Source organism: Aeromonas popoffii (genome assembly GCF_000820025.1).
Classification (GTDB): domain Bacteria; phylum Pseudomonadota; class Gammaproteobacteria; order Enterobacterales; family Aeromonadaceae; genus Aeromonas; species Aeromonas popoffii.
The window spans coordinates 56,233-112,361 of the sequence record NZ_CDBI01000025.1 but is presented as its reverse complement, the minus strand read 5'-3'; the positions used below and the strand labels follow the sequence as shown (position 1 = coordinate 112,361).

53 protein-coding genes, 1 pseudogene and 1 riboswitch (2 of these 55 only partly in view) are annotated in these 56,129 nt (G+C 60.6%); of the genes and pseudogenes, 20 read left to right on the top strand and 34 right to left on the bottom strand.

Annotated elements, in window-relative coordinates; genetic code table 11:
* Positions 1 to 172, top strand: partial view of a DUF6622 family protein gene (locus BN1129_RS05855; protein ID WP_042035096.1) — the final stretch only. It extends 338 nt beyond the left edge of the window; only the last 172 of its 510 coding nucleotides appear in the window; its start codon lies beyond the left edge, outside the window; its stop codon occupies positions 170 to 172.
* A gap of 107 nt (positions 173 to 279) precedes the next feature.
* Positions 280 to 828 (top strand): hypothetical protein, encoded by a 549-nt coding sequence (locus BN1129_RS05850; protein ID WP_042035094.1) that lies wholly within the window; start codon positions 280 to 282, stop codon positions 826 to 828.
* Positions 829 to 1,677: 849 nt separating this feature from the next.
* On the opposite strand, the gene BN1129_RS05845 is transcribed toward BN1129_RS05850, so the two are convergent.
* The 6 genes from BN1129_RS05845 to lptD are packed head-to-tail and all read right to left on the bottom strand — an operon-like array spanning position 1,678 to position 8,472.
* A complete protein-coding gene (locus tag BN1129_RS05845) occupies positions 1,678 to 2,499 on the bottom strand; it encodes a symmetrical bis(5'-nucleosyl)-tetraphosphatase (protein WP_042035092.1) in 822 nt (273 codons plus the stop codon).
* A gap of 6 nt (positions 2,500 to 2,505) precedes the next feature.
* Entirely contained in the window at positions 2,506 to 2,868 is a 363-nt protein-coding gene (gene apaG / locus BN1129_RS05840; RefSeq protein ID WP_042035091.1) for a Co2+/Mg2+ efflux protein ApaG, read from the bottom strand.
* 4 nt (positions 2,869 to 2,872) lie between these two features.
* The gene (gene rsmA, locus BN1129_RS05835) at positions 2,873 to 3,700 is read right to left on the bottom strand and encodes a 16S rRNA (adenine(1518)-N(6)/adenine(1519)-N(6))-dimethyltransferase RsmA (protein ID WP_042018489.1); all 828 of its coding nucleotides are present in this window, start codon (positions 3,698 to 3,700) and stop codon (positions 2,873 to 2,875) included.
* Positions 3,690 to 4,685: a 4-hydroxythreonine-4-phosphate dehydrogenase PdxA gene (gene pdxA / locus BN1129_RS05830; protein ID WP_042035090.1), complete on the bottom strand. Its 996-nt coding sequence runs from the start codon at positions 4,683 to 4,685 to the stop codon at positions 3,690 to 3,692. Before pdxA ends, rsmA begins: the two co-directional genes overlap by 11 nt.
* Positions 4,685 to 5,983 (bottom strand): peptidylprolyl isomerase SurA, encoded by a 1,299-nt coding sequence (surA, locus tag BN1129_RS05825; protein ID WP_042035089.1) that lies wholly within the window; start codon positions 5,981 to 5,983, stop codon positions 4,685 to 4,687. The genes pdxA and surA overlap by 1 nt, the downstream gene beginning before the upstream one ends.
* Before the next feature lie 29 nt (positions 5,984 to 6,012).
* Positions 6,013 to 8,472: an LPS assembly protein LptD gene (gene lptD / locus BN1129_RS05820; RefSeq protein WP_042035088.1), complete on the bottom strand. Its 2,460-nt coding sequence runs from the start codon at positions 8,470 to 8,472 to the stop codon at positions 6,013 to 6,015.
* A 174-nt stretch (positions 8,473 to 8,646) separates the two neighbouring features.
* On the opposite strand from lptD, the gene BN1129_RS05815 reads away from it, so the two are divergent.
* The 3 genes from BN1129_RS05815 to djlA are packed head-to-tail and all read left to right on the top strand — an operon-like array spanning position 8,647 to position 11,178.
* On the top strand, positions 8,647 to 9,657 hold the full coding sequence (locus BN1129_RS05815) for an aminoglycoside phosphotransferase family protein (protein ID WP_042035086.1): 1,011 nt from the start codon (positions 8,647 to 8,649) through the stop codon (positions 9,655 to 9,657).
* Positions 9,654 to 10,322, top strand: a complete 669-nt coding sequence (gene murU, locus BN1129_RS05810; protein ID WP_042035085.1) for an N-acetylmuramate alpha-1-phosphate uridylyltransferase MurU — start codon at positions 9,654 to 9,656, stop codon at positions 10,320 to 10,322. The genes BN1129_RS05815 and murU overlap by 4 nt, the downstream gene beginning before the upstream one ends.
* Before the next feature lie 19 nt (positions 10,323 to 10,341).
* Positions 10,342 to 11,178, top strand: coding sequence for a co-chaperone DjlA (djlA, locus tag BN1129_RS05805; protein WP_042035084.1), 837 nt, complete (start codon positions 10,342 to 10,344; stop codon positions 11,176 to 11,178).
* Between the two features lie 68 nt (positions 11,179 to 11,246).
* Here the strand turns inward: djlA and BN1129_RS05800 are convergent, their stop codons facing one another.
* The 3 genes from BN1129_RS05800 to ettA form a co-directional block, all read right to left on the bottom strand.
* The gene (locus BN1129_RS05800) at positions 11,247 to 12,590 is read right to left on the bottom strand and encodes an NCS2 family permease (RefSeq protein WP_042035082.1); all 1,344 of its coding nucleotides are present in this window, start codon (positions 12,588 to 12,590) and stop codon (positions 11,247 to 11,249) included.
* Positions 12,591 to 12,863: 273 nt separating this feature from the next.
* On the bottom strand, positions 12,864 to 13,199 hold the full coding sequence (locus tag BN1129_RS05795) for a hypothetical protein (protein ID WP_042035080.1): 336 nt from the start codon (positions 13,197 to 13,199) through the stop codon (positions 12,864 to 12,866).
* A 92-nt stretch (positions 13,200 to 13,291) separates the two neighbouring features.
* Positions 13,292 to 14,959, bottom strand: a complete 1,668-nt coding sequence (gene ettA, locus BN1129_RS05790) for an energy-dependent translational throttle protein EttA (protein ID WP_042035078.1) — start codon at positions 14,957 to 14,959, stop codon at positions 13,292 to 13,294.
* A gap of 365 nt (positions 14,960 to 15,324) precedes the next feature.
* Between ettA and BN1129_RS22285 the strand changes: the two are divergent.
* A pseudogene (locus BN1129_RS22285) lies at positions 15,325 to 15,465 on the top strand (YgjV family protein); the annotation flags it as partial.
* A 53-nt stretch (positions 15,466 to 15,518) separates the two neighbouring features.
* Here the strand turns inward: BN1129_RS22285 and BN1129_RS05785 are convergent.
* Positions 15,519 to 16,373, bottom strand: coding sequence for a lytic transglycosylase domain-containing protein (locus BN1129_RS05785; protein ID WP_042035076.1), 855 nt, complete (start codon positions 16,371 to 16,373; stop codon positions 15,519 to 15,521).
* A 583-nt stretch (positions 16,374 to 16,956) separates the two neighbouring features.
* On the bottom strand, positions 16,957 to 17,970 hold the full coding sequence (locus tag BN1129_RS05780; RefSeq protein WP_042035074.1) for an NAD-dependent epimerase: 1,014 nt from the start codon (positions 17,968 to 17,970) through the stop codon (positions 16,957 to 16,959).
* Between the two features lie 330 nt (positions 17,971 to 18,300).
* On the opposite strand from BN1129_RS05780, the gene BN1129_RS05775 reads away from it, so the two are divergent.
* Positions 18,301 to 18,927 (top strand): YitT family protein, encoded by a 627-nt coding sequence (locus tag BN1129_RS05775; protein ID WP_005311722.1) that lies wholly within the window; start codon positions 18,301 to 18,303, stop codon positions 18,925 to 18,927.
* A gap of 157 nt (positions 18,928 to 19,084) precedes the next feature.
* Here the strand turns inward: BN1129_RS05775 and BN1129_RS05770 are convergent, their stop codons facing one another.
* Genes BN1129_RS05770 through BN1129_RS05760 form a run of 3 tightly spaced genes read right to left on the bottom strand, consistent with a single transcriptional unit; the run spans position 19,085 to position 21,754 of the window.
* Entirely contained in the window at positions 19,085 to 19,873 is a 789-nt protein-coding gene (locus BN1129_RS05770; protein ID WP_042035073.1) for a heme ABC transporter ATP-binding protein, read from the bottom strand.
* Between the two features lie 13 nt (positions 19,874 to 19,886).
* A complete protein-coding gene (locus tag BN1129_RS05765) occupies positions 19,887 to 20,918 on the bottom strand; it encodes a FecCD family ABC transporter permease (RefSeq protein WP_042035071.1) in 1,032 nt (343 codons plus the stop codon).
* The gene (locus BN1129_RS05760) at positions 20,915 to 21,754 is read right to left on the bottom strand and encodes a heme/hemin ABC transporter substrate-binding protein (RefSeq protein WP_042035069.1); all 840 of its coding nucleotides are present in this window, start codon (positions 21,752 to 21,754) and stop codon (positions 20,915 to 20,917) included. Before BN1129_RS05760 ends, BN1129_RS05765 begins: the two co-directional genes overlap by 4 nt.
* Before the next feature lie 168 nt (positions 21,755 to 21,922).
* Here BN1129_RS05760 and hutX point away from each other — a divergent pair, with 168 nt between their 5' ends.
* The gene (gene hutX / locus BN1129_RS05755; protein ID WP_042035068.1) at positions 21,923 to 22,435 is read left to right on the top strand and encodes a heme utilization cystosolic carrier protein HutX; all 513 of its coding nucleotides are present in this window, start codon (positions 21,923 to 21,925) and stop codon (positions 22,433 to 22,435) included.
* Positions 22,432 to 22,989, top strand: a complete 558-nt coding sequence (hutZ, locus tag BN1129_RS05750; RefSeq protein WP_042035065.1) for a heme utilization protein HutZ — start codon at positions 22,432 to 22,434, stop codon at positions 22,987 to 22,989. The genes hutX and hutZ overlap by 4 nt, the downstream gene beginning before the upstream one ends.
* A gap of 76 nt (positions 22,990 to 23,065) precedes the next feature.
* Here hutZ and BN1129_RS05745 read toward each other — a convergent pair whose 3' ends face one another.
* From BN1129_RS05745 to BN1129_RS05735, 3 genes are read right to left on the bottom strand one after another with little or no spacing between them, the layout of a single operon-like run.
* The gene (locus tag BN1129_RS05745) at positions 23,066 to 23,470 is read right to left on the bottom strand and encodes a hypothetical protein (RefSeq protein WP_042035064.1); all 405 of its coding nucleotides are present in this window, start codon (positions 23,468 to 23,470) and stop codon (positions 23,066 to 23,068) included.
* A gap of 39 nt (positions 23,471 to 23,509) precedes the next feature.
* Positions 23,510 to 24,061, bottom strand: a complete 552-nt coding sequence (locus BN1129_RS05740) for a cysteine hydrolase family protein (RefSeq protein WP_042035063.1) — start codon at positions 24,059 to 24,061, stop codon at positions 23,510 to 23,512.
* A gap of 20 nt (positions 24,062 to 24,081) precedes the next feature.
* A complete protein-coding gene (locus BN1129_RS05735) occupies positions 24,082 to 25,065 on the bottom strand; it encodes a ChaN family lipoprotein (protein ID WP_042035061.1) in 984 nt (327 codons plus the stop codon).
* A 188-nt stretch (positions 25,066 to 25,253) separates the two neighbouring features.
* Here BN1129_RS05735 and BN1129_RS05730 point away from each other — a divergent pair, with 188 nt between their 5' ends.
* Complete coding sequence (locus BN1129_RS05730) at positions 25,254 to 27,347, top strand: TonB-dependent hemoglobin/transferrin/lactoferrin family receptor (protein WP_042035059.1); 2,094 nt, start codon at positions 25,254 to 25,256, stop codon at positions 27,345 to 27,347.
* A 271-nt stretch (positions 27,348 to 27,618) separates the two neighbouring features.
* Positions 27,619 to 28,764, top strand: a complete 1,146-nt coding sequence (locus tag BN1129_RS05725) for a 3-phenylpropionate MFS transporter (RefSeq protein WP_042035057.1) — start codon at positions 27,619 to 27,621, stop codon at positions 28,762 to 28,764.
* 138 nt (positions 28,765 to 28,902) lie between these two features.
* On the opposite strand, the gene BN1129_RS05720 is transcribed toward BN1129_RS05725, so the two are convergent.
* A complete protein-coding gene (locus BN1129_RS05720) occupies positions 28,903 to 29,112 on the bottom strand; it encodes a helix-turn-helix domain-containing protein (protein ID WP_042035054.1) in 210 nt (69 codons plus the stop codon).
* A gap of 7 nt (positions 29,113 to 29,119) precedes the next feature.
* Entirely contained in the window at positions 29,120 to 29,668 is a 549-nt protein-coding gene (locus BN1129_RS05715; protein WP_042035052.1) for a DUF2975 domain-containing protein, read from the bottom strand.
* 226 nt (positions 29,669 to 29,894) lie between these two features.
* Between BN1129_RS05715 and BN1129_RS05710 the strand changes: the two genes are divergently transcribed.
* From BN1129_RS05710 to BN1129_RS05700, 3 genes are all read left to right on the top strand, one after another.
* Complete coding sequence (locus tag BN1129_RS05710; RefSeq protein ID WP_042035050.1) at positions 29,895 to 33,395, top strand: hybrid sensor histidine kinase/response regulator; 3,501 nt, start codon at positions 29,895 to 29,897, stop codon at positions 33,393 to 33,395.
* A gap of 173 nt (positions 33,396 to 33,568) precedes the next feature.
* Positions 33,569 to 33,656: riboswitch (cyclic di-GMP riboswitch) on the top strand.
* A 111-nt stretch (positions 33,657 to 33,767) separates the two neighbouring features.
* Positions 33,768 to 36,380: a glycosyl hydrolase family 18 protein gene (locus tag BN1129_RS05705; protein WP_042035049.1), complete on the top strand. Its 2,613-nt coding sequence runs from the start codon at positions 33,768 to 33,770 to the stop codon at positions 36,378 to 36,380.
* Between the two features lie 75 nt (positions 36,381 to 36,455).
* Positions 36,456 to 38,372: a glycoside hydrolase family 19 protein gene (locus BN1129_RS05700; RefSeq protein WP_042035047.1), complete on the top strand. Its 1,917-nt coding sequence runs from the start codon at positions 36,456 to 36,458 to the stop codon at positions 38,370 to 38,372.
* 61 nt (positions 38,373 to 38,433) lie between these two features.
* Here BN1129_RS05700 and BN1129_RS05695 read toward each other — a convergent pair whose 3' ends face one another.
* The gene (locus BN1129_RS05695) at positions 38,434 to 39,234 is read right to left on the bottom strand and encodes a putative RNA methyltransferase (RefSeq protein ID WP_042035045.1); all 801 of its coding nucleotides are present in this window, start codon (positions 39,232 to 39,234) and stop codon (positions 38,434 to 38,436) included.
* A gap of 122 nt (positions 39,235 to 39,356) precedes the next feature.
* On the bottom strand, positions 39,357 to 39,995 hold the full coding sequence (gene crp / locus BN1129_RS05690; protein WP_042035044.1) for a cAMP-activated global transcriptional regulator CRP: 639 nt from the start codon (positions 39,993 to 39,995) through the stop codon (positions 39,357 to 39,359).
* A gap of 310 nt (positions 39,996 to 40,305) precedes the next feature.
* Between crp and BN1129_RS05685 the strand changes: the two genes are divergently transcribed.
* Together BN1129_RS05685 and BN1129_RS05680 are read left to right on the top strand one after the other, a co-directional pair.
* Positions 40,306 to 40,710, top strand: a complete 405-nt coding sequence (locus BN1129_RS05685; RefSeq protein ID WP_005311765.1) for an OsmC family protein — start codon at positions 40,306 to 40,308, stop codon at positions 40,708 to 40,710.
* 49 nt (positions 40,711 to 40,759) lie between these two features.
* Positions 40,760 to 41,056, top strand: coding sequence for an MliC family protein (locus tag BN1129_RS05680; RefSeq protein ID WP_042035043.1), 297 nt, complete (start codon positions 40,760 to 40,762; stop codon positions 41,054 to 41,056).
* Between the two features lie 67 nt (positions 41,057 to 41,123).
* On the opposite strand, the gene BN1129_RS05675 is transcribed toward BN1129_RS05680, so the two are convergent.
* From BN1129_RS05675 to arnB, 9 genes are all read right to left on the bottom strand, one after another.
* Entirely contained in the window at positions 41,124 to 41,657 is a 534-nt protein-coding gene (locus BN1129_RS05675) for a DUF4136 domain-containing protein (RefSeq protein WP_042035042.1), read from the bottom strand.
* Between the two features lie 15 nt (positions 41,658 to 41,672).
* Complete coding sequence (locus BN1129_RS05670; protein WP_042035040.1) at positions 41,673 to 42,542, bottom strand: phosphoribulokinase; 870 nt, start codon at positions 42,540 to 42,542, stop codon at positions 41,673 to 41,675.
* 231 nt (positions 42,543 to 42,773) lie between these two features.
* Positions 42,774 to 43,202, bottom strand: a complete 429-nt coding sequence (gene arnF, locus BN1129_RS05665; protein ID WP_052449316.1) for a 4-amino-4-deoxy-L-arabinose-phosphoundecaprenol flippase subunit ArnF — start codon at positions 43,200 to 43,202, stop codon at positions 42,774 to 42,776.
* Positions 43,199 to 43,543 carry an EamA family transporter gene (locus tag BN1129_RS05660; protein ID WP_042035036.1) on the bottom strand — a complete coding sequence of 115 codons (345 nt, stop codon included), beginning with the start codon at positions 43,541 to 43,543 and terminating at the stop codon, positions 43,199 to 43,201. The genes arnF and BN1129_RS05660 overlap by 4 nt, the downstream gene beginning before the upstream one ends.
* Entirely contained in the window at positions 43,543 to 45,186 is a 1,644-nt protein-coding gene (gene arnT / locus BN1129_RS05655; protein WP_042035034.1) for a lipid IV(A) 4-amino-4-deoxy-L-arabinosyltransferase, read from the bottom strand. Before arnT ends, BN1129_RS05660 begins: the two co-directional genes overlap by 1 nt.
* Before the next feature lie 107 nt (positions 45,187 to 45,293).
* Positions 45,294 to 46,193 carry a 4-deoxy-4-formamido-L-arabinose-phosphoundecaprenol deformylase gene (arnD, locus tag BN1129_RS05650; protein ID WP_042035032.1) on the bottom strand — a complete coding sequence of 300 codons (900 nt, stop codon included), beginning with the start codon at positions 46,191 to 46,193 and terminating at the stop codon, positions 45,294 to 45,296.
* Positions 46,186 to 48,177 carry a bifunctional UDP-4-amino-4-deoxy-L-arabinose formyltransferase/UDP-glucuronic acid oxidase ArnA gene (gene arnA, locus BN1129_RS05645; protein WP_042035031.1) on the bottom strand — a complete coding sequence of 664 codons (1,992 nt, stop codon included), beginning with the start codon at positions 48,175 to 48,177 and terminating at the stop codon, positions 46,186 to 46,188. The genes arnD and arnA overlap by 8 nt, the downstream gene beginning before the upstream one ends.
* Positions 48,177 to 49,154, bottom strand: coding sequence for an undecaprenyl-phosphate 4-deoxy-4-formamido-L-arabinose transferase (arnC, locus tag BN1129_RS05640; RefSeq protein ID WP_042035030.1), 978 nt, complete (start codon positions 49,152 to 49,154; stop codon positions 48,177 to 48,179). The genes arnA and arnC overlap by 1 nt, the downstream gene beginning before the upstream one ends.
* Positions 49,155 to 49,160: 6 nt before the next feature.
* Positions 49,161 to 50,297, bottom strand: a complete 1,137-nt coding sequence (arnB, locus tag BN1129_RS05635; RefSeq protein ID WP_042035029.1) for a UDP-4-amino-4-deoxy-L-arabinose aminotransferase — start codon at positions 50,295 to 50,297, stop codon at positions 49,161 to 49,163.
* Positions 50,298 to 50,517: 220 nt separating this feature from the next.
* On the opposite strand from arnB, the gene BN1129_RS05630 reads away from it, so the two are divergent.
* Entirely contained in the window at positions 50,518 to 51,864 is a 1,347-nt protein-coding gene (locus BN1129_RS05630; protein ID WP_042035027.1) for a UDP-glucose dehydrogenase family protein, read from the top strand.
* A 491-nt stretch (positions 51,865 to 52,355) separates the two neighbouring features.
* Here the strand turns inward: BN1129_RS05630 and BN1129_RS05625 are convergent, their stop codons facing one another.
* Positions 52,356 to 52,598 carry a YheU family protein gene (locus BN1129_RS05625; protein WP_042035026.1) on the bottom strand — a complete coding sequence of 81 codons (243 nt, stop codon included), beginning with the start codon at positions 52,596 to 52,598 and terminating at the stop codon, positions 52,356 to 52,358.
* Positions 52,599 to 52,690: 92 nt separating this feature from the next.
* On the opposite strand from BN1129_RS05625, the gene BN1129_RS05620 reads away from it, so the two are divergent.
* Positions 52,691 to 52,882 (top strand): hypothetical protein, encoded by a 192-nt coding sequence (locus BN1129_RS05620; RefSeq protein ID WP_042035025.1) that lies wholly within the window; start codon positions 52,691 to 52,693, stop codon positions 52,880 to 52,882.
* Here the strand turns inward: BN1129_RS05620 and BN1129_RS05615 are convergent.
* From BN1129_RS05615 to BN1129_RS05605, 3 genes are all read right to left on the bottom strand, one after another.
* Entirely contained in the window at positions 52,864 to 53,847 is a 984-nt protein-coding gene (locus tag BN1129_RS05615) for a hydrolase (RefSeq protein ID WP_042035024.1), read from the bottom strand. The two genes, BN1129_RS05620 and BN1129_RS05615, sit on opposite strands and share 19 nt — an antisense overlap.
* A gap of 57 nt (positions 53,848 to 53,904) precedes the next feature.
* On the bottom strand, positions 53,905 to 54,804 hold the full coding sequence (locus tag BN1129_RS05610; protein ID WP_042035022.1) for a chemotaxis protein: 900 nt from the start codon (positions 54,802 to 54,804) through the stop codon (positions 53,905 to 53,907).
* A gap of 164 nt (positions 54,805 to 54,968) precedes the next feature.
* On the bottom strand, positions 54,969 to 55,655 hold the full coding sequence (locus tag BN1129_RS05605; RefSeq protein WP_042035020.1) for a hypothetical protein: 687 nt from the start codon (positions 55,653 to 55,655) through the stop codon (positions 54,969 to 54,971).
* 39 nt (positions 55,656 to 55,694) lie between these two features.
* Between BN1129_RS05605 and BN1129_RS05600 the strand changes: the two genes are divergently transcribed.
* The gene (locus BN1129_RS05600) at positions 55,695 to 55,901 is read left to right on the top strand and encodes a YheV family putative zinc ribbon protein (RefSeq protein WP_042035019.1); all 207 of its coding nucleotides are present in this window, start codon (positions 55,695 to 55,697) and stop codon (positions 55,899 to 55,901) included.
* 225 nt (positions 55,902 to 56,126) lie between these two features.
* A protein-coding gene (locus BN1129_RS05595; RefSeq protein WP_042035016.1) for an FKBP-type peptidyl-prolyl cis-trans isomerase crosses the window boundary here: on the top strand, positions 56,127 to 56,129 show its start. It continues 633 nt past the right edge of the window; only the first 3 of its 636 coding nucleotides appear in the window; its start codon is at positions 56,127 to 56,129; the stop codon falls past the right edge of the window.

Below are 56,129 nucleotides of genomic sequence, written 5' to 3'. Positions count from 1 at the left end.
TTTTATTACAAAGTACACATTGAATGTTTTTTTGAATATAGAACCTGAGTTAAGATTTTCATTGTGGTTCAATATTGTTTTTGGTGTTTTAAGTGGTTTTATTAGCGGTGTGCTTTGGGGGCGTACGTTGAATTTATATTTGACCTATCGACAAGCTAATGCATGCGGTTAACTACCCTCCCAAACTGCCTGATTATATGGAAGGCTAGACTATCGGATGAGTGCAGCCTTCCATCTAGTCACTGTTATGACTGTAAGTTCTGAACATGGAGAAAGAATATGGTGATTCTATATGTTTGTTTTTTTTGGTTTCTGATATCCGCTATCGCAGCATATCGAGAGAATGGAACAAGTATCAGAATTTATTGTGAAGCCCAATGCTTGCTCGATAAGGATACAGCTTATACTGCATATCTTGGAATTCAGGAGTTCTATACCAGCTTAAGTAAAGCACATAAAGAATTTTGTGTTATTGACAATAACTGGGAAGAAGGCGGACTTATAAGAATAAAGGAAAGTGCAGGTTTTCAGGATGTAGTTCACCACTACGCGATCAAAGAGTTGATACCTGGCGATAAGATTTATTTGGTTTCACTGAAAAGCAAGGTGAGAGTCCTTGGAGTTATTAATACGACGAATCGGACGGATGTTACATTTTCATTTTCAAGGGGTGAAAAAGACTCCAAACTAGGTTTGGAAATTATAATTATATTTTCCAATCGCATTAGTAAAACTCTAGCATTTGCGACGGGTACTAAGATTATTTGGAATCGTCATGCAATTGATGAAATGAAAGGCCTCATTCGTGAGTTGGAAAAAAGAGCATAGAGTTGAAATACCTCACAAGGCTATCAAACTTGCGTTTCCTGCCCTACTTCCCTAGCCGTTTATAGCAATATTATATATCAGGGAATTTCATCTAAAAGGTGAGTTAGGAGTTCATGCACGCCTACGTTAGAATAGATGGCTTATATTATCCACAACTAGATAAGCATATTCTTAAACTCGAGAACAATTCAGTTACTACATAAGCAATGATCGGAGATTTCCCCTGTGGGCCCAGATTGGCTACCCCAGCGTGGTTCACAGCAGGGCAATGTGGTCGCCGTTTATTTAGCAATATTGGTCTGTGCTATAGGCGTTTTTAGATGATTAAATCGGTATATGTATTTCTAATTAGGTGATGTTTGGTCACACACAGCTTTGTTGCTCAAACAAATCATGCGGATGCCCTATTTAAGTATCTTAGTATAATAATTTTGGTCATTTTTATCGATTAGCATTTGATAATTGAAAATATTTCATTGTACGAAAAATATATCTTTATTTAATTGATGATACTCATCCATCATCAATATAAAAAACAGCAATCCCGGCAGATTGCCGCAATACCGTTTAGATAGGCGATTTTTTTGACTGATTTTTCATAAATGCGACTTTAGTTGGGGGGGGGGGGCAAGGCTGTTTTCAGTCAATCTTCCTCCAGCCTTTAGACTGCGTGGCTTGCAATAGAAAGAGGGAGGCATCATGCCTCCCTCTCTTTTTAGCCTTGATACTACGTGGACTGGAACTCAAATTCGCTTAAGTGAACAGCATTGCGGCAGGTTGCCGGGCTTTGTTGCTGGTGCGGGTCTTGGCAATCAGTGCGGCATGCACCGCCTGATTGCAGCGCCGCCCCTAGCTGGCGTGAACCGGGCAGGGGGTGGCGATCAGGGCATCATCCTCGTAGCGCCACAGGGTGAGACTGTTGCCCCAGACGCAGCCGGTATCGAGCGCCTTGATATCCTGCTTGCCGGTGTTGCCCATCAGGGCCGCCCAGTGGCCGAACACCAGGATAGGGTCATCCACGTGGTGTTCACGTTGCTCGAACCAGGGGCGCAGGCCGGGTGTGGACTCTCTAGGACCCTTCTTGCACTTGAACTCGAGCCGGCCGTCGAAATAGCAGAAGCGCATGCGGGTGAAGGTGTTGATGATGTAGCGATAGCGCTCTATCCCCACCAGATCGTCTGTCCAGCCATCGGGCTGATCACCATACATGTTGTGCAACAGCCACTGGTACTGGTCGCCGCGCAGCAAGCTCTCCACTTCGCGGGCGCAGTTGCGGGCGGTGCGGGCGTCCCACGCCGGAGAGATGCCGGCATGCACCATCATGATGGGCAGGTCGGGAGACTCCGCCAGCAGGGGACGATGGCGCAACCACGTCAGCAGCTCGTCCCGATCGGGGGCCTCCATCAGGGTTTGCAGCTTGTCTTTCTTCTTGAGCGGTGCGACACCATCGGCCACCGCCAGCAGGTGAAGGTCGTGGTTGCCGAGCACGGTGACGGCGCGGCTTCCCAGCGACTTGACGAAGCGCAGTGTGTTGAGGGAATCCGGGCCGCGGGCGACCAGGTCGCCGCAGAGCCAGAGCACGTCGTTGCCGGGATCGAACTTTGCGAGATCCAGCAGACGGCGCAAGTCGTCGTGGCAGCCTTGGATATCGCCAACAAAACAGTTCGCCATGAAACCTCAGTTAATAATGTGGGGGACGGCCAGGGTAAAAGGCGCTATGGGCGCCTCGAACGGCTGCCCTGACGCATCTTGCAGGGTATAGCTCCCTTCCATCACCCCAACGGGGGTGTCGAGCGGCACGCCGCTCTGATAGCGAAAGGTCTCCCCTTCCGCAATCAGGGGCTGCTCCCCGACGACGCCGGGGCCTTCGACTTCCAGCATCTTGCCATTGGCATCCGTGATGAGCCAGCGCCGGTGCAGCAGCTGCGCCGGGCCGGGCCCCAGGTTCTCAATTTCAATCAGATAGTGGAACTGGTAAGGGTCTTGGGTATCCGCCACATAACTGGGGTATGGGCGGATCACTATGTGCGGGTGTGCCACGGGATCAGGCCTGTTGCTGATCCGCCAGCCAGTTGGCGATCATGACGAACTGCTCCAGGGAGAGATTCTCCGGGCGCAGGTTGCCATCGATCCCAAGCTCGGTCAGCTGGGCGTCGGTAATGAAGTTGGAGAAGCTGTTGCGGATGGTCTTGCGACGCTGGCCAAAGCCTTCGGTACAGACGCGGCTCAGGCAGCGGATGTCTTTGGCGACTATGGTCGGGTTTTTGTGCGGCATCAGGCGCACTACGGCAGAGTCGACCTTGGGGGCGGGTTTGAAGGCGCCCGGGCCCACTTCCAGCACTGGCACTACCTGACAGTAGTACTGAACCATGACGCTCAGGCGGCCATAGGCTTTGCTGCCAGGACCGGCACACATCCGCAATACCACTTCTTTTTGCAGCATGAAGTGCATGTCTTCTACCCGGTCGGCGAACTCGCACAGGTGGAAGATCAGCGGCGTGGAGATGTTATAGGGCAGGTTGCCGAAGATGCGCAGCGGCCCCTTGCCTTCACCCATCAGGGTGCCGAAGTCGAAGCGCATGGCGTCGGCCTCGATCACGGTCAGCTTGTCCTTGAGGGTCGGATGCTCACGCAGGCGCGCGGCCAGATCCCGGTCAAGCTCGACCACGGTCATCTTGTCCATCTGGGAGGCGACCGGTTCGGTCAGCGCGGCCAGACCCGGACCTATCTCCACCAGGTTCTGCCCCGGTTGCGGGTTGATGGCGGCCACTATCTGATCGATCACATAGCGGTCGTGCAAGAAGTTCTGACCGAAACGCTTACGGGCCGTGTGGCCCATGTGCACCTTGTTGCTCTGCACCTTACTGCTCATATCTTTTTTTCTCTACCATCTTGATGGCGTGGTTAATCGCGGTGATCAGACTGCCAGGATCCGCCAGGCCCTTGCCTGCGAGATCCAGCGCAGTGCCGTGATCCACCGAAGTGCGGATGAAAGGAAGTCCAAGGGTGATATTGACCGAACTGCCAAAGCCCTTGTATTTGAGCACGGGCAGTCCCTGGTCGTGGTACATGGCGAGTACCGCATCCGCATCCTTGAGGTATTTGTCCTGGAACAGGGTATCGGCTGGCAGAGGGCCGACCAGATCGATCCCCTCCTGGCGCAAGCCGGCCAGGGCGGGTTCGATCACGTCAATCTCTTCACGGCCGAGATGGCCCCCTTCCCCGGCGTGGGGATTGAGGCCGCAGACGTAAATTCGGGGGTTGGCGATGCCAAACTTGGTTTTGAGATCCGCATCCAGGATGCGGATCACCTTGCCGAGCCGATCTTCGGTGATCGCCATCGCCACGTAGGCCAGCGGGATGTGAGTGGTTGCCAGCGCCACCCGCAAGCCTTCCGTCGCCAGCAGCATCACCACATCGGCGGTGTCCGACTGCTGGGCGAAGAATTCGGTGTGACCACTGAACGAGACTCCCGCCTGGTTGATGATCCCCTTGTGTACCGGGCCGGTCACCACGGCGGAAAACTCGCCGCTGAGGTTGCCGTCACAGGCGCGCTGCAGGGTCGCCAGCACATAGGCGCCGTTGCCCTCATCGAGTTCACCCGCTGCCACGGGGGCACCCAGGGCCACAGGACAGAGAGTCAGGGTACCTGCTCGCTGCGGCTGGGCAGGGGTGTTGGCGTCATAGGGATTCAGTTCGATGGGCAGCCCCAGCAGGGCGGCCCGTTCGAGCATCAGGGCAGGATCGGCAATCACCACCAGCTGGTGGGGCCAATCCTGCTGGGCTATCTGCAGCACCAAGTCCGGGCCTATCCCGGCCGGTTCACCCGGCGTGACGGCGAGACGACGACAGCTCATCAGCTGCCGGCGCCTTCGATCTGGATGTAGGCCTCGTCACGCAGCTCGTCCAGCCAGGCTTGGGACTCTTCGGTGAAGCGACGGTTGTAGATCAGCTGATAGGCGCGCTGTTCCTGGGCTTTGTTGGTGGCATCCTGGCTGCGACGCTCTTCCAGCTGGACTATGTGCCAGCCGTGGGTGGTGCGGAAGGGGGCGCTCAGCTCACCCGGTTGGAGGCGGTTGACCATGTCGCGGAATTCCGGCACGTAGACATTGGGATCAGACCAGCCCAGCTCGCCGCCCTGCACCGCAGAGCCCGGATCTTCAGAGTGCTTCTCCGCCAGACTGGCGAAGCTGGCCTTGCCGCTCTTGATGTCGTGCAGTATGCCGTCCAGCATGCCCTTGGCCTTCTCTTCGCTCAAGATGATGGAGGGCTTGATCAGGATGTGGCGGGCGCGCACTTCGGTCTGTAAGACCTGCTGCTGACCCTTGGTATCGAATACCTTGATGATGTGCAGACCGGCGCCTGAGCGCAGCGGACCTACTATGTCATCCTTCTTGGCACCCTGTACCGCTTCGGCCATCAGGGTCGGCATCTCTTGCGGGCTCATCCAGCCCCAGTCACCCCCTTCCAGCGCCTTGGGACCATTGCTCTCGGCAATGGCCAGCTTGCGGAAGTCAGCCCCCTGCTTGAGGGCGGCCAGGATGCGTTCAATCTTGCTCTTGGCGGCGTTGAGCTGCTCGGCGCTCGGGTTGTCCGGCAGGGCAATCTGGATATGGCCGACATGGTACTGCTGTTGCTGCTGGCCCTGCTTGGCGAGGATGTCTACCACCTGCTTGACCTCCTGCTCCGAGATGTTGATGCGGCGGCGCACCTGGTTGCGGCGTACCTCGTTCATCAGTATCTCGCGGCGCACCTCTTCCCGGTACTGGGCATAGGTCAGCCCTTCGCGGGCCAGCTGGGCACGCAGCTGCTCCACCGTCATCTGGTTGTCGGCGGCTATGCTCTGGATGGCTTGTTCCAGCTGGGTGTCGCTGATCTTGAGGCCCTGACGATCCGCCAGTTGCAGCTGCAGGCTCTCCTGGATCAGGCGATCCAGTGCCTGCTTGCGCAGGGTGGCATCGTCAGGCAGGGATTGACCGCTCTCCTGGGCCGAGCTCTTCACTTTCTGTACCAGGGCTTCCTGCTGGCTGGCCAGAACCACGTCCTTGTTGACCACGGCAAGCACCTTGTCCAGCAGCTCGGGGGCGGCGAAGGCACCCTGGCTCATGGCTCCGAACAGGCCTGCAGTCAGCAGGGAAATCAACGTCTTCTTCATATCCATCTCTCAAGGCGTTTGCCAGACCGTTACTGGTCTCGCAGGTTAAACGGACGAATGTAAGGCAGTGCTTCGGTGTCCAGGGAGGTGCCCTTGCTACCGGTACCCACGCTACCCAATCCTTTCATTTCAAACTGAATGCCGAAGCTGCGTTCGGCTGTCGAAGTATTGCTCACGTTATCTGGCGTATTGACCCACTCCAGATTGAAGTTGATGCTCCAGCAGCAGGAGTCATATTTCAGACCCACCTTGCGATCAGATTTCACGTTCTGATTGAGCTCTTTGTAGTAGCCACCGTAAAGGCGCCACTGCTCATTGAGCGGAGTGGTCAACAACAAACCGATCTGGTTGAGGTCGGTGATCTCATTATTCGTGTTTGGGACAATGTTGGCATCGCGCACGAAGCGATGGTTCAGCTGGCTGATCAGCTTCTCATGGCGATACTCGATGGCGCTGTTGGCGGAGCTGATCTGGCTCTGGTCCATATCATATTGCGCACCGGCATGGGCAAACCACTGTTCGTTGATCTTGGCATCCCCCTCGAGCGAGAGCGGGGAGCGGGTATTGGTGGTCAGGGATTCGCTGGAGTAGAGCTTGACCCTGGGCGCAACAAAATCGAAAGCTTGGGCAACGGCCAGCCGAATTCGTTCATCGCCCGCATCATCGTATATCCGGTTGGTGACACCGACCGACACGCGATTTGAGTCGCTGATGCGATCCAGACCGGCGTAGCGGCGGTCGCTGAACAGGCTGTAGTAGTCCTGACGCATGGTGGTGGAGTCGTAGACACCTATGTTGTCCTGATTTTTGTAGGGCACATAGAGGTACTGGAACTCAGGCTCCAGGGTCTGGTTGGCATCGCCGCCAAACCAGCTCTGGTTGCGCTCGAAGGTCATGCCGCCCTTGAGGCGGAAGGAGGGCAGGGTCCGGCTGATGATGCCTTCGTCCAGCGTGACGTTTTCTTGTCTGCCTGTTCCTGTGTTAGCGCCTTTGGAACTGGGATCAAATCTGTCACGGAAGGCCTGGCTCATGTTGTCCGGCACTTCCTGATCGTAACGGGTGTACATCAACCTGTACTGGCTGTCGAGGTAGTAGCCCGCCTCGTTGATCAGAGGTATGGTCAGGGTCGGGGCCGTGTAGACCCGGGTGCCGGTATAGGCCTCCCCCAGGTTTTGCGCGGAGGACTGGGTGTTGTTGTAACCAAACCGGGTGACTTCGTTATTCCAGGCCAGATCATACCAGCTGCCCTGCTGGTAGTAGTTGTGGTTGATCCGTGGCATCAGCTCGTGGGGCTGCTGGGCACTGGCCAGCAGGATCTGGTAGGTCCGCACCTCGGTGTTGATGTTCCAGCTGGGCTGGAAGTAGCCAGCCATCAGGGATTGCTGCAACTGGTTCTCGACCCAGGTACCCACCTTGGGGGAGAAGTCGTTGAAGTAGTTGTAATCCCGATCCCGGACCTTGGTGTAGTCGAGCGTTGCTCGCATGGCATTATCGGCAAACATAGAGGTGTGACGTGCATTGAGCAGATAGCGATGCCCGTCAGACAGCTTTTGATTCAGGCTGGGTGTTTCATCATATTGTTTGTCGTCTGCCAGATTCTCGAAATAGAGGCTGCCCACATGGGCCGGATCCGGCATGTAGCGGAACTCGACCTGCGCCATCAGGCCCCGTCTGTCCATGAAACGGGAGGTGATGGTGGCATCGTAGTTGGGCGCTATGTTCCAGTAAAACGGTTGGGTGATGTCCATGCCGTTCTTGGAACTTTGGGTAAAACCCGGGTAGAGCAGACCGGTTTTACGCTCATCCTTGATGGGGAAGTTGATATACGGGAAGTAGAACACCGGATAGTCATAGAGCCAGAGGCTGGCGTTCCAGGCTTCCCCGAACACCTCTGTCTGGTCTATGTCGATGCTGCCCGCTTTCAGGGTCCATACTTCCTGGCCCGGTGGGCAGGTGGTGTACTGGGCACCTTCCAGAGTGATGTTCTGGTTGTTGTTGGTCATGGTGACCCGGTCGGCGGAGCCGCGTACCGGTGAGCCATGGACCTGATACTTGCCCTCTTCCAGCTCGGAATTCTTGGTATCCAGGTTGGATTTCAGGGTCTTGTCACTGGTGACTGTGATCTGGCCATCGTTGTAATAGATGTTGCCGATGGCGATGACATCCCGGCTCTTCTGATCGAGCTCGGCATAATCCGAGTCAAATTTGCGCACACCCTGGCGGAGCTTGACATCCCCCTGATAGATGGCGGTGCCGCCCTGTTTAGCCTCGAGCCGATTGGCATCCACTTCGACCAGTTGGGCGTTGGCATCCTGCCCGGGGGCCAGTTTTTCTACCTTGGGTACATAGTCATAGCAGAGCCCGTCCAGGATCCCGGTAGCGGGAGGCGGCGTCATCGGTGCTGCCTGCACTCTGGCCGGGGTCAGGGCTGGAACAAGGCTGATGGTCAGGGCGATGTGAAATGAGTACCCCAGTGTCCATTTTGTCATGTGAAAGACTCGCGCAATCCGTGGTAGCTACGGCTGATTCAAGACATGCATTTTACGACAGGATTCATCGAGTTGACATTGCATGTCATTGCTTTATGTTAGCCGGCAATGATAAAGCATTATTGCGGCCAGGGCTAACAGCCAAGTGCTGCTTTCCAATTTGGTCCCCGACTTATGTACGATCGCGATTCCCTGCTATTGCAATGGGCGCGCCGGATCTCCGGTGATGCCCACCTTCAGTTGACCCTGATTTCCGGTGACGCCAGTTTTCGCCGTTACCACCGTGGCGCTGGCCTGGTGTGGGTGGATGCCAATCCAAAAACTGAAAAAAATCATGAGTTTGTCCGTAATGCTGCCGCCCTGCAGGCAATGGGGTTGCTGGCGCCCGAGGTCAGGGCTGTGGATTATGAGCAGGGCCTGCTGGCTGTGACAGATCTGGGGGATGCCCAGCTTATCGGCTGTCTGGATGCGCACAATGTGTTGGCCTGGTATGACAAAGCCATAGCGCTGCTGCCCCGGCTGGGGTCAGTGGATCTGGCACTGGAGCCCTTCGACGCCGCCTTCATGGCCCGTGAAAACAGCATATTCCCCGAGTGGTTGCTGAGCCATCACCTGCAATTTCAGCTCAGCGAGGCCGAGCAACGGCTACTGGATGACACCTTTGCCTGCCTCACCGCCAACAACCTGGCCCAGCCGCAGGGGGTGATGCACCGTGATTTTCACAGCCGCAACCTGATGGTGTGTGGGGGTGACACGCCAGATGGCAGCCAGCTTGCCATCATTGACTTTCAGGACATGGTCATCGGCCCCCTGGGTTATGACCTGGTCTCGCTGCTGAAAGATTGTTACGTGCGCTGGCCTGATGCAGTGATTGAGCAGGGCATGCGACAGGGCTTCGATACCCTGCAGCAGGCAGGGCTGCTTGGCGGGCTCGACTATGCCAGCTTCCGTCGTCATGTTGACCTGACCGGCATGCAGCGCCACCTGAAGGCGGCGGGCATCTTCACCCGTCTCTACCATCGCGATGGCAAATCCGGCTACCTCAAGGACATTCCCCGCACCCTGGGCTATGTGGTGGACGTGTGCCACCAGCATGGCGCCACGTATCCTGTGCTGGCCCGTTTTGGCCAGTGGCTGGAGCAGGTGGTGCTGCCGGGGATAACCCGTGCGGGGATGAAACCATGAAGGCGATGATCCTGGCCGCCGGCCGTGGCGAGCGCATGCGCCCGCTCACCGACAGCCTGCCCAAGCCGCTGCTGGCGGTGGGGGGCAAGCCGCTTATAGTGCACCATATCGAAAAGCTCGCGGCGGCCGGGGTGACCGAACTGGTCATCAATCACGCCTGGCTCGGCCACAAGCTGGTCGAGGCGCTTGGTGATGGCAGTCAATTCGGGGTGAGTATCCACTGGTCGGCCGAGGAGAGTGCGTTGGAAACCGCCGGTGGCATAGTGCAGGCGCTGCCGCTGCTTGGCCCGGCGCCTTTTCTGGTGATCAACGGCGATACCTGGCTCAGTCTGGACTATCGCTCCCTGGTGACCCAGCCACTGGCGGAGGATCTGGCTCATCTATGGCTGGTGCCCAATCCACCCCAGCATCCCGTCGGGGATTTTTCTCTGCACGCGGGTCGGGTACAGGATGCGCCGGCCCTTACTTTCAGCGGTGTCGGGCTCTATGACCCCGCCGCCTTTGCCGATTTGCCGCCGGGTGCGCGCAAGCTGGCCCCCCTGCTACGCGACTGGATGGCGCAAGGCCGGGTCGGTGGTGCCATGCTGGCTGGCGAATGGCGCGACATTGGCACAGTTGAGCGGCTGCGCGAGCTGGACGAACAGCTGCTGGCCCGCACTCATTAACATCACGAGGTCTTGAACCATGCGTATTTGGGGTAAGGTGCTTGGCGCCTTCTTCGGTTTTCTGCTCGGCAACATCTTTGGTGCCCTGCTTGGCCTCTGGATCGGCCACCGTTTCGATCGGGGCATGGGTATTCGGGGGGCGTTCCAGCGTGGCCCCAGTCAGCAACAGCAGGCGGTCTTCTTTCACGCCACCTTCGCCGTCATGGGCCATATCGCCAAGGCGAGCGGTCAAGTCACGGAGCAGGAGATCCGGGTTGCCTCCAACCTGATGGATCGGATGCGGCTGGTGGGGGATCAGCGGGCCCGCGCCCAGGAGTCGTTCCGGCTGGGCAAGGAGGCCGAGTTCCCGCTGCGGGAAACCCTGGCTGAATTTCGCCGTGCCAGTCTGGGGCAGCGCGACATACTGCGCTTCTTCCTGGAGGTGCAACTGCAGGCCGCCTTTGCCGATGGCAAGGTCGAAGACAACGAGCGGGCCATCCTGCACACCATCGCCGATGAGCTGGGTTTCAGCCGCATCGAGCTGGCCCGTATCCTGGCCATGGCCGAGGCGCAGATGAACTTCTTCAACCGGGCGCACGGCGGGCACTATCAGGACGGTGGGCACGGCGGGCAGCAGTACCGGCAGGAAGCGCCGTCAGCGGATCGCCTCAAGGATGCCTACCAGTTGCTCGGGGTGAGCGAGAGCGACAGCGATCAGGACATCAAGCGCGCCTACCGCAAGGAGATGAGCAAGCATCACCCGGACAAGCTGGCCGCCAAGGGGCTGCCACCGGAGATGATGGAGATGGCGAAGGAGAAGACCCAGGAGATACAGCAGGCCTGGGAGTGGATCCGCGAGGCTCGCGGTATCCGTTGAGTGCCGTCCTCTGCCTGCCATAAAAAATGCCCGTCGATGACGGGCATTTTTGTGTGCGATAGCCTGGCTTAGTGGCTGTCGACCCAGACGAACTTGAGCACGAACAGCAGGGCGACCACCAGCACGCAGGGGTTGATCTCGCGCCAGCGGCCGGTGCCCGCCTTCATCACGCAGTAGGAGATAAAGCCCACGGCGATCCCCTCTGTGATGGAGAAGCTGAACGGCATCATCACCGCGGTCATGAAAGCCGGTACCGCTTCGGTCAGATCTTCCCACTTCACCCGGGTCAGCTCGGAGCACATCAGCACGCCCACGTAGATGAGGGCGCCAGCGGCAGCATAGGCTGGCACCATGGCGGCGACGGGAGAGAAGAAGATCGCCAGCAGGAACAGCAGGCCGACCACGATGGCGGTCAGGCCGGTGCGGCCGCCGACCGCAACGCCTGAGCTGCTCTCGATAAAGGCGGTGACCGAGGAGGTACCCATGAAGGCGCCGCCGACCGAGCTCACGCTATCGACCAGCAGTGCCTGCTTCATGCGCGGGAAGTGGCCCTTGTCGTCCGCCAGCTTGGCGCGGTTGGTGACGCCAATCAGGGTGCCGGAAGAGTCGAACAGGTTGACCAGCATGAAGGAGAAGATGATCCCCGCCAGGCTGATGTCGAGCGATCCCATCAGATCCAGCTGGCCGAACACTGGCGCTATGCTGGGGGGCATGGAGACGAACCCCTTGAAGGTGACATCGCCAAACAGCCAGCCCAGACCCGTGGTGACCACGATGGCGATCAGGACGGCGGAGTGGACGCCACGGGCGGAGAAGATACAGATGATAAAGAAGCCAAGCAGACCCAGCAGGCAGGGCAGGGAGGTGAGGTTGCCCACCGTCACCATGGTGGCCGGGCTGGCCACCACGATCCCGGCGTTGTGCAGACCGAGCAGGGCGATGAGCAGACCGATACCGGCGGTGATGCCGACTCGCAGGGTGAGCGGGATATTGGCGATCAGCCAGTAGCGCACCCGCAGCAGGGTCAGGATCAGCAGGCCCAGCGCGCCCCAGAAGATGGTGCCCATGCCGACTTGCCAGGAGTAACCCATGCCAGCCACCACCACGAAGGCGAAGAACGCATTCAGCCCCATGGCGGGGGCCAGGGCGATGGGCAGGTTGGCCAACAGGCCCATCAGTATGCTGCCGATACCGGCAATGAGGCAGGTAGTGACGAACACGGCCTGGGTGTCCATGCCCGCAGCGGAGAGGATCTGCGGGTTGACGAACACTATGTAGACCATGGTCAGGAAGGTGGTGATACCGGCGATCACTTCGGTGCGGGCGGTAGTGCCATGGCCTTGCAGGGCAAACAGGCGCTCAAGCAATCCTTGCCCGGCGGCCTGGTTGGCGGCTTGGTGTTGTTGGTTCATGTTGGATTCCAATAGGTGACGTGAAATAAGCAGCAGGAGAGTCGGCACCCCATCCATGCGTGGGCAAGGGGGCTATTTTTCTGGTGACTAAGTGACCAGACTCGTCCTGATACCGTGACAGCGGGCACATTTTCACACAGGCGGCGGCGTTTACAAACCCCGGATCTGCGAAGCGGATCAATGAATAGCGCAAAAATTCAAACGTTTGCTATTTGCGCAATAAAAAAGGTTCTCGCCAGAGAACCTTTATGGTGAACCCATTGAGAATACGGCTTAGAGGGTCTTGAAGTAACGCTCCACCAGCTGGGCCAGCACCGAGTCGAGTCTGTCCAGCACCTCGCCGAGCTCTCGCCCGAGACGGCGCAGAAACAGGCTGGCCTGCTCCTCGGTCAGCTTGCGTCCCTCGATGAAGAACTCCTGTTCCGGCAACTGCTTGTCGTAGCGCGGGATCAGCACCCAGCTCACCAGTTCAGGATCGATGACAGAGAAAATCTTGGCAGCGGCGACACAGAAGGTCTCGATGTGTTCCTTGCCATCTGGCCCGAGGCAGCCGGGCTCGACCCGGATCTGGATGGTGAGTTTCTTCTCTATGGGGGGCTGGGTCGTCATCTTGCTACATCCATGCAAAGGCATACGCCTTCGATTGTAAGTCAAAGGCAATCGAAAGGGGAGCCTGAGCTCCCCTTGTGACGCTGCCACCCTTATTTGGTGATGCGCTTGTATTTGGCCCGGTGTGGCTGGATCGCCTCGGCGCCGTAGGTCTTCTTTTTCCACTCTTCGTATTCGGTAAAGTTACCTTCGAAGAACGCAATATTGCCCTCGTCCTGGTAGTCCAGGATGTGGGTGGCAATACGGTCGAGGAACCAGCGATCGTGGGAGATGACCATGGCACAACCCGGGAACTCCAGCAGGGCGTTCTCGAGGGCGCGCAGGGTTTCGATATCCAGATCGTTGGTCGGTTCATCCAGCAGCAGTACGTTGCCGCCGGTCTGCAGCAGCTTGGCCAGATGTAGACGACCACGCTCACCACCGGAGAGTTCGCCAACCCGCTTCTGCTGATCGGAACCCTTGAAGTTGAAGCGGCCGATATAGGCGCGGCTCGGGAACTCGTAGTTGCCGATGCGCAGGATATCCTGACCGTCGGCGACCTCTTCGAACACCGTCTTCTTGTCGTCCATGCTGTCGCGGAACTGATCGACAGAGGCCAGCACCACGGTTTCACCCAGCGTGATGGTGCCGGAATCCGGCTGCTCCTGACCCGACATCATGCGGAACAGGGTGGACTTACCGGCACCGTTCGGGCCGATGATGCCGACGATGGCCCCCTTCGGAATGGCAAACGACAGATCGTCGATCAACACCCGATCACCGTAGGATTTACGCAGGTTGGCCACTTCCAGCACCTTGTCGCCGAGGCGGGGTCCGGGCGGAATGAACAGCTCGTTGGTCTCGTTGCGCTTCTGGTAGTCGTTGGTGTTGAGCTCTTCGAAGCGAGCCATACGGGCCTTGGACTTGGCCTGACGGCCTTTCGGGTTCTGACGAACCCACTCCAGCTCTTTCTCGATGGACTTGCGACGAGCCGCTTCGGAGCTGGCTTCCTGCGCCAGACGGGCGTCCTTTTGCTCCAGCCAGGAGGAGTAGTTGCCTTCCCACGGGATACCTTCGCCGCGGTCCAGCTCCAGGATCCAGCCTGCCACGTTGTCGAGGAAGTAACGGTCGTGGGTGATGGCCACCACTGTGCCTTCGTAGTCGTGCAGGAAGCGCTCCAGCCAGGCCACGGATTCCGCATCCAGGTGGTTGGTCGGTTCGTCCAGCAGCAGCATGTCCGGTTTTTCCAGCAGCAGGCGGCACAGCGCCACGCGGCGGCGCTCACCACCGGAGAGGTGCTGGATCTTGGCGTCCCAGGCTGGCAGGCGCAGGGCATCGGCCGCGCGCTCCAGCTGGTTTTCCATGTTGTGGCCACCCTGGGCCTGGATGATGGCTTCCAGCTCGCCCTGTTCGCGGGCCAGCTTGTCAAAATCTGCATCCGGATCGGCGTAAGCGGCATAGACCTCGTCGAGACGGGCCATGGCGCGCTTCACCTCGCCGATCGCCTCTTCGACCGCTTCGCGCACTGTCTGCTCGGGATCCAGCTTCGGCTCCTGGGGCAGGTAGCCAATCTTGATGCCGGGTTGCGGACGGGCTTCCCCTTCAATATCGGTGTCGATGCCCGCCATGATGCGCAGCAGGGTGGACTTACCGGCACCGTTGAGACCCAGTACGCCTATCTTGGCGCCCGGGAAGAAGCTCAAGGAGATGTTCTTGAGGATATGACGCTTGGGCGGCACTACCTTGCCGACCCTGTTCATGGTGTAAATAAATTGAGCCATTGGCTAATTCTCTTCCTTTTCAGCGGGTTAATGTCTTGGCACTAACAGACTGATGTCGTGGTGGGGCCAGGTCGACACGCCGTCAACCCGGTTCCAAAAAACCCGTCGATTGTAAACCAATGGACAGGGGTGGGCAAAGGCGGCGCCCGGTTGGCACTCCCCTTTGCCGCAGCGGTCACGCCTTGATGCATCAGCCGTGCAATTTGGGCATGATGTGGGCTGCCGTTTTGTTCCGGAGCCGCCATGATCCCATCCCCCTCAGGCACCCCCACTGGCTGCCTTTCTCTGCGCAATGGACTTGGCTGCCGCGATGGGCGAAGCCCTTTGCCTGTGCTTGCCACGGCTGACGTTGAGCTGCGGTCGGGATCTGCTGGCTGGTCAACAAGCTGCGGCTGGGCTCACTGGTCGCCGCGCTGATGGAGGGGCTGTTGCTGGTCAGCAATCTGGTGGGTTACTACCGCCACTATGGCTTTGAACAATGCTGGACATGGTCGCCATTTCCTTGACCGTTGCAAGGTGAGGTAGCCGCATTCCTGTCGGCGATACCCTGATTGCCCGCTCAGGGTTGCTTGTGGCCCGCAAAGTAGAGGACCCGCCGCACATATTGCTGGGTCTCCTGATAAGGGGGGATGCCCCCGTATTGTTCCACCGATTTCTCGCCGGCGTTGTAGGCCGCCGACATCAGGGTCCAGTTGCCGTCAAAGTGGGTGTGCAGCCACTTGAGGTAGGCCACTCCACCCTTGATGTTCTGCTCGGGATCGAAGGGGCGGGTAACGCCGAAGCGTTGCTGGGTCTCAGGTATGAGCTGCATCAGTCCCTGGGCGTTCTTGGGAGATACGGCGCGGCTGTCGAGATTGGATTCGGCGATGGCGATGGCCAGCACCAGCCGCTCGTCGATGTGGTGATGCTTGGCGGCGCTGCGCAGCATGATAACCAGCTTCTGCTTGGCTGGGGACTGGCGGGCCAGATAGGCCTCCAGGTTGAAAGGGGTATTGGGGATCTCGGCGAAGTAGCCGCCGCCCCCGCCGACCCCGGCGCCACAATGATCCCCCATGACGGCATTGCCAATACGGGCGTTGTAGTAGCGAGTGGCCTGCTGGTTGCCAAGGCGCATCGCCATGGCGAGGTAGGCGTTGGCCATCCTGGGGTTGCGCACCGAGCCCGGGCCAGTGGCGAGCAGGCGACCGATGCGGAAGTAACCTTCCGGGTTACCCGTCGTGGCGGCGGCGCAGTAGAAGTGGATGGCTTGGGTCAGGTTGCCCTGACTCTGTGCCACCTGGCCTTTTTTCAGTGCGCTGAGCGCCTTGGGCGCCTGTCTGAAATCCCTGCTTTGTGCCGTTGCCTGCACGGTACCGGCCAGCAACAGCGATAAAAAAAGCAGCAAAAACAGCCTGTTTTCGCTGAGGCTCGACATGGATTCTCTCCTGTTGGGGTACAGAAGATATAGTGGAACATGGTCCGCTCCGCCATTAATCCAGTGGATCCTGTTGTTATGGATCCACTCCTCCAGAGATCAAAACGGTATGGAACCTGTGTGAAATGCAGGCACGAATGTGCATACGGCGGGATCTGTGGCTGTGCCATCCAATCGTTATGGGGAGAAAAAGAGAGGTGCAGACACGGCTTACGTGGTTAGCAGCAGCCCGATAGGCTCCATTGACCCCGCCATTATCACTTGCGGGCGGCAGTGGCCGAGTAACGTTCAGGGTGGCATAGGTTGTCAGTGTCGTTGCGGCGAGATGTCGAGATGATAGGTCTGCTCATCTTCCCCGGCAGTTGGCGGTACATCAGACGGAGTTTACTCACCACTCAGGTCGAGAGCAGGGGATGGCTCTGTTGTTAGCAGTGGTCTGTCTACCCCAGCCGGGGGACGGTAAACCGCCAGCCTGCTCACACCTTCCCCTCCTCATGGGGCGTGCTTTTTTTGGGGGGGGGTGACCATGTTGGTGATGGTGTATGGATAGGTCAGGGCCCGCTCCGGCAGGTCCTGAGCGGGTTCACTCGGCAATCTGGTGGTAGGCCAGATACCAGCGCACAAACTCGGCGACACCCTGCCTGAGCGGGGTGGCGGGGCGGGTGCCCGTGAGGGTGTGAAGGGGGTCGCTGTCGGCCCAGGTGACGTGCATGTCACCGGCCTGCATCGGCAGCATCCGCTTGATGGCAGGCTTGTTCAGCGCGAGCTCCAGTGCCTCGATGAAGTCGAGCAGCCGCACCGGCTGGCCGTTGCCTATGTTGAGGATGCGGTAGGGGGCGGCACTTTCGGCCTGACTGTCCTGGCTGGCGTGCCAGTGCGGATTGGCGCGCGGTGGCCGTTCGGCGACGGCGAGTATGCCGTCCACTATGTCGTCTATGTAGGTAAAGTCGCGGCTGAGCAAGCCCTGGTTGTACACATCGATGGGCTCGCCGGTCAGGATGGCGCGGGTGAACTTGGCGATGGCCATGTCGGGGCGACCCCAGGGACCGTAGACGGTGAAAAAGCGCAGCCCTGTGGTGGGCAGGCCGTAGAGCGCCGAGTAGGCGTGGGCCATCAGCTCGCCGCTCTTCTTGGTGGCGGCATAGAGGGAGACGGGGTGATCCGCCGGCTGCTCGGTGGTGAAGGGCATCTGATCGCTCAGGCCATAGACGGAGCTGGAGGAGGCGTAGATCAGATGATTTATGCCGTGCTGGCGACACCCCTCCAGCACGGTCAGCATGCCGGTGAGGTTGCTGTCGGCGTAGGCAAACGGGTTCTCCAGCGAATGGCGCACCCCCGCCTGGGCCCCCAGGTGGATCACCCGCTCGAACCCGCTCTCGGCAAACAAGGCAGCCATGCCGTCCCGATCCGCCAGCTCTCGCTGTTCGAAGCGAAAATGGGAAAAGGGGACCAGCCGGGCCAGTCTGGCCCGTTTCAGGCTCACCTCGTAGTAGTCGTTGAGGTTGTCGAGCCCCACCACCTGATGGCCCGCCTCGCACAGCCGCCTAGCGACGTGAAAGCCGATAAAACCGGCGGCGCCTGTCACCAGATACTTCATACGTGTTGTCCTGTGCTGATCATGGGCCTGTGGTCCTGAGTGGGGGTTGAAAAAGGGCTGGGCACTTTGTACCAGTGCGTGGGCCCCGGCGCCACATGGAGGCGGCGCCATAGTGGATGAGGGCTGGCTCGTCAGGCGCGGCATGCTGCATCTTGGTGCACTGGCTGTCAATGGAGAATGACAGGCACCAACATGGGGCGTTCCCCGTGACTATTGTGATCCTGGTCGCAAAAAATAGACTTGACCCCATAACGAAGCCCTGCGGACAGGGCCCGAGTCCGCCATGGCGGGCACAAGACACTCTTTTCACTTCGCTATTGGATACAGGTTATGGACAACACCCCAGGCTCTGCGCGCTCAGCCCGTTCTGCGCATCCCCTCTATGAAGATGTACTCGCCCTGCTGACCGCTGCCGGTTTCGTTTCCCTCGGTATCTTCCTGTTTCATCAGGTTGGCCTGCTCACCGGCGGCACCGCCGGGCTGGCGCTGCTGCTGCAACAGGTAACGGGGCTGAGCTTCGGCCTGCTGTTCTTCGGCATGAACCTGCCGTTTTACGCCCTGGCCTGGCTCAGGATGGGGCCGCGCTTCACCCTCAACACCTTCGTTTCTGTGGCGGCCGTCTCCTTCATGACGGATCACCTCAACGCCGTGCTACAGATAGGCAAGATAGAACCCGTCTATGCGGCCCTGATCGGCGGCACCCTGATCGGCATGGGGCTGCTCATCATGTTCCGCCACAAATCCAGTCTGGGTGGCTTCAACATACTGGCGCTGTTTATTCAGGACCGCTTCGGCATCCGCGCCGGTAAGCTGCAAATGGGACTGGATTGCACCATAGTCATCGCCTCCTGCTTCGTGGTGCAGCCCTGGATCCTGGCGCTCTCGGTGGTGGCGGCCATCATCTGTAACCTGGTGTTGACACTTAATCACAAGCCGGGCCGCTATCAGATAGCTTGATGCATCACTTCTCTCACAATCAAAAAGAGCGCCTGATGGCGCTCTTTTGCTATCCGGGAGCCCGACCCCTCTCACACCACCATGGGTAGACCGGTTTCTGGATGGTGGAGTACCCGAACCGGGTAGCCGTGCTACCGGGAGGGAGATGAGCCTTGCGTCACACCACCATGGGCAGACCGGTTTCTGGATGATGGATCACCTGGGCCGGGTAGTCATACAGGCGATCGATCAGGGCCGGGGTCAGCACCTCAGCCGGGCTGCCGTCGGCCATCAGCCTGCCCTGCTCCAGCATCACCAGCCGGTCGGCGTAACGCGCCGCCAGGTTGAGATCGTGCAGTACCACCAGTACGGCGGTGTTGCGCGCGGCCAGGGCGCGGGCCATGGTGAGCAGTTGGTGCTGGTACTTGAGGTCGAGCGCCGAGGTGGGTTCGTCCAGCAGCAGCAGGCGCGGCTGCTGGGGCTCGTCCGGTGCCTGCCAGATCTGGGCCAGTACCCGGGCGAACTGCACCCGCTGCCGCTCCCCCCCGGAGAGGCCGGGATAGAGGCGGCCGGCCAGGTGCTCAACCCCGGCATGGGTCATGGCGGCTCGCACTATCTCGTCGCGCCGGCTGGCGGGTTCGCTGTGGGGCAGGCGCCCCATGGCTACCACCTCTTCGCACAGAAATGGAAAGTTGAGGGACGAGCTCTGCGGCAGCACGCCGACGCGGTGGGCTAGCGCTATGCCCAGCCAGGCTTGCCGCTCCCGGCCAAACAGGCTTATCTCCCCCTCGTGTTCCAGCTCGCCGGTCAGGCACTTGAGCAGCGAGCTCTTGCCTGCGCCGTTTGGGCCCAGCAGGGCGGTGAGCGTGCCGGCCTGCAGGCTGAGGTCGAGCCTGTCCAGGATGGGGCGGCCAGCGCGGGTGAGGCTGAGCTGGTGACAGCGCAGCAGGGGCGTTGATGCAGGCAAGATAGACCTCCGGTTAAAGCGTCCGGCGGCCCTTGAGCAGCAGCCAGATGAAGAAGGGGGCGCCCAGCAGGGCTGTAATGATGCCCACCGGCAGCTCGGCCGGTGCCAGCAGGGTGCGGGCCAGCATGTCGGCGCCCAGCAGCAGGGCGGCGCCGAGCAGGGCAGAGAGCGGCAGTAGCCTGACATGGTTGGGGCCGGCCAGCAGCCGCACCAGATGGGGCACCACCAGACCGACGAAGCCGATCATGCCCGCCACGGCGACGGCCACACCAACCCCGGCGGCGGTGAGCAGGATGAGGCGCCGCTTGAGGGATTGCACATTGACCCCCAGATGACGGGCCTCCCCTTCCCCCAGCAACAGAGCGTTGAGGGGATTTGCATCGCGCATGAACAACAGTAGCAAGGTGACCAGGGTGGCCAGTGCCAGCGCCACGTCCACCGGTTTGCCCGCCGCCAGGGTGCCCATCTGCCACAGGCTCAGGTTGCGCAGCATCTGGTCGTCGGCCAGGTAGGTGAGCAGGCCTATCACGGCGCCGGACAGTGCCGTGATGGCCACCCCCGCCAGCAGCATGACGGTGACGGAGGTGCCCCCTTCCCGGGTGCCCAGCAGATATACCAGCGTGGTGGTGATCGCGCCGCCAAGGAAGGCGAGCAGAGGCAGCAAGCCTATGCCGAGCAGGCTCTGCCACTGCTGGCCGAGAGGGGCCAGCAGCACTATGGCCAGTGCGGCGCCGAGGGCCGCCCCGCCGGAGACGCCTATGATGCCGGGGTCGGCCAGCGGATTACGAAACAGCCCCTGCATGACAGCGCCACAGAGGCCGAGTATGCCCCCCACGGCGATGCAGAGCAGGGTACGTGGCAGGCGGATCTCCTGCACTATCAGTAGCTTGTGGGCTTCAATGCCGCTCTCCTGCCCGGCGAACAGAGCACGCAGGCTCTCGCCGAGGGAGAGGGTCATGGGGCCGGTCGCCAGCGACCCGACCAGCAGCAGCGCCAACGCGCCGCCGGTGAGCGCGACCAGCCAGGGCAGTGGCAGGCGTCTCATGAAGCCAGCTTAATCCACTTGGCTATCTGGTTCGCCTGCTGCAGCGAGGTGAGGCTGAGGCCTCCTTGCAAGGCGTGGCCGTCGATGGCGTGGATGGCCCGGTTTTTACCCGCTGGGGTCGCTTCGAGCGCGGGTACCTGACTCAGCACGGTTTGTGGATCCTGATACTGCTGCCATTCGCGACCGCTTACCAGTACCAGATCTGGTTGCAGCTCGATCAGGGATTCGGCAGAGACAGGCTTGTAGTCGCTCAACTGGGCCACCGGATTGACGCCGCCCGCCAGGGTGAGCAGGGCGCTGGCGGTGGTATTGCCACCGGCTATGCTGGTGGGCTGCCCCTTGTGCAGCAGCAGGAAGGCGACCTTGAGCGGCTTGGTCTGCTTCGCCTGCGTCGCCAGCTGCGCGGTCTGGGCCTGGATCTCGGCTTTTAATCGCGTGCCAGCGGCCGGATCGTTGAGCAGGCTGGCCAGGGTGTCGATGCGCTGGTTGAGGTTGGCGAGGGTCGGTGCCGTCGGCAGCATGCTGACCTCGACCCCGGCGCGGCGCAGCTGCTCCAGCACCGGGGCAGGCCCCATCTCGTCACTGCCGATCAGCCGGGTCGGCGCCAGGCTGAGGATCCCCTCGGCGGCGAGGGCGCGGTGATAACCGACCCGGGGCAGATTTTTCGGTTCCGTGCTGCTGATGTCGGTGGCGATCAGGCTGGGTGCACCGCCCAGAGCCAGAATGAGCTCTGTGGTGGCCGGGCCTATGCTGACGATACGTTCCTGTGCGGCAGCTGACAGGGACAGGGCTGAGCAGCCGATCAGGCTGAGTACGAGGGCAAAACAACGGCCCATGCTAACCTCCGAAGGGTGAATGAAGTTGGGTTGCCGCCGAGAATATCAAGCCGGTGAAAAAAAAGCACTGAGAATGAAAGCAATTATCAATTGCATTGGATCGGGTGCTTTATTAGAGTATTCGCCATGACAGGAGAGGGATGCAGCGCGCATCCCAAGGGAGAACCTATGAGCATTGCACAACGCATTCATGAGCTGCTGGCGCAAGACCCCAGCGCCCATCCTTCCACCATTGCCAGCCAGCTGGCGGTCAGCGAGTGGGAGGTGGTACGCCACCTGCCGGCCGAGCTGGTGACCCTGGTGCCTGGCGAGCGGGCCGAAGCCCTGCTGGCAGATCTGGCAGATTGGGGTCAGGTGACCACCATCGTCGAATCCGATGGTTCCATCTTCGAGGTGAAGGCGCCGTTTCCCAAGGGCAAGAGTGCGCGTGGCTATTACAACCTGATGGGGCGTGACGGCGAGATGCATGGCCACCTCAAGCTCGACAACGTGGCTGGCATGGCGCTGGTCAGCAAGCTGTTCATGGGCAAGGAGGGGCACTCCTTCCAGTTTTTCGGCCACAGCGGCCGCTGTATTTTCAAGGTCTATCTGGGACGTGACGAGCAGCGCAAGCTGCTGCCCGCCCAGGTGGAACGCTTCATGGCCTTGCGCCACCAGTATCAAGAGGAAGTGAAAGCATGAGTGAACGTCAGGAGCGTCTGCAGAATCGCCTGCAACCGGAGATCCGCGAGTTTCGCGACGGTTGCCGCACCCTGCAGTTGGCAACGGTGGACAGTGAAGGCAACCCCAATGCCAGCTATGCCCCCTTCGTGCTGCAGGAGGATGGCTATTATGTGCTCATCTCCGAAATTGCCCGCCACGCCCGCAACCTGCAACAGGTGCCCAAGGTGTCGCTGATGCTGATCGAGGATGAGACCGGTGCCCGCGAGCTGTTTGCCCGCAAGCGGCTTACCTTCGATGCGCTGGCCGAAGTGGTGACTCGCGACGACGTGCGCTGGGGCCAGGCGATTACCGCATTGGAAGGGCGCTTCGGCGACATCGTCAAGGGGCTCTCCAACCTCAAGGATTTCGTGCTGTTCCGGCTCAAGCCCGAGCAGGGGCTGTTCGTCAAGGGCTTCGGTCAGGCGTTTCGCGTCTCAGGTGACGAGCTGGTGGACTTCGTCCATCTGGTGGAAGGGCACAAGCGGGTCGACAACGGTGTTGAGCTGACCAGCCCGGCCGATGCGCCAGTCTGATGGCGGCCATATCGCATAAAAAACGGGCAGCTTTGGCTGCCCGTTTTTTTTATTGCGTGTCACGCCTGAACGCTAGCTAGTCCTGCCAGGAGGCCTTGTTGGGGAAGGCATCCCGATCGGCCTGATGGGCCGTCTCGTTGCATTCGCCCCGGATCTTCCAGGAGGTCTGGCTGAGGACGATATAGCCATCGCGGCAATACTTCTGCTCGGCCAGGGTCTGGGTCAACTGTGCGTCCTGTAGGGCATCACGCCGTTCCAGCAGACTCTTGCTGCGGCTGATACGACTGCCGTCGTTCTCTTGCAGCCGGGTGGGCAGGGTGTCGAGCGGCGCAGCTTCGAAGGTGAAGCGCTTGCTCCCCTCTTCGTTGATATGAGTTCGAAACAGGGGGGCCGGGCCATCCGGCTGTAGCCCCGGCAAACCGGAGCAGGCAGTGATTACCGGTAACAACAGCATGAATGCAACGGCAGACAGTAGACGCACACAAGACTCCAATCAGGTGATCACTTCAAGAGAGGCAGATTAACACGCCAGCTCGGGCTGGATGGCCTCAAGCAGCTGATCCGTGCTGAGCAGGGTCACGACTCTGCCTTTTGGCAGGCTCAGATGCTGCCACATCCAGTGGTGGTGTTCGATGATCTTCTCCGCGCTCAGGTGAGGGCGATCCGCCGTGGTGTGGGCATCCGTCACCGCAAACACGTCGAACCCATGGGCTGCGGCGCTGCGCAGCGTGGTGTCGACGCAAAAATCGGTGGCACAGCCGCTGATCAGCAGCCTGTCCACCGCCTGCTCTGCCAGCAGGAAGCCGAGCTCGGTATCGAGGAAGCTGTCGCAGGCGGTCTTGCGCACCCGGCTGTCGCCGCGGCCCGGGGTGAGATCGGCGTGAAGCTGCCAGCCTGCACTGCCGGGTTCCAGTTCAGAACCCGGTGCGTCATGTTGCACATAGATGACACGCCCCTGGTTGGCCCGCACGCTGTCTGCCAAGCGATTAATGTTGGCGATGACCTGCGCGTCCTGATGGCGGGGGTCAGTAAACAACCCCTGTTGCATGTCGATGACCAGTAACACATCCATATGAAATCCTTAGGCAATTTTCAGGGTTGCAGCCACTGGCTGCAGTCACGGCTTCGGGATTGATGCAGTGCGATCATATCTTGCTTCATTTCATCGGCATTTAGCCAGCGTTCTGGCAGGGGGCTGATCCGTACCCGGATGTCGGCGGTCCGCCCGGAGGTGGCGTGCGCATCGCGCTGCGCTTCTGTCTCTGGCACGACCAGCGCCACTTTGAGCGCCGGGTTGCGGCTGGCGATGCGGCTGGCGAGCCCCAGCCCCCCCTCGACGTGGAAGTTGCCGGCGATGTGCATGATACGTTGGCCCGGGTGGCTATTTAGGTAATCCACCATGCTTTCGGCCATGGTGTCGTCCCAGCTGGTCTGAGCGGCGAAGCGGCGGGCATTGTCGTCGGCATCACCATGGTGGAGCGAGACCATGAATTTCTGGCGGTAAGGATCGTCGGTCAGCGTGAGTTCGCGGGCGAGCTGGCTGCGGCGATGGGCGGGGAGCTTGTCCAGCCAGGCGGGCCCTTCCTGGCCGACACAGCTCACCAGCGGTTTGGGGGCGTTGGCGGCAATGACGGGCAGGTGCTGCTGTCTGGCGAACTCCACCAGCGGACGATAGTCGCTCTGGTAGTTGGGCCAGGCGTTGCCATCGCGAATGAGGGCGGCTTCACCTATGCGTCCGGCGAGGTAGGCGTCCAGCACCGGCTGATCGGCGCGGCTGAACTGCTCCATGGAGAGCGCCAGACCGCGGCCATCGGCCTGGGAGGTATTCGCCAACCCCGCCAACAGGCGGGCCTGCAGCAGGTGCACGGCCGAGTGGGTGTGCAGCTCGCCCACCAGCACTATATCGGCGTCCGCCACCCGCTCCACCGCCTGGGTCAGCGTCAGTTCACCTTGGTTGGCATCGGGCTGGCCCGCGCTGAGCCGATAGTGGTAGAGGGTGCCGGCATCGTCATCGGGCACTGTCGTGCAGGCGGCCAGTAGCAGGGGAAGGGTGAGCAGGAACAGTAATCGAGTCATGGTATCTCACAACGAAGCAGGGCCAGAGTCATAACAATGGCAGCATGGCGAGTCGGAAAACAGAGGGGAATAGTGTAGAACCTAATGACGACAAAAGAAAATGAGAATGATTCCCTTTACTGTTGATATTTGTTGCGAGCTGAGTAATATGCCTGCTGTTTGATAACAGTTCTCAATAAGGATTCGCAGTGGCCCATAACAACACCCTATCGCTGGTTGCCCTTGCTGTGGCGGCCGGTCTCGCTTCCCCGGTCTTCGCGACGAACAAGCAAGCAGATGAAGTCATGGTCGTCAGTGGCTCACGGATGGAGCAACGACTGGAGGATGTCTCCGGCCCCATCTCGGTGATCACGGCTGAACAGATTGAAGAGCAGGTGGTGAGCAACGTCGCCGACCTGTTCCGTTACGAGCCGGGTGTCACTGTCCTTGGCGGCGCCGGCGATGCTCAGACCTTCATCATCCGCGGCATGGGTGAGAACCGGGTCAAGATAGTGCGTGACGGCGTACGCCAGAACGATGCCTACAAGAACGGCGGGGTGGGTCAGAGCTATTTCGACACCGACATGATCAAGCAGATTGAGGTGGCCAAGGGACCCGCCTCTGCGGCTTATGGATCCGATGCGCTGGGGGGCGTCATCGTCATCACCACCAAGGACGCAGGCGACTTCTTGAAGGGGCGCGACAGCTATCTGGACGCCACCACCGGCTATGCTTCCAGCAGCCACCAGAACATGGCCGGTTTCACTGGTGCCCTGCGTAGCGGTGAGTTCGAGAACCTGCTGCGTTACACCTGGCGTGACGGTGGTGTGACCCAGAACTACGACAGTGACAAGAGTGAGTTCGACATTGTCAGCCAGGCCGTGCTGTTCAAGAGCCAGTGGCACTTGAGCGAAGATCAGTTCCTCAAGCTGACCGTCGACTACTTCAGCGAAGGGCAGGATCCGGATGCCGTTGATCTCACCAAGGTTGCCTCCGTCTTCAATCAGCCGATCACCGACAAGGACACGGACAACCTCTCCCTGGTGCTGGATCACGGCATCACCCTGAACGCGCCCTGGGTCGATCGCATCGACAGCAAGCTCTACTACGCCCGTACCAAGCAGACCCTGGATCAGTACGCCTCGTCCAAGTACCCGGTCAAGCCGACCAACCCTTATGTGACCAAGAACTCGCTGGACAGCAACGGCTTCGAGCAGAAGAGCCTGGGTGCCCAGGTCAAGTTCAGCAAAGCGCTGGCCAGCCAGCGTCTGGCCTGGGGTCTGGAGTATGAGCACACCGACAACGAGCGGACCCGCTTCAAGGCGCCGACCGTGCCGGGGGATTTCATCGGCTACAGCGAGCTGAGCTTCCCCCCCACCACCAGCGAGCACAGCGCGCTGTGGGCCTTCGACGAGATCAAGTTTGGCGAGCGCTGGGTGCTGACCCCGGGCGCCCGTTACGACTACTACCAGATGACGCCTGATGAGGATCCCGCCTACACGGGCGAGAAGCTCCAGCAGTTCTCCGAAGGGGAGTTCTCGCCCAAGCTGGGGCTGGTGTTCAAGGCGCACGAGGCTGCCAACCTGTTCGCCCAGTACAGCCACGGTTTCAAGGCGCCCATGTATGACAACGCCTTCTCCACCCTTAACCATCAGGCATACGGTTATCGCATCGAGCCGAACCCGGATCTCAAGTCCGAGAGCAGTAACGGCATCGATCTGGGTATACGCGGCAGTGCCGGTGGCTTTAGCTACGAAGTGGCGACCTTCTACAACAAGTTCGATGACTTCATCGATCTGGCCCAGATCGGCACCGAGGGTCGCACTAAGGTGTATCAGTACCAGAACCTGGACAAAGCGACCACGAAAGGGGGCGAGGTCAAGGCGGATTACTGGCTAAATGATCTGGTCAACGTCTGGGGCAACCTGGGCTACATCGAAGGCAAGGATGGCAACGGCAACTACATCAATAGCCTGAGCCCGCTCAACGGCAGCCTGGGTGTGCGGCTGGAACAGCCCAACTGGAACATCAACACTGCGCTGCGCTTTGCCGACGACATGGACAAGGTGGGCAAGGATGCCAGGGGGAACGACAACATCAAGAGCGCAGGTTGGGGTGTGGTGGATCTTTATGCCCAGTTCAAGCCGATGCAGGATCTGCAGCTCAACGTGGGTGTCTTCAACCTGTTTGACAAGGAGTACGTCAGCTACGAGAGCATCACGGGGCTGAGTGCCACGACCAACACCAGCAACCAGACCGAGCCGGGCCGCAACCTGAGCGCACGGGTCAAGTACATATTCTGATACCGCAGTACAGCAGGACATTGACCAAGGGGCCGTCAGGCCCCTTTTCCGTGGGCGGAAAGCGGCTTGTTGCCGCCAAAAAGAAACCCGCCAGAAGCGGGTGGAAGGATTGCAACACTAACCAGGAAGTGGTGTTACTCAATAGACACCGTCCTTACGGTAATCGTTCAATTTTATTGTTGTTTTTCATTTCGGCTTGCGCCTGGCTCGCAGGATCCTGGTCCTAAAATCGGTTATCATTTGTGCCCCTTCTTCTCGTTGTCGAGGATCTATGCCCGCCTTCTCCTGGTTAGCCCTGTTCTTTGGCGCCTTCTACTTCGTCTATGGCGCCTACCTGCCGTTCTGGTCGCTCTGGCTGGAGGGCATAGGAGTAAGCGCCGAGATGATAGGTCTACTGCTGGGCGCCGGGATGGCGATCCGCTTTGCCGGCAACCTGTTGGTGATGGGGCAGATCAAGGGGGCCGGGCACCTGCTGCCCGTTACCCGCCTGCTTTGCCTGCTGAGCCTGCTGGCCTTTCTTGGCTTTTATCTCAGTCATGGCCTCTGGTGGCTGGTGGGGCTGACCCTGGTGGCGAACTTCATCTATCCGACCCTGATGCCGGTGGGGGAGGCACTCGCCACCCGCATGGTGGTGCAGGTGCACCTCGACTACGGCAAAGTGCGGCTGTTCGGCTCCTTGGCCTTCATAGTGGCGTCGACGCTGGTGGGGGCCCTGGTGGGGAATTTTGGCAGCGACTGGGTGCTGCATACCATGGTGGCAGGGCTGGTGCTGATGTTGTTGCTCAGCTGGCTGCCGCTGCATCCGGCGCCCCGGGACATCCAGGGGGAGCGGGCGAAAGCCTCCCTGCTCGATACCCTGAAGTCCCCCCCGGTGCGCCGCTTCCTGCTGATCTCGGCCCTGCTGCAGGGCAGTCATGCCGCGTACTACGGTTTCAGCGCCATGCACTGGAAGGCGGCGGGTTACAGCGGCACCACCATAGGCTATTTGTGGGCGCTGGGGGTGGTGGCGGAGATCGGCATGTTCGCCGCCGACAAGCGCTTTCTCAACCGGTTTGGCGCCCAGACCCTGTTTCTGGTGGGGGCGCTGGGCTGCGTGGTGCGCTGGATCCTGCTCGGCGCCTCCACCGAGATCCTGGTGCTGGTGGCGGGCCAGCTGCTCCATGCGGTCACCTTCTGCGTCAGCCATCTCGGCGCCGTGCGCTTCATGACCCGCCAGCTGCCGGCCGAGCAGTTGATCCCCACTCAGGCGCTCTACGCCGCGCTGGGCCTCGGGATGACGGTCGCCGCCCTGATGATGCTGTGCGGCCTGCTGTTCGAGCCGCTGGGTGGCGGCATCTTCTTCATCATGGTGCTGGTGGTGGTGCCTGTCTTCTTCCTGCGGTTGCACCCTGACGAGGCGGCGTCCCTTCCGGGATGACGCGAAGCAGCAGGGTGTCGGGTCTGGCCATGAGCTGGTCGCTTGGGCCCGGGGCGCCTTCGGCGGCTGCTCCCCACAAGGGGAGCAGCAACAGGCCCTGGATGACGGGATCAAGGGTCATGACGGGTGTCCTGCGGGTTAGCGCGCTTGCTCATAGCCCAGCAGGTCGCCCGGCTGGCAGCCCAGCTCGCGGCAGATGGCTTCCAGGGTGGAGAAGCGGACCGCCTTGGCATGACCGTTTTTGAGAATGGAGAGGTTGGCCTCTGTGATGTCGACCCGCTGGGCCAGCTCACGGGCTGTCATTTTGCGCTCGGCCAGCAGGGCGTCGAGCCGAATTATGATGGGCATGGGATCCTCACACTGTCAGTTGTTGTTCATCGGCCAGTTGCTTGGCTTCGTTCATCACCAGCGCCAGCGCCAGTACGATAAATCCCGCCAGCAGTGCCCGGAAATCGGATGTACTGAGAGAGATTGTGCCGAGTACTTTGGGGCCGCTTATGGTAAGGGCTGCATCCAGCAAGGAGGTGTGGATCAGATCGACCATGAATGCAGTGCACAGGAGCAGGCCTATCTGCCGGTAACGGCGGATCTGCTCGAAGGTGAACAACAGGCCATGGCGGTAGCTACGAAACAGCTGACGCAACTGCCACAGCATCAGCATGAAGACCAGATCCGGCAGCAATTGCACCGCGGTAGCAAGCAGTCGGGTGGCGAGGGACAAGGGATAGTCACCGGGGTTGATACCGGGGCGACTGACCAGCTTGCCCAGCTCTTGCTGTAACAGGTTTCCGCTGCCGATATTTGCCCAGTTCTCCAGAATGGTGATCAGTGGGGTGGCCAACAGTGCAAAGAGCAAGATCCACTCGATTAGCTTACTTGTTCGTTCCAGCGTGTTCTGTTTCATCGTTTACCTCTTGCGTGAATAAAAGAGAGATTGTGTATCTGTTGTTAGAGGTTATTGTTTATCAATAAACTCAAGGGTATGTTTGTCGTTTTTCGATAATCACGCAAGTTATTTTTTATTGAAAAACGATAATTTTTGCTGATGCCATCAAGAGTGACTTTTGCCACCAGTCTCTCTAGACTGGCGAAACTGCATGCAAATTATCAACATGGACAAGGGGTTATCGATGCACCAGGGATGGCTGCTGATCGGGTTGTCACTCGCTTATCTGGGGCTGCTATTTCTGATCGCCTATGTGGCTGACAAGAGCAAGCGCCGTCGCCTCAAGGGGCAACCCCTGCTCTACAGCCTGTCGCTGGCCGTCTACTGCACCTCCTGGACCTTCTTCGGTACCGTCGGTCAGGCCAGCGAATCTCCCTGGTCGCCGGTGCCCATCTACCTGGGCCCCATGCTGGTGTTCCTGTTTGGCTGGCGACTGCTGGCCCGCCTTATCCTGGTGGCCAAGCGTGAGCACATCACCTCCATCGCCGACTTCATCGCCGCCCGCTATGGCAAGTCCCAGCGTCTCGCCATGGTCATAGCGCTGATCGCCATCATGGGCATACTCCCGTATCTGGTCTTGCAACTGAAGGCCATAGTGACCGGGCTGGATCTCTTGATGGCCAACTCAGTGTCTGCCGGCCCCACTGGCAATACTGCCGGACTGGCCCTCGGCGTGGCCCTGTTGCTGGCGCTGTTCAGCATACTGTTCGGCACCCGCAACCTGGATGCCACCGAGCACCACAGAGGCATGGTGGTGGCCATCGCCTTCGAATCGGTCGTCAAGTTGCTTGCCTTCGTGACTGTGGGGGGCTTCGCGCTATGGCTTATCCTGAGCAAGCCGAGCCAGGCCCGCACCCTGGTGGCCAGCGACTTTCTCGATGCCGTGGTGGCGGTGACGCCGGGTGGTTTGCTGGAGCTCACCATCTACACCCTGGTTGCCATGTGTGCCGTCATCTGCCTGCCGCGCCAGTTCCATGTGACTGTGGTGGAGAACAACCAGGGCCAGGATCTGCATTGGGCGCGCTGGCTGTTCCCGCTCTATCTGTTCGTGATGGGGCTCTTCGTCTGGCCGCTGGCGCTGGCGGGAAAACAGTGGGTGGGGGCCGACATGGCTTCGGATACCTATGTGATAAGCCTGCCTATGTCACTCGGTTTCGACGGCATGGCGATGCTGGCGTTTCTTGGCGGCACCTCGGCGGCCACCGGCATGGTGATCGTCTCTACCATAGCCCTGGCCATCATGGTCAGCAACGATCTGGTGCTGCCTGTGCTGCTGCGCCGCTTCTGGCAGCAGGGGCGGGACGAGCGACTGGTGCGCCTGCTGCTGCAGGTGCGCCGGGGTGCCATCCTGCTGATCCTGCTGGCGGCCTGGGGGCTCTACCTCTGGCTTGGGGATCTCACCAGCCTGTCGCGCATCGGCTATCTGTCGTTCGGCGCCGTGGCCCAGTTCGCACCGGCCCTGCTGCTCGGCCTCTACTGGCGGCACGGCAATCGCAAGGGGGTCTATCTTGGCCTCGCCCTCGGGGTCAGCCTCTGGTTTGCGACCCTGCTGGCAGAGAGCGGCCTGCTGGCCGGCTCGCCGCTGGAAGCCCTGTTGGCGCCGCCGGACTGGCCTGCCTTCCGCGATCTGAGCCTGGGGGCCTGGTGCATCTTTCTGAGCCTCTTGCTCAACCTGCTCGGCTATGTGATGGGCTCCCTGTTGTCGCGGGCGGCGGTGAGTGAGCGGTTGCAGGCGGCCAACTTCGTCGGCAAGCCGAGCCGCGATACCACGGCCCTCTATCAGGCGCGGGTCTCGGTCAAGGAGCTGGAGATGCTGGCGGCCCGCTTCGTCGGCTCGAGCCGGGTCAAGCGGGCCTTCGGTCGCTTTGCCGGCGAGCGGGGCGGCACACTGGCGCCCCAGATGCAGGCGTCGGCCGAACTCATTGCTCACACGGAGCGGCTGCTGGCGGGGGTGTTCGGCACCTCGTCCGCCCGGCTGGTGCTGGCCTCTGCCCTGCAGGGGCGTAACATGCAGCTGGAGGAGATAGCCACCATAGTGGACGAGGCCTCAGATGTGTTTCGCTTCAACCGAGGCCTGCTGCAGGGGGCCATAGAACACATGGGGCAGGGGATCTCGGTCGTGGACAGAGAGCTCAAGCTGGTGGCCTGGAACCGGCGCTACATAGATCTGTTTCACTATCCGCCGGGGCTTATTCAGGCAGGGCGTTCCATCGAGGAGATAATCCGTTACAACGCCGAGCAGGGGCTGTGCGGCCCGGGAGATATCGAGGCCCATGTGGCACGGCGGGTCGCCTTCATGCTGCGTGGCAGCCCCCACATCTCGGCGCGGGAGCGACCCGATGGCCGGGTGATCGAGATGCAGGGCAACCCCATGCCAGCTGGCGGTTTCGTCATGACCTTTACCGACATTACCCCGTTTCGCGACGCCGAGCGGGTGCTGCGCGAAGCCAACGAACACCTGGAGGCGCGGGTGGCTGAACGCACTCACGAGCTCTCCGAACTCAACCGTCAGCTGCTGCTGGTGAACCAGCAGGTGGAGCGGGCCAACCACTCCAAAAGCCGCTTCCTGGCGGCGGTGAGCCACGATCTGACCCAGCCGCTCAACGCCGCCAGGCTGTTCACCTCTTCCTTGCTGGAGATGTTGCCGCCCCGGGATGAGACGGCCCGCATCGCCCGTCACATCGACGATGCGCTGGGGGCGACCGAGGATCTCATCACGGATCTGCTCGATATCTCGCGCCTCGAAGCAGGCAAGTTCAAGGCCAGGAAGCTGGATTTCGCCTTGCACGACGTGCTTGCCAACCTCAAGGCGGAGTTCGGGGTGCTGGCCCAGGCGGGGGGCATACAGTTCTCGGTGGTGGAGAGCAAGCTGGCCGTGTACAGCGATGTGCGCCTGCTGCGCCGGGTGCTGCAAAACTTCCTCACCAATGCGTTTCGCTACAACCCGGGCGGCCGTGTGTTGCTCGGTTGCCGCCGGATGGGGGACAAGGTGCGCATCGAGGTGTGGGATAACGGCCCCGGCATTCCGGCCGACAAGCAGGAGGCCATTTTCGACGAGTTCTCCCGTCTCGATCACTCCCGCACCGCCAAGGAGCAGGGATTGGGGCTGGGGCTCGCCATCGCCCGCGGTATCGCCCTGGTGCTGGGCCACAACCTGACCCTGCGCAGCTGGCCGGGTAGGGGCTCCGTGTTTGCCATCACCCTCAACCTGGCGACCCGTCCTGTCGCAACGACGCAGGTGGCGGCACCCGCCCTGAGGGACAGCCAGCTGGAGGGGATCCGGGTGCTCTGTATCGACAACGAGAGCGATATCCTCATCGCCATGCACTCCCTGCTGGGGCGCTGGGGCTGCGAGGTGGTCTGCGCCCAGAGCCTGGTTCAGGCCGAGGATCTCATCGCCGGTGGCTTCCTGCCGCAGCTGGTGTTGTCCGATTACCACCTGGATGATGGCAAGACAGGCTTGCAGGCGTTGCACATGCTGCGCCTCGCCCATGGCAACGACATCGGCGGCATCATCATCAGCGCGGATCGCAAGAGCGGGTTGCAGGCACAGATCCGTGAACACGGTTACGGCTACATCAGTAAACCGGTCAAACCGCTCAAGTTGCGGGCGCTGATGAACAGCATATTGCGGCCGGCCAAACTTGATGATGATCACGAAACAAGTAATTCGTCTTATTTTTAATCGCGACCTTAAGGGGATAGGGGTGGTGCTTTTTTGCTCAGTTAGGCACTATTTCTTCTCTTTTGAGGCTATTTATCGATCAAATGTGGTCTATTAATAACCGGTCATTGGTTTGCCCTTCTTTATTTAACTTCTTATAGTCAACTGGCGATTATTTTTTGTCGCAAATCAAGTTGTGCCAAAGGCAAACCGGACGAAAGTTCGGGACGCAAAGCTTCCGGTCTAAGGGTCAGCAGTACCTAAGATAGCGGGGCCACCACAGGTTGTTTCGCCCATGGGCCAAGCCATGGTGCGATGTTGTCTACGTGACCTGTCAGGTTGGCGTTGCCTTTTTCGTTGTTTATTCCAAGAACGAAATAAGGATATTCAACTATGTTAAGTCCAAAACCCTCATTACTGGCATTGTTGGTCGGGGGCCTGTGTGCCTCCTCCGCGTTCGCAGCCGCACCCGGCAAACCCACCATAGGCTGGGGCGAAACCAAGTTCGCCATCGTCGAAGTGGATCAAGCCGCCACCTCCTACAACAAGCTGGTGACTGTCCACAAGGATGGCGCCCAGGTCAGCGTGAGCTGGAACCTCTGGTCCGGTGACGTTGGCCAGACGGCCAAGGTGTTACTCGATGGCAAGGAGGTGTGGTCCGGTGCCGCATCCGCCGCCGGCACCGCCAATTTCAAGGTGACCAAGGGGGGCCGCTACCAGATGCAGGTGGCGCTCTGCAACGCCGACGGTTGCACTCTCTCCGACAAAAAAGCGATCCTGGTGGCGGACACAGACGGCAGCCACCTGGTGCCGCTCAAGGCACCGCTGCAGGAGAACAACAAGCCTTACGCCAACAAGTCCGGCAAGGTGGTGGGGGCCTACTACGTGGAGTGGGGTGTCTATGGTCGCAAGTTCACCGTGGACAAGGTTCCGGCCCAGAACCTGACTCACATACTCTACGGCTTTACTCCCATCTGCGGCGGCAATGGCATCAACGACAGCCTGAAAGAGATCGCGGGCAGTTTCGAGGCGCTGCAACGCTCCTGTACCGGGCGCGAGGATTTCAAGGTCTCCATCCACGATCCCTGGGCCGCTATCCAGATGGGGCAGGGCAATCTCACCGCCTATGATGAGCCCTACAAGGGCAACTTCGGCAACCTGATGGCGCTCAAGAAGGCCTATCCTGACCTGAAAATTCTCCCCTCCATCGGCGGGTGGACCCTCTCCGACCCCTTCTTCTTCTTCGGTGACAAGACCAAACGCGACACCTTCGTCGCTTCGGTGAAAGAGTATTTGCAGACCTGGAAATTCTTCGACGGGGTGGATATCGACTGGGAGTTCCCGGGGGGGCAGGGGGCCAACCCCAAACTGGGCAGCGCCTCTGATGGCGAGACTTATGTGCTGCTGATGAAGGAGCTGCGCGCCATGCTCGATGAGCTGAGCGCAGAGACGGGCCGCACCTACGAGCTCACCTCCGCCATCAGCGCTGGCGGTGACAAGATTGCCAAGGTGGACTATCGCGCCGCCCAGCAATACATGAATCATCTCTTCCTGATGAGCTACGACTTCAACGGTGCCTGGACCAACACAGGGCTGGGCCACCAGACTGCGCTCTATGAGGCGAGCTGGGATCCCAACACCAAGTACACCACCGACAAGGGGGTGAAGGCGCTGCTGGGCCAGGGGGTGGATCCGGGCAAAGTCGTGGTAGGCGCGGCCATGTATGGCCGTGGCTGGACCGGTGTCAGCGGCTATCAGGGCAACAACCCCTTCACCGGCATCGCCACCGGCCCGATTGCGGGCAGCGAGGCGGAAGGGATCTGGGAGAAGGGGGTCATCGATTATCGCGGCATCGCCAAGGGCAAGATGGCCGGGGACTGGCAGTACAACTACGACGAGGCGGCCGAGGCGCCCTATGTGTTCAAGGCCTTCACCGGCGAGCTCATCACCTTCGATGACGAGCGTTCAGTCAAGGCCAAGGGGCAATATGTGCTGGCCAACCAGCTCGGCGGCATGTTCGCTTGGGAAATCGATGCCGACAATGGCGACATTCTCAATGCCATGCACGAGGGGCTGGGCAACGGGGAAGGCACAACACCGCCGGTCAACAAGCCGCCGGTGGCCAGTGCAGGCAATGATATCGCCGTGACGGGCCCGGCCGAGCTGGTGCTGGATGGTTCTGCTTCCCGCGATCCGGAAGGGGCCGTGCTGAACTACAGCTGGACCCAGATCTCCGGTCCCAAGGCGACCCTGAGCGATGCCAACCAGGCCAAGGCCAAGGTGAGCGTCGACGTGGTCAGCCAGGACGTGAATCTGGTGTTCGAACTGACGGTGACCGACGATCACAACCTCAGTGCCAAGGATCAGCTGGTAGTGACCAACAAGGCGCCGCAACCCAACCTGCCGCCTGTGGTGACGGTGCAGGACAAGGTCTCGGTAGAGGCCGGCAAGCAGGTGACCATCACCGCCAACGCCAGCGATCCCAACGGCGACACCCTGAGCTATCAGTGGAGCGTCCCGGCCGGGTTGACCACCAGCGGTCAGAACAGCAAGACCCTGGTGGTGACAGGCCCCTACGTGACCGTGGAGGCCAGTTATGACCTCACGGTCACCGTGACCGACGGCGCGCTGGATGCCCAGGCAAAGACCCGCCTCACCGTGACCCCGGTCAGCGGTGGCGGCGACTGCAATGCTACCGATCCCGATGCCGCCAACTGGCCTGCCTGGAAGGCCGCGACCACCTACAGCGGTGGCGAGAAGGTGAGCCACAACCAGCTGGTATGGCGCGCCAAGTATTGGAGCCGAGGCAATGAGCCCACCCCAGGGGCCGATCAGTGGCAGCTCGAGAGCAAGGTCGAGCTGGGCTGGGATACCGCAGCTGCCTATAACGGCGGCGATCTGGTCAATCACGGTGGTCGCCGCTGGCAGGCCAAATGGTGGAATCAGGGCAATGAGCCTGGCAAGTCCGGCGTCTGGCTTGATATCGGGGTCGCCAGCTGCCCGTAAGGGGGCAGCCCCAAACATGATGGCGGGGCTGGTCTGGCCCCGTCCCTTTTCGAAGAAAACCGGAGAACAACAATAATGAACAAAAATCGCACGACACTTCTGCTTGCCAGCCTGATGCTGAGCGGACACCTCTGGGCGGCTGACGCCTACAACATCAATCAGGGTTACAGTGGCGGCAGCCAGGTCAGTTTCAACGGCAAGATCTACGAAGCCAAGTGGTATGCCAATCCGGGCCAGAGCCCGGCGCTGCAGGTCGCCAATGAATGGGACTCTCCGTGGACCCTGCTGGGTGACGGCGAGGCGACCCCGTCCGATGGCGGCGGGGGCATCACACCGCCAGTGGAGGGGGGGAGCGGTGCGACCGAAGGCGCCCCCGTCTACCTGAGCCAGAGCGAGCTGGATGCCAGGGAGCAGGCTCTCACCGACTTCCCGGCCATGGCGGCAGTCAAAGCCTCCATCGCGACCAGTGACAATGCCGTGGTCGAGGCGGTGGCCCCCGGCCTGCCGCTCAACCCCGCCAACGTCAAGCGGGTCGAGGGGGTGATCAGCGAGTCGCAGTTCAACTTCCTGTTCCCGCTGCGGGCCCCGGAATACACCTACCGCGGCTTCCTGCAGGCGGTGGCCAAGTTCCCGGCTTTTTGCGGTGACTACAGCGACGGACGCAATGCCGAGGCCATCTGCCGCAAGTCGCTGGCCACCATGTTTGCCCACTTCGCCCAGGAAACCGGCGGTCACGAGAGCTGGCGACCTGAGCCCGAGTGGCGCCAGGGGCTGGTCTGGGTGCGGGAGATGGGCTGGACCGAGCAGATGCGCGGCGGCTACAACGCCGAGTGCCGGCCGGATGTGTGGCAAGGCCAGCAGTGGCCGTGCGGCAAGTTCGAGAACGGCGAGTTCAAGGGCTATTTCGGCCGTGGCGCCAAGCAGCTGTCGTACAACTACAACTACGGCCCCTTCTCCGAGGCCATGTTCGGCACAGTGCGCACCCTGCTGGATAACCCGGAGAGAGTGGCGGACACCTGGCTCAACCTCGCCAGCGCCGTCTTCTTTTTCGTCTATCCACAGCCGCCCAAGCCCTCCATGCTGCACGTGATCGACGGCACCTGGCAGCCCAATGCCCACGACCGGCAGAACGGGCTGGTGCCGGGCTTCGGGGTCACGACCCAGATCATCAACGGCGGGGTGGAGTGCGGCGGCGCGGCCGAGCATGCCCAGTCCCAGAACCGCATCACCTACTATCAGGCCCAGGCCCAGTATCTGGGAGTGCCAGTGCCGGCAGACGAGGTGCTTGGTTGCAAGAACATGAAGTACTTTGACGAGGCAGGTGCGGGCGCCTTGCCTATCTATTGGGAGAATGACTGGAGCTATGTGCCGGGCAACCCCAATGGCGGCAAGAGCTATGCCTGCAAGCTGGTGGGTTACCAGACCCGTTTCAGTGCCTTCAAGGCGCGGGACTACAGCCAGTGCGTGCAGCACTTCTTCCCCGAGGTGGTGATCGAGGATAACGGCGGTGGCAGCAACCTGCCGCCGGTAGCCAATATCAGCGGCCCGAGCGAGGCGTTGGGCGGTGCGACCGTGCTGCTGTCCGGCCAGGGGTCGAGCGATCCGGAAGGCAAGCCGCTCGACTACGCCTGGACCCTGCCCGCTGGCGCCACTGCGTCGGATCTGACCCAGCCCACCCTGAGTACCACCCTGCCAGCTACGCCGGTCAGCGATACCCGCTACGGTTTCGTGCTCAAGGTAACCGACGAGAAGGGGCTCAGTCGCAGTGCGACCCATGAGATCCTGATCAAGGGCAGTGGCGGCACTACGCCGCCGGATGGTAACCCTCCTTACAAAGCAGGTACGGCCTACAAGGCGGGGGACAAGGTGAGTAATCTGGGGGGCAACTACCAGTGCAAGCCTCACCCCTACAGCGGCTGGTGCGCGGGCGCGGCCTGGGCCTATGAGCCGGGCAAGGGCACGGCCTGGGGGGATGCCTGGATCAAGCTGTGACGACTGTATTCGTTCAATAAAAAAGGCCCGTCAGGGCCTTTTGTCATGGGAGGACGCGTCATCAGAGCGGCTTTTGCCACAGGCTCAGCAGCAGATCCTGTTCCAGCTCATCCGGTCCCTGCTGGGTAAAGGCGTGGCGCTGTTCACCGCTGGCGCGCCAGCCGAGGCGGCTGGTTTCCAGGATGAAGCTGCGCAGGGAGTGATCCATGGTCATGGCGAATTGGCAACGCTCCTGGCCCAGAGGGGTGAGGCCACCGAGAGTGGGCCAGCTCAGCGGGTGCTCCATGCTCACCGGGTTGAGGCTGACCCTCAGCTGCCACTGGTGGCGTGGGCCCGGTTGCAGGTAAAGCAGGTAACCACCCGGTGCCAGCCAGCTGACCAGCTGCTCTGTCTTGATCTTGAGATCGTTGACCAGCAGTACCTGGGCCGTGCCCGGTTGCAGCGGGGCGCGCGCCGGATCGGCGATGACGAACTGGCCCTGTGGTTGTACCTTGTTGGCGGCGAAGATGGCGTTCTTGGCCAGATCAAATCCGCCAAATTGCCACTCGGGCAGGCGTTCGGCCAGGGCGCGGCAGTAGTAGCCTTCGCCGCAACCCAGGTGGATCAGCTCGCGGGGGCCGAGCGGGGCGAGCAGGGCCGCCATGGCATCCACCAGCGGCGCCTGGTGACCCTGTTCCAGGAAGTTGCGCTTGGCGCGCATCAGGGCGCGACTGTCACTGTCCTTGGGGTTCTTCTTGCCGGGAATGAGATCCAGATAGCCTTCCGGAGCCGGATCGAAATGGTGCTTGTTGTCGCAATAGACCCCGCGGGATGCTTCGTGAAGATGCAGGGGGCTGCGGCAAAGGGGACATTGAAGATGCATACACACTCGCTTGGTTGAGGCCGGGGAAGGGCGTGCAGGATTATAGGGGAGACGATCAGAAAAGGCTGCCGTGGCAGCCTTTTTTATCCAACGGTCCTGTGCTGAGCCGTCAGGGAACCCTGTCAGCGGGTGCCAAACACCACTATTGTCTTGCCGTGGGCGGAGATCAGCTCCTGCTCTTCGAGCATCTTGAGGATCCGGCCGACGGTTTCGCGGGAGCAGCCAACGATCTGGCCTATCTCCTGACGGGTGATCTTGATCTGCATACCATCCGGGTGGGTCATGGCATCCGGCTGTTTGGCCAGATTGAGCAGGGTCTGGGCGATCCGGCCGGTCACGTCCAGGAAGGCCAGGTTGCCGACTTTCTGACTGGTGTGCTGCAGTCGAGTCGCCATCTGAGCGGAGAGACGCATCAGGATTTCCGGATTGACCTGGATCAGCTGACGGAACTTCTTGTAGGAGATCTCGGCTACTTCACAGGAGCCCTTGGCGCGCACCCAGGCGGAACGCTCCGGAGTCTCGCTCTCCTCGAACATGCCCATCTCGCCCAGGAAGTCGCCCTGGTTCAGATAGGAGAGGATCATCTCCTTGCCTTCATCGTCCTTGATCAAGACGGCCACAGTGCCCTTGACGATGTAGTAGAGGGTTTCCGCTTTCTCACCCGCATGGATCAGGGTGCTCTTGGCGGGATACTTATGAATGTGGCAGTGCGACAAGAACCATTCCAGGGTGGGATCGCTTTGCGGTTTGCCAATGACCATGAGAATTCCTCTGTAGTGTCTTTTTATGGACTCGTGCGTCCGGGCAAGCTGCCAACCTTGCCATTCCTTGTATTAGTCGCAGTAGGATAAGAGCCTTTGTCTGTGCTGACAAGGCTTTGAGGGCTTTTGCCAGATCCCCTTGTTGCCCATTGCGCTATCTCGCCCATTTTAGGGAAGATGGCGGCATCAGATGTTGATTTTGATCTAGTTAGCCTGCAAGTTCGCGAAAATAGCGGACATGTGCCGCTGCCGCGTCGTCTGGGGTATGCTATGTCACTCAGAACTGTCGTTATTTAAGAGGAAATGTGAGATGAAAGCCAAGGTCAGCTGGGTGGAAGGCATGAAGTTTGTCGGCGAGAGTGAGTCCGGTCATCAGGTGACTCTGGACGGCGCCAACCCCGGCGAAGGTGCCAGCCCGATGGAGATGATCCTGCTGGCGGTGGGCGGTTGCAGCTCAATCGACGTGGTCTCCATCCTGGAGAAGGCGCGTCAATCCGTGACCGCTTGCCATGTGGAGCTGGAAGGGCAGCGAGTGGAGTCGGTGCCGCGGGTATTCGAGAAAATCCACCTCAACTTCGTCGTGACCGGCAAGGGGCTGGCGGAGAAACAGGTGGCCCGCGCAGTGGATCTGTCGATGGAAAAGTACTGTTCCGTTTCACTGATGTTGGAAAAAGCGGTAGAAATTACCCATAGTTATCAAATTCTTGAAGCCTGATAGCCACGACTCTGCCGATTGAATACCACCATGACATAAGGAAAGTGCAATGAAAAACATAACCCTGTTACTTCCTCTGCTGGGGCTGGCGGCCTGCAGCATGCCGCAACCAACCCAGTACCAGTACAGCCAGTACCAGTGCGGGGAAGAGCTGTTGGCCGTGGCCTATGATGCCCAGGCCGAGATGGTGCAGTTCCCCTATGCCGGCGTGTATCACAAGCTGGGACGGGTGGAAGCGGAGTCTGGTGAAAAGTATTCCGACGGTGTCACCACCTTCTGGAGGCAGGAAAAGCAGGTCCTCCTCACGCAAAAAGGGGTGACCCTGCTGACCTGTCAGCGCAAGTGATTGTCATGGTGTGATCGCAACGGCCTGCTCGCGCAGGCCGTTCTGTTTTATGAGGAAGGGCTTCGTATCAGCGGGTCGGCAGGGTGTTCAGCATCTGGCTGGCCAGTTGCTGGCTCAGCTGGCGGCGTGACGCCTCCGGGATGGCCACATCGCTGGCGAGGGAGATGGTGCTGCTCCACACCGCCTGCTGGGTGCGCCGGTCGAGCAGCACTATGGCCAGGGTGCCCTTGCGATCGCCCGCTTTGGCCTGCAGCCCGGGGGTCATGCCGAGGCGGGCGAAGATCTCGCCATCGCTCAGATCCTTGCTGCCCGCGACGCCGATGGCGACCCAGACATCGGCCTCGGCGAGGGGCACACTTTGCCAGCCTTTGCTGCCGAGCACCTGATTGACCGCCTGCTGCACCGGCTCCAGCCAGCCCTCGGCATTGTCACCCGCATACTGGAACTGCTCGGCCAGCGCGTAGCGCGGCGTCGCCCCGAACGGCCAGTTGGTCGCCGGTCGCACCACCATGGTGCCCGGCTCGACGGTCGGTGCGGCGGGGCCGCTGCTGCAACCGCCCAGCAGGGCGGCCAATACCACAGAGAGAAACGCTAGCCGCATCATAAACTCCTTGGCTCAGGTGATCTTGCCGGTTTCGAGCAGTTGCTGGATCAGTGGGCGCAGGATCAGCTCCATCGCAAAGCCCATCTTGCCGCCTGGTACCACTATGGTGTTCATCCGTGACATGAAGGCGCCATCTATCATCGACAGCAGGTAGGGGAAGTCCACCTGCTTGATGCCACGAAACCGTATCACCAGCATACTCTCGTCCAGACTCGGGATCACCTTGGCACTGAAGGGGTTTGAGGTATCCACGGTCGGCACCCGCTGGAAGTTGATGTGGGTGCGGGAAAACTGCGGTGTGATGAAATTGATGTAGTCATCCATGGAGCGGACGATCGAATCGGTCACCGCCTCGCGCGAATGCCCGCGCTCCGAGGTGTCGCGGATGAGCTTCTGGATCCACTCCAGGTTGACGATGGGCACCACGCCGATGAGAAAGTCCACGTGGCGGGCCACGTTGTGATCCTCGGTGACCACGCCGCCGTGCAGCCCCTCATAGAACAGCAGGTCGGTGTCGGCTGGCAGGTTTTGCCAGGGGGTGAAGGTGCCCGGCATCTGATTGAAGGGCACCGCCTCGTCGAAGCTGTGCAGATAACGCCGATACTGACCGCTGCCGTTCTGGCCGTACTGCTGAAAGAAGGACTCCAGCAGACCGAAGTCGTTGGCCTCGGGGCCGAAATAGCTGATGTGGCGCCCCTGTTCGCGCGCCTTGCGGATCGCTACGTCCATTTCCGGTCGGGTGTAGCGATGAAAACTGTCCCCTTCAACCACGGCCGCTTTGTAACCCAGCTGATGAAACATGGAGCGAAAGGCGTTGGTGGAGGTGGAGGTGCCGGCACCGGACGAACCGGTAACCGCAATAATGGGATGCTTGGCCGACATAGAATTCTCTCTTCCTTGGGCGTTCCGTTATAAAGGCATGTTCCGAGTGAGGTCAAGTGCGCCGCTTGTCAGTACAGCTGCCCGACTGGTTCTCTGGCGTGACACTTGTTCCTTGGCGCGCAGCGACGAAGGGGAGAGGAGACGAGTGAGCAGGGGGATCCGCATTATAAGAAAAGGGCTGACGAAGCAGCCCTTACACAGGGAGGATAGCGGGTACCCACCCGTGATGGATTAATGTGAGTTGTGCTTCTTGCTCGCCGGTTTTATCCCCACCATCACGGCCCCCAGCAGGATGAAGATCACCCCCACCGCCTTGCCAGGCTCCAGCGGCTCGGCAAAGATGCTGACCGCCAACAGGTAGACCAGCGCATAACTGGTGCTGAGCAGGGGGTAGGCAATGTTGAGCGGGGTGGAGTGCAGCGCTGCCAACCAGCAGAGCAGCGACAGGGCGTAGCAGCCCACCCCGGCTGTGATGACCAGCAGCGGCAGCGGATGGGCCAGCATGATGGCGAGATCCGCCTGCCAGGTGGGCAACTGGATCACCCCCCACTTGATGGCGAGCTGGGCCAGGGTCACCAGCAGTATGCTGCCCAGCACATAGAGATAACCCTTCATCGCAGGCCTCCCTGTCACCGCAGGTTCTTTGCCAACGCCACTCATAGCAAACCTCCCAGCAAGAGGGCGCCAATGATGATGGCGCCAGCCCCCAGCCAGTTGTGATAGGTGATCTGCTCGTGAAAGAACAGCCGCGAGCCTATCAGCACCAGCACCAGATTGAGGCTGAGCATGGGGTAGGCCATGCTCAGCGGCAGCCGTTGCAGCAGGCAGATCCAGAGCAGCATGCCGCTGCCGAGGGCCACCACGCTGGCGATGAGCCAAGGTGACAACAGCTTCTGCCAGTGGCTGCACGGCTGGCGCTGCCAGCTGATGACCGCCTGCTTTTGCAGCATCTGGCCGCCGCAGGTGAGCAGGCACACCAACAGGAGCAACAGTATGTCCATCACTGGGCCCCATGGTAGATCAACAGCGTCAGCCGATGACTCACTATCGTCTCGTCAGCCGGTGGCACCGGGCCCGTGTTGCCGTCCCGATCCGTCTTCATTAACAGGGCCACCTGACCTTTTTTACGTGCCTCGGCCAGCAAGGCCGGGAAGTCGGCGGGCGCCACGTAGCGCCCCTTGGCATCCGGATAGCCCAGCCCGTAATAGACCTCTCCCTTGCTGCCGAACAGGATGATCTCGCTGCGCCGGGTTTCCCAGGCGAGGGAGGAGGCCAGCCCCACATCGTTGGCCAGCAGGGTGTCGGATTGCATCAGCACAACCTGGTTGGCTTCGATGAAGCGCTCCGGCAGCTTGGAATCGATCAGGGATTGCGGCAGCGCCCAGGGCAGCCCTATGGCCAGTACCATGGGGCAGAGCGCGCTCAGGGGCCAGCGGCGACTGACATCCTTCAGCTGGATGAAACCGAGCAGGGCCCAGCCGGCGAAGATGACCATGGCCACCGCCAGCGCCCCGTGATCCTCTTCGCCGTAGACGGCGTGGCTGGGAGAGAAGGCCTGCACGGCGAGCACCGCCAGGCAGCTAAGGCCGAACAGGCCGTTCAGCCAGGCGTTGAGCCTGAATGCCTGCTCTTTCCCCTCCTTGAGCAGGTCGACGGCGCTGGCGGCCATCAGCATGGCCAGCGGGGCGTAGCAGAGCAAAATGTAGGTGATAAGCTTGCCCCTGGCGATGCTGAAGAACAGCAATGGCAGTACCACCCAGGCCAGCAGATAGAGGGTCTCAGGGCTTATCTTGCGATCCTGCCAGCCCTTGCGCAGTGCGCCGGGCAGCAGGCCAAGCCAGGGCAGGGTGCCGAGCAGTCCCATGGGCAAGTAGTACCAGAACGGCGCCTTGTGCTGGGCGTTGTCCGCCGCGAAGCGCTGTATGTGTTCAATCCAGAAGAAGTAGTGCCAGTAATCGGGCTCGCGCAGGTGCACGGCGATAGCCCAGGGGGCGGCCAGCAGGACCGCGCTCAGGATGGCCAGCGGCCCGAAGCGTACCAGTTCGAGCAGACGGCGCTGATAGATGACGTAGGGCACTATGACCACCACGGGCACCGCCAGGGCGATGAAGCCCTTGGTGAGAAAACCCATGCCGCAGGCGAGGCCAAACAGCAGATAGCCGCCGACCCGGCTGCGCAGCGATCCCTCCTTGCGGATGATGTAGAAGCTGACCATGGCCGCGTTGATCCAGAGAGTGACCATGGCATCGAGCACGCTGTAGGTGCCTATGCCGTAGACGATCAACAGCGACAGATAGATGAGTCCGGCGAGTAAGGCCTTGCGCCGGCACTGCCACAACTGCAGCGAGAACCAGACGATCAGCAGGGCGCTCAGGCCAGTGGCGACGGCCGGGGCGAAGCGCACGGCGAAGTTGGTGTCACCCAACAGCTGTTGGCTGATGCTGTTGAACCAGTAACCGGCGATGGGCTTCTCGAAATAGCGCAAGCCCAGGAAGTGGGGTACGACCCAATCCCCCGTACTCACCATTTCACGGCTTATCTCGGCGTAACGGTTCTCGTCGGGGCTCCAGAGTGGCCGTTGACCGAGGGGCAGCAGGTAAAACAAGAGAAAGAACAGGGGCAGGGCCCACTTGGTCAAGGTCATGACATCCTCTGTAGCATGGTGTGGTGAGCGCAATGGTTCATCAGGTCGCCCCCAGGGGCATGGTTCATCCAGTCACTTGCTGGTGGCCTGATGTGTTGCGTCATGGTTTATGCGTCGGCCTTGCAGCCAAGCCATCCCTCTCGCCCCGGCAGGGTGCCGCGTACCAGCCGTCCGGCGCCCAGCTGACCGGGATCGGATGGTAACAAATCCCCCAGCGGAACAAAGCGGATGCCGCGGGCGCTTGCCTCGGCCAGCAGCGCATCGAACTGCTCGGCCATGACGATGCCCTCCACCTCGGCGTGAATGGTGTAGACGTGAGGTGCTCCCTGCGGCGGCGTGCAGAGCTTGCTCAGGATGAAGGCGTTGAACTGCGCCGCCGTCACCTCAGGGCCGACCACTTCATCGAAGGTGGGCAGACTGACCGGGATCTGCGGCGTACCGAGCCGCCCGTCTTGCAGCAGGGGCCGAAACAGGCCGCTGCCACGGCAATCGCTGTTGTAGCGAAAGCCGAACGCTTCCTTGGCCTGGGTGGTGAGCGGGTCTGCCCGCCAGCCAGCGGCGGCGGAGCAGTCCACCTCCCGACCCAGGATCTGGCTGAGGGCATCCACCCCCAGCCTTGTCTGGTGAATAAGCGTTGCTTCATCCCAGCGGCCCGTATTGGCCTGCCAGCCGTGGTGATCCCAGGCGTGTAGCCCTACTTCGTGGCGAGCGCTGTCGGTGTCGCGCATCAGGGAGCCCAGCTGCTTGCCGATGGGCTTGCCGGGCCAGGCGGTGCCGGCAAGCAGGATATCCAGCCCGTAGAGGGATGCTGCGTTGGAGCGCAGCATCTTGAGCAGGAAGCGGGGTTTGAGCAGGCGCCACAGGTGGCGGCCCATGTTGTCGGGGCCGACCGAGAAGAAGACGCTGGCCTTGACCTGATGTTTGTCGAGCAGTTGCAGCAAGCGGGGAACCCCGTCACGGGTCCCCCTGAAGGTATCAACGTCGATCCGCAGACCCACATCAATCATGCTCGACACCCGTGGAGACCGCCCCTTGCAGGAAAAAGTCCAGGGTCTTGCCGATGGTCTCTTCCATGTCGATGGTCGGTTCCCAGTCGATCAGGCGGCGGGCATTCTTGATGCTGGGACGACGGTGAGAGACATCCTGATAGCCATCGCCGTAGAAGGACTTGCTCTCCACCATCTTGAAGCCGGCAAACGGCGGGAAGTGGTGGCGCAGCGGGTGTGCTTCGAACTTGCCGAGCAGCACCTCGGCCATCTGCTGGATACTGGCCTCGTTGTCCGGGCTGCCGATGTTGATGATCTGACCATCACAGCGGTTGCCCTTGTTCTCTATGATGCGAAACAGCGCCTCGATGCCGTCCTCTATGTCGGTGAAGCAGCGCTTCTGGGCCCCGCCATCCACCAGCTGGATCGGGGTGCCGTCCACCAGGTTCAGGATCAACTGGGTGATGGCGCGAGAGCTGCCGATGCGGGCGGAGTCCAGGCTGTCGAGGCGCGGCCCCATCCAGTTGAAGGGGCGGAACAGTGTGAAGCTGAGCCCCTCTTTCTTGCCATAGGCCCAGATCACCCGATCCAGCAGCTGCTTGGAGACGGAGTAGATCCAGCGCTGCTTGTGGATGGGGCCGACGATGAGGCGGGATTCATCTTCATCGAAGCTGTGATCGTCGCACATCCCGTACACCTCGGAGGTGGAGGGGAAGATGATGCGTTTGTGGTACTTCACGCAGTAGCGGACGATCTTGAGGTTCTCTTCAAAATCGAGCTCGAACACGCGCAGCGGGTTGCGGGTGTATTCGATGGGGGTGGCGATGGCCACCAGCGGCAGGATCAGGTCGCACTTCTTGATGTGATACTCGATCCATTCGGTGTGGATGCTGATGTCCCCCTCCACGAAATGGAAGTTGGGATGGCCGATGAAGCGCTCCAGTGCGCTGGCGCTGATATCCAGTCCATAGACCTCATAACGGCCATCCTTGAGCAGGCGCTCGGTCAGGTGGTTGCCGATGAAGCCATTGACCCCGAGGATCAGCACCCGGGTCAATCGCTCTTTGCGCAGGGCATTGCTGGCCCTGGCGCCGAGCCGCATGCCTGCCACCAGACCCAGTTCACGGGCGAGCTGGGCACCACGCACATAGAGGCCGCCTTCCACTTGGCCTGCCACGATTTCCAGCACTCCTTCACCGCAGGCGATGCGCAGCGGATCCTGGCTGAGGATGGTGCCGGGCAGCTTGTCGCTGGTCTGCTCGAGATGAGTTGCCTTCCACACCGTCAGCTTGCGATCGCCGGCGAAGCTGAAGGCGCCCGGATAGGGCTGGGTGACGGCGCGCACCAGGTTGTAGAGCGCCTGGGCCGAGTGCTCCCAGTGCAGCTCGCCATCGGCCGGGGTGCGGCGGCCATAGTAGCTGGCCCTGCTCTCATCCTGCGGGGTGAGCGAGATGTCGCCGGTGCGCAGCTTCGGCAGCTCGGCCTCGAGCAAGGTCCTGGCGGCGAGGCGCACCTTGCCGTGCAGGGTCAGCGCCGTGTCGGCGTCTTTTATCTCGACGGCCTGCTGGGCGACGATGTCACCGGCATCGGGCCGCGCCGTCATCTGGTGCAGCGTGATGCCGGTTTCGGTCTCGCCGTTGACCAGACACCAGTTGATGGGCGCGCGGCCGCGGTAGGCGGGCAACAGGGAGCCGTGCAGGTTGAAGGCACCGGCCGAGGGGATATCCAGGATCGCCTGCTTGAGCATGTTGCGATAGTAGAAGGAGAAGAGGGCCTGGGGCGCCAGCTCCTTGATGCGCTCGACCCAGAGCGGATGGTTGACATCCTCGGGGGAGTAGACCGGCAGATCGTGTTCGGCGCAGAGCTGGGCTACCGAGCCAAAGAAGCGGTGCTCGCCGGGATCGTCGGCGTGAGTGAAGACGGCCTGGATCCTGTAACCTGCCTCGAGCAGGGCCTCGATACCGGTACAGCCGATATCATGGTAAGCAAAGACGACAACGTTCATTATTCAGCTTCCTGTTGCGAAGGCGTGGAGGCGGTGCGCACAACCTGATGGATGAAGTAGCGGGGACGGGCGCGCACGTCTGTGTACATGCGGCCTATGTATTCCCCGAGCAGCCCCATGCCCAGCAGCTGTACGCCGACGAAGGTGAAGAGAATGGCAAAGAGGGTGAAGACGCCATCGGCCGCCCAGTCTGAGCCCATCACCAAGCGCATCAGGATCAGCAGGATGGAGAAGGTGAAACCTATGCCCGCCACCACGCTGCCGACGATGCTGAGCAGCCGCAAGGGGGTGGTGGTCATGCAGGTGACCAGGTCATACATCAGGTTGATGAGGTGCATCAGGCCGTATTTGGACTCCCCGTGGGCCCGCTCGGCATGGCCGACTTCCAGTTCTATGGTGCGGCGGGCGAAGCTGTTGGCCAGGATGGGGATGAAGGTGCTGTGTTCCTGGCAGCAGAGCATGGCGTCTATGATGTGGCGGCGGTAGGCCCGCAGCATGCAGCCGTAGTCGCTCATGTGCACGCCGGTGGCCTTCTGCACCGACTTGTTGATGAGTCGGGAGGCAGTCTTGCGAAACCAGGAGTCCTGGCGGTTGCGACGTACCGTGCCCACCACGTCATAGCCCTGCATGGCAGCCTCCACCAGACGGGGGATCTCCTCCGGCGGGTTCTGCAGATCCGCATCCAGGGTGATCACCAGATCCCCCTTGGCGGTCTCGAAGCCAGCCATGATGGCGGCATGCTGACCATAGTTGCGATTGAGCAGCACCCCGACCAGCTTGCTGCCGGCTTTGGCGGCGGCCTCGCTGATGATCTCGGTGGAGCCGTCGTGGCTGCCGTCATCGATCAGGAGCACCTCGTAATCCTGGGGCAGCCGTTCGCAGGCGGCGGTGACCCGGCTCAGCAGCATGGGCAGGCTGGCCTCCTCGTTGTAGACGGGGATGATCACCGACACCAGCTTGATATCTGTGTTGTTCACGTGTCGTTACTCCAATATGTCGATGAGTGCCGCGACCACACGGTCAACGTCGGCCAGCGTCATGTCCGGGAAGAGTGGCAAGGTGCACAGGCGCGATGAGTTCCACTCGGTATGAGGCAGGCTGAGTGCCGGGTAGCGCTCGCGGTAGTATTTCTGGGTATGGGCGGCCCGAAAATGCAGCCCTGTGCCGATGCCGCGCTCCTGCAGCGCCTGCATCAGCCGATCCCGGTTCAGGCCGCAGCGCTCGGGGTCGACCCGCACCATGAACAGGTGCCAGGCGTGCAGATGGGAATAGGCGGGCACGGCGAGCGGCATCAGCGGCAGGCCGGCCAGTTTTTCCTGATAGCGGGCCACCAGCTCGGCCCGCTTGGCATTGAGCTCGGGCAGGCGCGCCAGCTGCACCAGGGCGATGGCGGCGTTGATGTCGGTCAGGTTGTACTTGAAGCCCGGGGTGATCACTTCCGCCTGTGGCTTGCGGCCCAGGCTCATGCGATCGAAGGCATCCACCCCCAGCCCGTGAAACTTCAGCATGCGGGCCCTGTCGGCCAGCGCCTTGTCATCGGTCACCAGCATGCCCCCTTCGGCGCAAGTCAGGTTCTTGATGGCATGGAAGGAGAAGATGGCGGTGCCGGTGGCGCCAATCCAGCGCTCCCGATAGCGGGTGCCGACCGCGTGGGCTGCATCTTCGATGACGGGGATGCTGTGTTGGCGTGCCAGGTCGAGGATTGGGTCCAGATCGACGGGGGCTCCGGCGTAGTGGACTGGTATGATGGCCCGGGTGTTGGCGGTAATGAGCGGCGCTATCAGTTCGGCGCTGGTCATCAGAGTGTCTCTGTCCACGTCGACGAAAACGGGTTCGGCGCCAAGCAGGGTGATGATGTTGATGGTGGAGACCCAAGTCTGGGAGGGGGTGATCACCTCGTCCCCCGGGCCTATCCCCAACGCCATCAGGGTGACGTGCATACCGGCGGTGGCAGAGCAGAGCGCGACCGCATGCTGGCAGCCGAATGTGTCGCAGAATTGCTGCTCCAGCTGGTGATTCTTCGGGCCCGTGGTGATCCAGCCCGATTTCAGCACCTCGCAGACAGCACTTATCTCGGCATCGCCGATGGCGGGCCTCGAAAATGGCAGAAAATCTTGCATAAGCGATCCATTAATGAATATTAATCAGTGCCCAGCAAGCGGGGCAGCCCTAAAATTGATGTTCAACATATCGTATATAAAAGCGGGCCAGCAATGGTCCAGAAACAGCTGGTAACAATTAACTCATGCTGTCATCTTATGTAATGTGATAAATATTTATAACCCCCCGGGTTCTTGTTTTTCCAAATTACATCATCTCTGGCGTTCTGGTTGTATCAATATGAATATTACTGTATTTGGAAGTGGCTACGTGGGCTTGGTCCATGCCACAGTACTGGCCGATGTCGGCCATCAGGTTATCTGTGTCGATGTCGATGAACAGAAGGTGGCTGACTTGATGGCTGGTCAGGTTCCCATCTATGAACCCGGATTAGAGGCGCTGCTGCAGCGCAATATCAAGAGCGGTGCTCTGGTGTTTACCACGGATGCTGTGCTGGCCGTCAAACACGGCGAGGTGCAATTTCTGGCGGTCGGCACGCCGTCGGGGGGCGATGGCTCCGCCGATCTTTGCCATGTGCTGGCGGTGGCCGACACCATAGCTCGTCATCGTGATGCCCCCGTCATCATAGTCAACAAGTCGACCGTGCCGGTGGGCACGGCCGAGAAGGTGATGGCCAAGGTGAATGTCATCTTGCAGCAGCGGGATGTCTCCTTTGCCTTCGATGTGGTTTCCAATCCCGAGTTCCTGAAGGAGGGCTCCGCCATCCAGGATTGCCTGCGGCCGGATCGCATCGTGGTCGGCACTTGCAACGAGGCGTCCCGCCAGCTGATGCGCGAGCTTTATGAGCCGTTCAATCGCAATCATGATCGCATTCTGTTCATGGATGCGCGCAGCGCTGAGCTGACCAAGTATGCCGCCAACTGCATGCTGGCCACCAAGATAAGTTTCATTAACGAGATGGCCGGTCTGGCCGAGCGGGTCGGCGCGGACATCGAGATGGTGCGCCAGGGCATAGGGTCGGATCAGCGCATCGGTTATCAGTTCATCTACCCTGGCTGTGGCTATGGCGGCTCCTGTTTCCCCAAGGATGTCAAAGCCTTGCTGGCAACAGCCCAGGAACTGCAATATGACACGCCGCTGATCCGGGCGGTGGAACGGGTCAATGAGCAGCAAAAATCGCGGCTCTACGAGCTGTTGTCCGGCTTCTTCAGCGCCCAGGGGGAATCCCTGGCGGGCAAGACCATCGCCCTGTGGGGGCTGGCGTTCAAACCCAATACCGATGACATGCGCGAGGCGCCGAGCCGCGCCCTGATGGAGGCACTCTGGCGTGCCGGCGCCACTGTGCAGGCCTATGATCCCGAGGCCATGCAGGAGGCCCAGCACCTCTATGGCAACTGTGACAACCTGAGGCTGATGGGCACCAAGGAGGCCGCCCTGTTCGGTGCGGATGCGCTGGTGATCTGCACCGAGTGGAACCACTTCAAGGCCCCCAACTTCGTCACCATCAAGCAGGCGTTGACATGGCCGCTGATCGTGGATGGTCGCAACCTGTTTGACCCGGGTCGCATGAAGGAGCATGGTTTTCATTACTACGGCATCGGTCGTGGCGAGTCGGTAACAAAATAAGGGATGGGCGCATTCACATGAGCGCCTGTCATTTATCGAGGATCAGGACGATGCTTGCCATCGAGCGCAATATGGGGCACCGCCTGTGCCGGGCCAGCCATAGATGGAGATGAACCCTGCGTTGATATGGGGGAATTGTCTTGTCATATTCTGGCGGTATTGTGATGAGATTCTCTTTTTATTTATTATATTTCCGCTATGCACTTTCTCGCTCAGGCGGGAAGCATCAACACCCATTTATATCTGCGTGAACAACATCTATTTTTATTTGGCGTGATCCAACCCGGCTTTGTATTCATTAAATATAGAGTCTGTTCTGCTGAATAAACCCCGCAACTCAGGTAACTGATTTTGCCAAAAATAGCTCTCCGATTACTCGGCGGGCCATTTTTATATCCAGGAAATGCCAGCTTCTGGGCGGGAACTGTCGGGTTCATGACGCCATCTTGCGGGTCGCAGGCAAGGTCATGATTGGGATGGCAATGACATGGCTACTCCGGTATATCGTTCATCGGTGCGCTGCTGAAGGTCGCTTTTGACACTATGTTTACGCTCTCGTGCAGCTCGCTGTAGACGATCACGGCCAGGCCTTGTTGCAACTGTTGTCGGACATCGTCGACCTTGTCAGCCAGACTGACGTCATGCTCGCCGTACTCGGTGCCTTCCCGCAGGACGAAGTGTTCGAGCAGGTTGTTGAGGGTATCGGAGTCCAAGTCTTGCCAGGGGATAATCATGGGTTCATCTTCAGTGACCAGAGAGGGGGTATTGTCTATCTGTTGCCAGCAAGCGCAAGGGATTTATGGGGCTGTCAGCGGGTGTACGCAGGTTGTCTGATGAACAACGTCGCCTCTCCACCCACTTCGATCATCAGTTGTGCCAGTCACGCCGCCATGGCCTGAGCCAGGGGTTGCATTGGTTCTGGGCCGTCAACCAGCGGGCGATCCTGTTCCTGCTTGCCCGCTTCTATGTCTATCGGGTCAAGGGGACAGGGCGCAACGGCTATCGACTCGCGCCCTGAGTCTGCTCCTTCACCCATTGGCTGATGCGCTCTTCCAGCCAGAAGCGGGGGCGCCAGGGTGTGCCGTGCAGGAAGCCCACATGGCCGCCCCGTCGGCTCAACTCGTAACGCACCATGGGTGAGAGCTGCTCCGGCTGCGGGATCACGGCCTCTGTCATGAAGGGATCGTCGGCGGCATGGATCACCAGGGTGGGAATGGGAATGCGGGCCAGTAGTCCCAGGCCGGAACAGCGCTGGTAGTAGTGGTCGGCGTTGGCAAAGCCGTGCAGCGGGGCTGTGACCTGCTCGTCGAAGTCGCGCAGGGTGGCAATCTGTTGCACCTGTTGCCGCTGCCAACGTTTGCCCGCCTCGGTCTGGCGCCGGATCTTGTTTTGCAGGTTGTCGCGCATGGTGCGCAGCAGATAGCTCTGATAGACCCGGGAGAAGCCCTTATTGACCCGATCGGCGCAGCTGTCCAGTCGCAGCGGCGCCGAGATCACCACGGCCGCCTGCAGCTCACGGGGGCAGGCCCGTGCCAGCAGATTGACCAGCATGTTGCCTCCCAGCGAATAACCGATGGCGATCAGTGGCTTGCCAGGAAAGCGCTGGCCCAGTTCGGCGATAAGGGCCTGTGCATCCTCGATGGCGCCGGAGTGATAAGCCTGCAGGTGACGGTTGGGTTCGCCGCTGCAGCCACGAAAATGCATCAGTACGGCCTCGTCCCCCTGCCGTTGCAGATGGGCGAACAACCCCTTGGCATAGTGGGAGTGGATGCTCCCCTCCAGCCCGTGAAACAGCACCATCAGTGGCTGCGCGTTCTGGTGGATGTCGCCGCTCCAGGCGAGATCGACGAAATCCCCGTCCGCCAGTTCGAAACGCTCGGCCACGAAGCGTGCCGGCGCCCGTCGCAGCCACTTTGGCAATATGGTTTGCAGATGGGGATTGCGCGCCCACCAGGGGGCGTGGAAGTGACTCTCTATGAGCATGATGGGGTCCGAAACAGGCAACAAAGTACGGCGAGAAGGGGGCTTCTCGCTGCCTTGTCAGGCCAGCAGGCTGTCATGGTGCTCGGCACCGCGCAGCATGGCCTGGATCAGCTCGTTGGCCTCAAACTTGGTCAGCGCCTCGTGGGCGCCCACCTGGTGGGCCCGTTCCACGCTGATCTCGCTGGAGAGCGAGGTGTGCAATATGATGTAGGCTCCCGCCAGCGTCGCGTCGCTCTGCACCTCAAAGGCCAGCTCGTAGCCGTCGAGCCCCGGCATCTCTATGTCGCTCACCAGGATATCGATGGGGGTCTTCTGGCTGGCGCGAGCCTGCATCAGGACCAGCGCATCCTTGCCGTTGGTGCAGACCTCGTAGGGAATATTGATGTAGTCCAGCGCCGCCATCAGCTGGCGGCGGGCGACAGAGGAGTCGTCCACCAGCAGGATCCGCATCGGCTTGATCCGCTCACGCTGCACGTCGGTCAGCACCGGGTAGAGGTGGCTGGGGTCGTCCGGGTAGACCCGTGACAGTATCAGCTCCACGTCCAGCAGCTGGATCAGCTGGTCGTTGACCCGGGTGACCCCGGTCACGAACACGTTATGGCCGAGCGCGGCGGGCGGGGATTCGATGTCGCGCCAGTTGCACTCGGTGATCTTGTCGATGCCGCGCACCAGAAAGCCCACCAGGGTGCGGCGGCAGTCGGTGATGATGATGAAGCAGTTTGGCATCTCCTCCTTGCTGATTGGGCGATAGCCCACCGCCATGGCCATGTCGATCACCGGAATGGTGGTGCCCCGCATGCTGGCGGCGCCGAGCACGGTCGGGTGCGAGTGTGGCATGGCCGTGAGCTGGGTGTAAGGCACTATCTCCTTCACCTTGAGGGTGCCGATGGCGAAGGATTGTTTGGCCGAGAGATGAAACAGCAACATGCCCTGGGATTGGTTGGCTTTGCTTTTCATGGCAGATGTCCTGTGAGTCAAAACGGTATCAGTCAATTCAGGCCCCTAGCATAAAGGATTATTGGAGAAATGACCCTCTTGTTATTAGCGGCCGCTTGCCGCAAAACTGGACTCATTTAACCCATTTTTTTTCGCCTGGCCTACCCGGTTTTTGGCCCGCCGGGTCAGGCGGGTTGCTGTTCATCCAGGCTGGCGCCAAGCCAGCGTTGGCAGGCCTGGGCGAGGGCCTCTTCGTCCCGGTAGCCGAGCTTGCTCACCACCTGCGCCCGCTTGCTGCCGCTCTTGAGCAGGCGCACCGCCTGCAGCAGCTGCCATTGGGCGCTCAGGGCATCGGCCGCGAGGCCCGGATCCGAGATCCCGCGCTGGGAGAGACAGGCTTGCCAGGCGGCGTCACTGCCCGCTTGCTGGCTGATCAGTGCGCGCCAAGCGCCTTGCAGCAGCTGATCCGCATGTTGCGACAGGGGGCAGGCCTGCAACTCGTCGAGTATCACCTGCAGACGGTGACCATAGGCCCCTTGCCAATCGCGGGGGCGCTGCCATTGGGCCAAGCTGTCGAACAGGGCATCCAGCAGCGGGGCCGGTTGCAACCAGCCCGCCTGGGCTGGCTGGGCAACCCGCAGGGAACAGGTCAGCAGATCATGGTGGCAGCCTGCCAGCGGGCTGAAGGCGGCGAGGGCATCGGCGCAGAGCCAGAAGCTGTTGCCCGCGGTCAGCAGCAATTCATGCTGGCCGAGTCGCAGCAGTGCCGCGCCCCGGGTTATCCGCAGCAACTGGCCTACCGGCGTGCGTTTGCGGCCGCCGACCTGCAGGTACGGGGAGGAAAAATGCTGGCATTCGATGGCGTGATGCATGTAAAAACCCTGATATGATGCTGCCTGGAGGTAACAAGAATGGAAACCAGACGTAAAAAACGCTTCATTGCCGGTGCGGTTTGTCCGGCGTGCGGCAAAATGGACACCATGATGCTGTATATGGAGCATGGAGTCGAGAAGGTGACTTGTGTCGACTGCGGGGACACCCAGGTGCAGACCCAGGCCGAGGTGGACAAGGTGACCCGGGAGACGGAGCAGGTAATTGGGGTGTTTCGTCCCGAATGAGCCAGACCGAGGTGGACAAGGTGACCCGGGAGACCAAACAGGTGATAGGCGTGTTTCGTCCCGAATGAGGACCCAGCCGCAATACCCGGGAATGAGGTGCGAGTCAGGCCTATGCGGTTTCACATTGATGACTTTTTCATCACGACTGAGCCGGGCTCACCATATGCTTGGCCACCTTTTTGAGGTATTCTGGGCCCGTTTTTTTCTATCCGCAGGATCCCTGACATG

Coding starts and splice junctions, on each gene's coding strand:
- BN1129_RS05850 (WP_042035094.1), top strand. CDS start 280: ATGGTGATTCTATATGTTTGTTTTTTTTGGTTTCTGATATCCGCTATC.
- BN1129_RS05845 (WP_042035092.1), bottom strand. CDS start 2,499: ATGGCGAACTGTTTTGTTGGCGATATCCAAGGCTGCCACGACGACTTG.
- rsmA (WP_042018489.1), bottom strand. CDS start 3,700: ATGAGCAGTAAGGTGCAGAGCAACAAGGTGCACATGGGCCACACGGCC.
- pdxA (WP_042035090.1), bottom strand. CDS start 4,685: ATGAGCTGTCGTCGTCTCGCCGTCACGCCGGGTGAACCGGCCGGGATA.
- surA (WP_042035089.1), bottom strand. CDS start 5,983: ATGAAGAAGACGTTGATTTCCCTGCTGACTGCAGGCCTGTTCGGAGCC.
- lptD (WP_042035088.1), bottom strand. CDS start 8,472: ATGACAAAATGGACACTGGGGTACTCATTTCACATCGCCCTGACCATC.
- BN1129_RS05815 (WP_042035086.1), top strand. CDS start 8,647: ATGTACGATCGCGATTCCCTGCTATTGCAATGGGCGCGCCGGATCTCC.
- murU (WP_042035085.1), top strand. CDS start 9,654: ATGAAGGCGATGATCCTGGCCGCCGGCCGTGGCGAGCGCATGCGCCCG.
- djlA (WP_042035084.1), top strand. CDS start 10,342: ATGCGTATTTGGGGTAAGGTGCTTGGCGCCTTCTTCGGTTTTCTGCTC.
- BN1129_RS05800 (WP_042035082.1), bottom strand. CDS start 12,590: ATGAACCAACAACACCAAGCCGCCAACCAGGCCGCCGGGCAAGGATTG.
- BN1129_RS05795 (WP_042035080.1), bottom strand. CDS start 13,199: ATGACGACCCAGCCCCCCATAGAGAAGAAACTCACCATCCAGATCCGG.
- ettA (WP_042035078.1), bottom strand. CDS start 14,959: ATGGCTCAATTTATTTACACCATGAACAGGGTCGGCAAGGTAGTGCCG.
- BN1129_RS05785 (WP_042035076.1), bottom strand. CDS start 16,373: ATGTCGAGCCTCAGCGAAAACAGGCTGTTTTTGCTGCTTTTTTTATCG.
- BN1129_RS05780 (WP_042035074.1), bottom strand. CDS start 17,970: ATGAAGTATCTGGTGACAGGCGCCGCCGGTTTTATCGGCTTTCACGTC.
- BN1129_RS05775 (WP_005311722.1), top strand. CDS start 18,301: ATGGACAACACCCCAGGCTCTGCGCGCTCAGCCCGTTCTGCGCATCCC.
- BN1129_RS05765 (WP_042035071.1), bottom strand. CDS start 20,918: ATGAGACGCCTGCCACTGCCCTGGCTGGTCGCGCTCACCGGCGGCGCG.
- BN1129_RS05760 (WP_042035069.1), bottom strand. CDS start 21,754: ATGGGCCGTTGTTTTGCCCTCGTACTCAGCCTGATCGGCTGCTCAGCC.
- hutX (WP_042035068.1), top strand. CDS start 21,923: ATGAGCATTGCACAACGCATTCATGAGCTGCTGGCGCAAGACCCCAGC.
- hutZ (WP_042035065.1), top strand. CDS start 22,432: ATGAGTGAACGTCAGGAGCGTCTGCAGAATCGCCTGCAACCGGAGATC.
- BN1129_RS05740 (WP_042035063.1), bottom strand. CDS start 24,061: ATGGATGTGTTACTGGTCATCGACATGCAACAGGGGTTGTTTACTGAC.
- BN1129_RS05735 (WP_042035061.1), bottom strand. CDS start 25,065: ATGACTCGATTACTGTTCCTGCTCACCCTTCCCCTGCTACTGGCCGCC.
- BN1129_RS05725 (WP_042035057.1), top strand. CDS start 27,619: ATGCCCGCCTTCTCCTGGTTAGCCCTGTTCTTTGGCGCCTTCTACTTC.
- BN1129_RS05720 (WP_042035054.1), bottom strand. CDS start 29,112: ATGCCCATCATAATTCGGCTCGACGCCCTGCTGGCCGAGCGCAAAATG.
- BN1129_RS05715 (WP_042035052.1), bottom strand. CDS start 29,668: ATGAAACAGAACACGCTGGAACGAACAAGTAAGCTAATCGAGTGGATC.
- BN1129_RS05710 (WP_042035050.1), top strand. CDS start 29,895: ATGCACCAGGGATGGCTGCTGATCGGGTTGTCACTCGCTTATCTGGGG.
- BN1129_RS05705 (WP_042035049.1), top strand. CDS start 33,768: ATGTTAAGTCCAAAACCCTCATTACTGGCATTGTTGGTCGGGGGCCTG.
- BN1129_RS05700 (WP_042035047.1), top strand. CDS start 36,456: ATGAACAAAAATCGCACGACACTTCTGCTTGCCAGCCTGATGCTGAGC.
- BN1129_RS05695 (WP_042035045.1), bottom strand. CDS start 39,234: ATGCATCTTCAATGTCCCCTTTGCCGCAGCCCCCTGCATCTTCACGAA.
- crp (WP_042035044.1), bottom strand. CDS start 39,995: ATGGTCATTGGCAAACCGCAAAGCGATCCCACCCTGGAATGGTTCTTG.
- BN1129_RS05685 (WP_005311765.1), top strand. CDS start 40,306: ATGAAAGCCAAGGTCAGCTGGGTGGAAGGCATGAAGTTTGTCGGCGAG.
- BN1129_RS05680 (WP_042035043.1), top strand. CDS start 40,760: ATGAAAAACATAACCCTGTTACTTCCTCTGCTGGGGCTGGCGGCCTGC.
- BN1129_RS05675 (WP_042035042.1), bottom strand. CDS start 41,657: ATGCGGCTAGCGTTTCTCTCTGTGGTATTGGCCGCCCTGCTGGGCGGT.
- BN1129_RS05670 (WP_042035040.1), bottom strand. CDS start 42,542: ATGTCGGCCAAGCATCCCATTATTGCGGTTACCGGTTCGTCCGGTGCC.
- arnF (WP_052449316.1), bottom strand. CDS start 43,202: ATGAGTGGCGTTGGCAAAGAACCTGCGGTGACAGGGAGGCCTGCGATG.
- BN1129_RS05660 (WP_042035036.1), bottom strand. CDS start 43,543: ATGGACATACTGTTGCTCCTGTTGGTGTGCCTGCTCACCTGCGGCGGC.
- arnT (WP_042035034.1), bottom strand. CDS start 45,186: ATGACCTTGACCAAGTGGGCCCTGCCCCTGTTCTTTCTCTTGTTTTAC.
- arnD (WP_042035032.1), bottom strand. CDS start 46,193: ATGATTGATGTGGGTCTGCGGATCGACGTTGATACCTTCAGGGGGACC.
- arnA (WP_042035031.1), bottom strand. CDS start 48,177: ATGAACGTTGTCGTCTTTGCTTACCATGATATCGGCTGTACCGGTATC.
- arnB (WP_042035029.1), bottom strand. CDS start 50,297: ATGCAAGATTTTCTGCCATTTTCGAGGCCCGCCATCGGCGATGCCGAG.
- BN1129_RS05630 (WP_042035027.1), top strand. CDS start 50,518: ATGAATATTACTGTATTTGGAAGTGGCTACGTGGGCTTGGTCCATGCC.
- BN1129_RS05625 (WP_042035026.1), bottom strand. CDS start 52,598: ATGATTATCCCCTGGCAAGACTTGGACTCCGATACCCTCAACAACCTG.
- BN1129_RS05615 (WP_042035024.1), bottom strand. CDS start 53,847: ATGCTCATAGAGAGTCACTTCCACGCCCCCTGGTGGGCGCGCAATCCC.
- BN1129_RS05610 (WP_042035022.1), bottom strand. CDS start 54,804: ATGAAAAGCAAAGCCAACCAATCCCAGGGCATGTTGCTGTTTCATCTC.
- BN1129_RS05605 (WP_042035020.1), bottom strand. CDS start 55,655: ATGCATCACGCCATCGAATGCCAGCATTTTTCCTCCCCGTACCTGCAG.
- BN1129_RS05600 (WP_042035019.1), top strand. CDS start 55,695: ATGGAAACCAGACGTAAAAAACGCTTCATTGCCGGTGCGGTTTGTCCG.